The organism is Paenarthrobacter sp. NPDC057355 (assembly GCF_042667405.1).
Classification (GTDB): Bacteria; Actinomycetota; Actinomycetes; order Actinomycetales; family Micrococcaceae; genus Arthrobacter.
The window spans coordinates 73,213-128,757 of the sequence record NZ_JBHVAL010000012.1; the positions used below are offsets into that span (position 1 = coordinate 73,213).

The window sequence follows — 55,545 nt, forward strand, 5'->3', positions numbered from 1 at the left end:
GCGCTCGTTCATGTCCCGCGTGCTTGGGCCCGGCGCTCGCTCACTCTCTTGATGAGAGTGAGCGAGCGTTTGCTTTTAAGCGCCGGGGTTGTGAACGAGGGTTTGGGTTTGGCCCGGGGTTGTGAGCGAGCGTTTGCGCTTAAGGCCCGGGGATGTGAGTGAGGGTTTGGGTCAAGCGCCGGGGATGTGAGCGGGCGACGCACGGAGGGGGCTGTTTGGTGAGAGGGCGTCTGACAGGATGGAGCCATGGCTTCGAATTATGACGTAGTAATCGTTGGCGGCGGCATAGCCGGGCTGTCTCTGGCGGCGGCGTTGGCCGGCAAATGCACCGTGGCCCTGGTGGAAGCCGAGCAAACCCTGGCTTTCCATACCTCTTCGAGGTCGGCCCGGCAGCTGATCCCCAGCTATGGACCGCCGGTGGTGCAGGACCTCACTGTAAGGACGCTGGAGTTGTTGGCTGCCCGCGACGCCAAGGCGACGGAACCGATTCTCACCCCGCGCGGCTTCATGCTGGTGGGCGACGAGGAAACCGTGCGGGCCGAAGCCAGCGGAAACATGCAGCTCATCAGCCACGCAGAAGCCATGGAGCTCTGCCCCGCCCTCAACCCGGATTCCTTCACGGCAGCAGGCCTCGATAATGGCTCCTTCGGCTGCAATGCTCCGCTGTTGCTGGAGGAACATCGACAAAACGCCGCAGCCGCTGGCGTCGACATCATCACGGGAGCAAAGGTCCACTCTACCCAGCGCTTGGGAAGCGGCTGGCAGGTGGGGGCAGGCACTGAGGCGTTCCAGTCCGGCGTCGTGGTTAATGCGGCAGGTGCGTGGGCGGACGAACTGGCCGTCATCAGCGGCGTGGAAAAGCTGGGGCTCCAGCCTTACCGCCGCACCGCGGCGATCGTGAACGTCGCCAACCCATTCCCAGCGCAAACCCCCATGGTGTGCGCCGCCGACGCTTCTTTCTATTTCCGCCCCGAAGGCAATCAGGTCCTGATCTCGCCGTCGGAGCATGTGCCCAGCGGGCCCGAGGACGCCAAGCCTCACGCCGGGGACATCGACACGCTGATCGGAAACCTCAACCGGGTGACCACACTGGGCATCCGCTCCGTGGACCGGGCCTGGACCGGACTGCGGACCGAGGCGGCAGACGGAATTCCGGTGGTGGGGTTCGACGCCGAAGCACCTGGCTTCTTCTGGTTGGCCGGACAGGGTGGCTACGGTTTCCAGACGTCCTCGGCAATTGCGGAGTTGGCAGGGGCCCTCATTCTCGGAACAGTCGAAGCAGAGAGTCCGGAATCCCGGACAGCGGAGCAGTTGGCGGCCACCCGCTGGTCCATCCGGCGCTGAACAATAGGCTTATGAGCGCAATCACACCACCCAGCACACTCATCACCAACATCGGCGAGCTGATGACCCAGGACCTGGAGCACCGGGTCCTCAGGGATGCGGCGATTGTCCTTGAGGGCGAGCGTATCTCGTGGATCGGGTCGAGCGCAGAGGCGCCGGCAGCGGACAACCGGGTCGACGCCGAAGGCCGCGCCGTCCTGCCTGGCTGGGTTGATTCGCATTCGCATCTCGTTTTTGCCGGTGATCGCACCGCAGAGTTTGAGGCCCGCATGGCAGGGCAGAGCTACAGCGCCGGCGGTATCGCCGTCACCACGGGCGCCACACGCAGCGTCAGCGACGACGAGCTGACCCGACTCGTGCGGGACCGGGTGGCCGAGGCGGTTTCGCAGGGAACCACCTACCTTGAAAGCAAGACCGGCTATGGGCTGGATGTGGAGAATGAAGCCCGCAGCGCCCGCATTGCCGCGGCCGAAGTCGATGAGGTCACCTACCTCGGCGCGCACTTGGTCCCTGCCGGCTCGGATCCCGAGGAGTACACCGACCTGGTGTGCGGCGCCATGCTCGACGCCGTCCTTCCGCATGTGCGGTGGGCGGATGTTTTCTGTGAGCGCGGTGCGTTCACCGAGGACCAGTCCCGTCGGGTCCTGACGGCAGCCCGCGACGCCGGATTGGGCCTCCGGGTCCACGGGAACCAGTTGGGTGAGGGGCCCGGCGTCGCTCTTGCCGTGGAGTTCGCCGCTGCGAGCGTCGACCACGTGAACTACCTTTCGGACAAGGATGTCGCCGCCCTCGCCGGGACGTGGGCCGGATGGGACCCCGCGACGGGCCAAGGGAGCAGGGGCACGGTTGCTACGTGCCTGCCTGCCTGCGACCTTTCCACCCGCCAGCCATTGGCCCCCGGCCGCGAACTGATCGACGCCGGGGTGCAGATCGCGCTGGCTGCCAACTGCAATCCCGGCACTTCGTACACCAGCTCAATTGCGTTTTGCGTGACCACGGCCGTCCTTCAGATGCACCTGAGCGTGCACGAAGCCGTCCGGGCGGCGACGTACGGCGGCGCCTTGGCGTTGGGCCGGGAGTCCGGGAACGACGTCGACGGCGAACGGGCGGTGGGTTCGCTCGCCGTCGGACACCGCGCCGACCTTCACATGCTGAAGGCGCCCTCGGCCACCCACCTGGCGTACCGTCCCGGAATCCCGATGACGCATTCGGTCTGGCGGGCGGGCGTGTGCGCCGTGTAATCACAGCAAAAAACACCGCAACGCGGGGTCACTTATGGCCGGAAATCCCTGGTGGGATGGGCCATAAGTGACCCCGCGTTGCTTTAACCCCGGGCGGGAACGATCTTCTCCAGTAGATGATCCTTGTGAGATCGAAAATGATCGTTTAGTGTTTCTATAGATCAAAAAACGTCATTACATGAGCGGGAGCGAAACACACGATGAGCGAGAACACACTGGGCGCCTTCATGGAGGAAGAGCTGCTCTCCCAGCCGGCAGTTTGGCAACGCGCCGTGGAGCAGGCCCAGACGGAGCAGCTGCTTCCCGCCGATGGAAAGCGCATCGCGGTCATCGGCTGTGGCACGTCCTGGTTCATGGCCCAGAGCTACGCGGCCGCGCGCGAATCTGCCGGCAAGGGTGTTACCGATGCTTTCGCAGCGTCCGAGGCCTTCCTCAACAGCAACAGCCCTGACCGCCAGTACGACGCCGTTGTGGCCATCACCCGCTCAGGCACAACCACTGAGGTGCTTGAGATCCTGGCCGGGTTGAAGGGCATCGTTCCCACGATTGCCATCATCGGCGACACAACCTCGCCCATCATCGAACTTGCAGACACCGTGATCGGTCTCCAATATGCCGATGAGCGCTCCGTAGTGCAGACCCGTTTCGCCTCCACGGCGCTGGTCTACCTGCTGGCGAGCCTCGGCGTGGACATGAGCCAGGCCATCGAAGACGCCCGTAAAGCGGTGAGCGCCCCGGTGTCGCAGGAACTCCTGGATGCCGAGCAGTTCACGTTCCTGGGAACCGGATGGACCGTTGGTCTGGCCCATGAAGCCGGGCTGAAGATGCGCGAAGCAGTCCAAGGCTGGACCGAGTCATACCCGGCCATGGAGTACCGCCACGGACCGATCTCCATTGCTGCCCCCGGCCGGGTCACCTGGTTGTTTGGCACCCAGCCCGAGGGTCTTGACCAGGACATGGCGGCCACAGGGGCCCTGTACATCCACACGGACAAGCACCCCCTTGCCGAACTGGCCCGGGTCCATAAGGTGACCCTGGAGCGTGCACGGGTCCGCGGTTTGAATCCGGATCTGCCACGCAACCTGACCCGTTCGGTCATTCTCGACGCCTCCGCCTAGGCCCCCGCAATGGTTCTCGGAGCCGCAGAAACACCGGTCCTGTCCTTCGACGTAGGCGGGACGGACATCAAAGCCGGATTGGTCGATGCCAAGGGCGTCGTGCTGGGCATGCGCCGGGTTCCCACGCCCCTGGACCCGGCACGGCCCGGCGAGGCCGTGGTTGAGAGGCTGGCCGAACTGGCCATGGAACTGGCCACCGAATTCCCGGGCACCCCTGCCAAAGCCGCCGGTATCATCGTCCCCGGCATTGTCGACTCGGTGGCAGGGGTGGGCATCTACTCCACCAACCTAGGATGGCGGAACTTCCCCTTCACAGCCGAAGCCGAAAAGCGACTGGGCATTCCGGTGGCGTTCGATCACGATGTCCGTTCCGCTGCCGCTGTTGAGCATGCTTTGGGTGCCTCGAAAGAGTTCAGCGAAGTGGTGGTCATGGTGGTGGGCACCGGAATCGCTGCTGCGGTCTTCTCCGGCGGCAAGGCTGTGACTGCGGGTGGTTTCGCCGGTGAACTCGGCCACGCCCAGGTTCCGGACCCCGACGCCTCTCCCGGCACTACCGCTGCCACCATCCTGGAAGCCGTCGGTTCGGCCGGGGCCGTAGCCAAGCGCTACCAGCGGGCAACCGGCAAACCGGTACAGGGTGCCCGTGAGGTCCTGGCCCGAGCCGGTTCCGGGGATGCGACAGCCCAACGTATCTGGGCCGAAGCCGTGGACGCGCTGGCCTTCACCATCTGCCAGTGCGTCAACATCATCGGCACCGAAGCCGTGGTCATTGGCGGCGGACTCGCGGAGTCCGGCGAGAAGCTCCTGGAGCCTCTGCGGGCACGGGTGGACCAGATCCTCGATTTCCAACGCCGTCCCCGCCTCATCAGGGCTGAGCTGGGCCAGGATGCGGGCTTGCTCGGTGCCGCGCTGAATGCCCGGATGCTGTTGGGAGCCGGACAATGAAGCGGGCCGCGGTGAACCGCATCATCACGGTGACGCCCAACCCGGCCATTGACATGACGTACACGGTCCAAGGCATCACCGAGGGTGCAAGCCACCGCGTTCCCACCCCGATCAGCCGCGCCGGCGGCAAGGGGATCAACGTTGCCCGGGTCACGCACCAGCTCGGTTATCCCGTCCTGGCCATAGCCCCGACGGGAGGTGCTGCCGGCCAGACGCTGGCTGCCGAGCTCTGGACCAGCGGCGTCCCGCACCTCCTGGTGGGCGTTGCGGCGGAGACGCGGCGCAGCATCGCCCTGGTGGACACGCTGGCCGGGGAAACCTCCATTTTCAATGAGGAAGGCCAAGCCCTGCTTCCTGACGAATGGCGTTCGCTCAGGTCAGCCGTGAGCGAGGCAGTCACCGGCAACCGCAACCTGCCCGCCTCAGTGGTGGTGGGATCGGGAAGTTTGCCCCAAGGCGCACCCGCGGACTTCTACCCTGAGCTCGTACGCATGGCCCACGACGCCGGTGTCCCCGCCATCATCGATACTTCCGGTCCGGGGATCGTTGCTGCCGCCAAAGCCGGGGCCGACATCCTCAAGCCGAACCATCATGAACTGGCTGAAGCAACAGGGGAGTCCAGCCTTGAAGCCGCGGCCCTCTCACTGATCGATATGGGGGCCCGCACGGTCCTCGTCAGTGCCGGAGCTGAGGGCATGCTCGCCTTCGACCACGCAGCCCCGGGCGGCTACTGGAGTGCGCGCCTGCCGCAACCGCTCAGTGGCAACCCCACAGGGGCGGGCGACGCCGGTGTGGCGGCTGCCGCCGTCGCACTCGCCGAAGGCGTCACCGAACCCCGCGAGATTCTGCGCAGGGCGACCGCCTGGTCCGCTGCCGCCGTGCTGATGCCGGCCGCGGGCGAGATCTCGCCGCGGTACCAGGAGCTCCAGGACCAACTGATCGTTACATGGAAGGAGACCCGGTGACCCTGGTCAATACGCGGGAACTCATGGACAGGGCTGCTGCCGCAGGCACGGGCCAGGGAGCGTTCAACGTCATTCACATCGAAACTGCCGAGGGCCTGGTGGCTGGCGCCGAAGCCGCGGGCGTTCCGCTGATCCTGCAGGTTTCCGAGAACTGCGCCAAGTACCACGGTGGCCTGGAACCGATTGCGTTGGCTGCCTTGGCGATCGCCCGTTCGGCCTCCGTGCCGGTGGCCCTCCACCTGGACCACGCCGAATCCGAAGACCTGGCGCTCGCCGCTGTGGACCTCGGCTTTGGCTCTGTGATGTACGACGGCGCGCACCTGCCCTATGAGTGGAACGTCGAAGTAACGCGCCGCGTTGCTGCCTACGCCCATGAACGCGGCGTCTACGTGGAAGCCGAGCTGGGGAAGGTTGGCGGCAAGGACGGAGCCCATGCGCCGGGAGTCAGGACCGACCCGGCTGAGGCAAAGGCATTCGTGGAGGCAACCGGCGTGGACGCGCTCGCGGTGGCCGTTGGGTCCTCGCACGCCATGACCGAACGGAACGCCACGTTGGACCTGCACCTGATCACCCGGCTGAAATCCGCCGTCGGCAAACCGCTGGTCCTTCATGGCTCCTCCGGTGTCACAGACGACATGCTCGTAGCGGCTATCGGCGCTGGTATGACTAAGATCAACGTATCCACACATTTGAACGGGTTCTTCACCCGCGCCGTCCGTGAGTACCTCGATGCCAACCCCGCAGTGGTGGACTCCCGGAAGTACATCAAGGCCGGCCGGGAGGCCCTGGTGCTGGAGTCGGCACGTATGCTGACGCTGTTCGCCAAAGCGAAATAGCGTCGAAACCGCGAAAGGCTAGTCATGACCCGCACCGATCGGCTGACCGCCATCCTCGATCTCCTGGCCGAGTCCGGCCATGTGGAAGTAGAGGACATCGTGACGCGTCTTGGCGTGTCACCTGCCACGGCCCGCAGGGATCTGGACAGCCTGGCCAAGCAGCGTTTGCTCAGCCGGACCAGGGGCGGCGCCACGACAGGATCGGTGGCCTATGATCTCCCCGGACGGTACAACCGCGACGACCACGCAGAGGCCAAACAGGACATAGCCGTGGCGGCATCGGCGCTGATTCGTCCCGGTGCTGTGATCGGGCTGAGCGGAGGGACCACCAACACGGCCCTCGCCCAGCTGCTGTCCACCCGTGAGGACCTCAACGCGCCCTCCAACAGGCCCACGCTGACCGTGGTGACCAACGCGATCAACATCGCCTCCCAGCTGGCAGTCCGCCCCAACATCAAGATCATGGTCACCGGCGGCATCCTGAACCCCCGGTCCTACGAACTTGTGGGTCCTTACACTGACGTCATCATGCAGAAGGTTGCTTTGGACATCGCCTTCATCGGCGTCAATGGCGTGGATCCGGACCTCGGACCCACCATCACGGACGAAGGCGAGGCCATGGTCAACACGGTCATGGCCCGCCGTGCCACTGAATCCTATGTGGTGGCCGATTCCTCCAAGGTACGCAGGCGGTCCTTTGCGGCCATGGCGGGGTACGATTTCAGGCACCTCATCACGGATTCCGGGATCAGCGCGGACGATAAGGCTGCGTTTGAAGCGAAGGGGACCGAGGTCATCGTCGCTCCGGCGAGCTGAGGGCGGTGCCTAGAATCGCATCCTTGGCGCGTGGAGAACCGAGTCGTCAACATCCCTGGGCACCCACTGGCTGAACGGCAGATCCAGGCTGTACTGACCGTCGTCGTTCTTGATCAACGTGCGCAACTCCGCGTTCCCAGGGTTGTTCAGCGACTCGAAGTACTCCACTGTCCAATGGAACCAACGCATGCAGAACAGGCGCATGGTCAGCCCGTGTGTAACCAGCAGCGTGTTGGGGGCGTACGTGGGCTTCTGCCAGTGGCGGTACAGCGTCTCCATGAACGAGGACACGCGGTCGTAGACATCGGAACCTGACTCGCCTTCACGGAACCGGTAGAAGAAATGGCCGTAGAGGTTCCTCAACTCCTTCTGGTCCTCTATGTCTCCGGCGATCTGGAAATTGGCCCAGTCCTGTTCGCGGAGCCTGGGTTCCTCAATGACGCGCTCGATCAATGACCCCAGGTTGAGGGCTTCGAGGGTCTGATAGGCGCGCAGGTAGGGGGAGACGTACACGCAGACCTGCTGTCCGTCGAGCTTACGCCGCAGGCCCTCCCCGGCGATCCTGGCCTGCTCCATGCCCTGTTCGGTCAAAGGAATCCGGTAGTCCGGCACGCGGTTGTAGATGGACGTATCGGCGTTCGCCGCAGACTGTCCGTGCCGGATCATGAATATTCTCTCTGGGGCACCCATCCCACCAAGCATAGGGTGGGTACATGTTCCTTGCTTCCCGTCGGCGCCTGCGTGCCGAAGTGCTCATAGTTTTGGGCCTGTCCCTGGGTCAGTCGGCCGTTTACTCCGTGGTCCAGCTGCTGGACAAGTTGAGCCGTGCGCCCCTATCCGAAGCCACCTCGACGTTGAACAGATCGCAGAGCACACGGGAGTACTTCGATCTTACGTACCAGCTCTTGGACATCTTCTTCGCCCTGGTTCCTGTGGCCCTGGTGTTCTACTTCCTGTCGCTCCAGACCCCGGCGAACCGCGATGGCGAGGGTGGCTCCGCCTTCAGCAGGCTGGGTTTCAACTTGGCCCGGCCCGGAAAGGACGTGCTCCAAGGGCTGGGGCTCGCGGCGTTGATTGGCATCCCTTCCCTTGGCCTCTACGCGGCAGGACGGGCCCTGGGAATCACTACGGCAATCGTCCCCAGCGGCCTGGACGCCTACTGGTGGACCGTGCCTGTGCTGATCCTCTCCGCGATGCGTCACGCGATCGTGGAGGAAGTGATCGTGGTGGGCTACCTCATGGACCGCTTCGGAAAATTCGGCTGGAGCACTCCGGTCGCGATCCTGGTCAGTGCGGTCCTGCGGGGGAGCTACCACCTGTACCAGGGCTTCGGGCCCTTCGTGGGCAACGTGGTCATGGGGTTGGTCTTCGCCTGGCTCTACACCAAGACCAAACGCGTGATGCCGTTGGTGATTGCGCATGCCCTGCTGGACATCGTGGCTTTCGTGGGATTCAGCCTTTTTGGCAAGGCCGTTGGACTCGGCTGAGTGGTTAAAAGTATTCGGCCGCTATCGGCAGGTGACGTCATTGGCACCCGCTGACAGCGGCCGAAGCTTGTCCGGACAACTATGTCCGACGCCGGGATCTCCCCGGATCAAGGGAACGGTCAGATGGTGACTGCTCCGGAGGCGGTTTCGAACGTGACGGCCAGGATGCCCGGCGTGCCATGGGGAGCCATCCACTGGACTGCGACATCCTCCAGTGGCTTCTCCACCGGTTCACCCAGCCATTCCGTGACGCGTTCCGCCGAGCCTGCAATGGTGAGGCTGGACATCTTGACGTCGCTCTCGTAGACCCTGGACGGGTGCAGGGAGGGGTCGCCTTCCCACTTGAGCAGGTAGGGCACCTGGGGGTCGGCGATCAGGCCGAGGATGCCGATCTGCTGCCACACCAGTTCGCGGCCGTCGGGGAACTTGCGGTTGCCGGGGACTGCGGCGCGGCCGAGGCGTTCCTCGAAAGGTGCGAGGTCGTCAACGGCCACACACCAGCCCATCCAACCGCCGCCGGCTGCTGAGCGCGCACGGACTGCTTGGCCAAAGGGTGCTTTGTCGGAAGCGGGGTGGTCAAGGACCTCCACAACTTCCAAGTACTTGTTGTCCGCCAGGGGAATGATCATGTTCCGGGTGCCGAAGCGGGGGTGCACTCCACCCCGGACTGCGTCCACTCCCAGAGCCGCGGAAATTCGTTCGGTAGTGGCCAGAAGGCCATCTCGTTCACAGGCGTAAGAGACGTGATCCATGCGCATGGCTTCATCTTGGCACTTTGTGATCGGTGTCTCAGCTAAGTCTGTCCTTACCAAGATGGGATCTTACCTGGGGACGTCATGGAGTGTCGCAAATGACCCCAAAAATTCAGGCAACGTCACAAAGCTGTCCAAGCGCACGCACACTTCCTAGACTGGCCGCAGTTTGCTTCCCACTGTTAGTCCGCCGATCACATGCGTCACGAAGAGGAGAACTCCATGTCCCAAGGATGGTCTTTCGAAACCCGCCAAATCCACGCAGGCCAAGAGCCGGATGCCGCCACAGGGGCTCGTTCGCTGCCGATCTACCAGACCACGTCCTTCGTGTTCCCGAGTGCCGAGAGCGCCGCCAACCGCTTCGCCCTGGCCGAGCTCGCGCCGATCTACACCCGCATCGGCAACCCCACCCAGGATGCGGTGGAACAGCGGATCGCCAGCCTTGAAGGCGGACTGGGTGCGCTGCTGCTCAGCTCGGGCCAGGCGGCAGAGACCTTTGCCATCCTGAACATCGCCGAGGCCGGTGACCACATCGTGGCCAGTCCCAGCCTCTACGGCGGCACCTACAACCTGTTTGCCCACACGCTGAAGAAGTTCGGGATTTCGGTGACCTTCGTCGAGGACCCGGACAACCTTGCGCAGTGGCGCGACGCCGTGCAGCCGAACACCAAGCTTTTCTTCGGCGAGGTTGTCTCCAACCCGCGCCAGGACGTTCTGGATATCGAAGGCGTAGCCGGGGTGGCCCATGAAGCAGGCGTGCCGCTGATCGTCGACAACACCCTCTCCACCCCGTACCTGATCCGTCCCATCGAGTGGGGCGCGGACATCGTGGTCCACTCGGCCACCAAGTACCTGGGCGGACACGGTTCAGCCATTGCAGGGGTCATTGTCGATTCCGGCAACTTCGACTTCGGCAAGGATCCGGAACGCTTCCCGGGCTTCAATACCCCGGACCCCAGCTACAACGGACTGGTCTACGCCCGCGACCTCGGCAAGGACGGGGCCCTCGGCGCCAACCTTTCGTACATCCTCAAGGCCCGCGTCCAGCTGCTCCGCGACCTCGGATCTGCCGTGGCACCGTTCAACGCCTTCCTCATCGCCCAGGGCCTGGAGACCTTGAGCCTGCGCGTTGAACGGCATGTCTCCAACGCCACCAAAGTGGCCCAGTGGCTGGAAACCCATGACGACGTCGAATCGGTCGCCTACGCCGGTCTGCCGTCCAGCCCTTGGTACGAACGTGGCCAAAAGTACGGTCCCCGGGGCACGGGCGCAATCGTCGCGTTCAACATCAAGGGTGGCGTCGAAGCCGGAAAGCGCTTCGTGGACGGGCTGGGGCTGCACTCCCACGTGGCCAACATCGGCGACGTCCGCTCCCTGGTCATCCACCCGGCGTCGACTACGCACAGCCAGCTGACCCCCGAACAGCAGGTCGTCGCAGGCGTCAATCCGGGCTTGGTCCGCCTGTCCGTCGGCATCGAGCACGTCGACGACATCATCGCCGACCTCGAAGCCGGCTTCCGGGCGGCCAAGGGCGCTTGAGCGGGAAGCTTGCATGACAGGCTGATACCTCGGGGCTGCCGTCCGGATCGACGATTATTCGCCGGGCGGCAGCCCTGGGTGCTGTTTGGTGAATCAAAACGGCACCTAACGTCACACTGATGTCACATTCTTCGCCAGAAGGGTGGAGTTTTTCCTAGACTCTACGTATTAGGTCATGAGTGCCAGCAGATAGCCCCGGCTTGCTGGCCGGCAACCCTCCTTCCGCGGTGGGGTGCCCCGGGTGAGGACCTGGCCTGTCCGCACGCAAGGCGACAGGCAAGCGCGAGGTTAGGTATCAAAGGAATGACCATCACTGCTACAGCCCTTCCCAAATCCGGTGAAGCCGACGGAACAGTCAAGTACGCCGGCGTAGGACCGCTGGCACTTGAAGCCGGCGGCTATCTGCCCGACGTGGTGCTGGCCTACGAAACGTGGGGGCAACTCAACGCGGACCGCTCAAACGCTGTCCTCATCCAGCACGCTTTGACCGGCAGCACCCACGTGGCCCGCGGGGCCACGGATGAGGAAGGGTGGTGGGAGCAGCTCGTAGGGCCTGGTGCCACCATCGACACCAACAGGTACTTCGTCGTTTCGATCAACATCGTGGGTGGCTGCTACGGCAGCACCGGCCCGTCCTCGACAGCACCCGATGGCAAGCCGTGGGGTTCCCGGTTCCCGCTGATCACGCTGCGGGACAGCACCGAGGCCGAAGCCCGGCTCGCGGACGTGCTGGGCATTGACGCCTGGCACGCTGTCCTGGGCGGCTCCATGGGAGGAGCCAGGGCGCTTGAATGGGCCGTCACTTTCCCGGAACGGGTCCACCGTTGTGCGGTCATCTCGGTGGGCGCATACAGCACTGCCGAACAGATTGCCTTCGCCCAAGCCCAAACCCTGGCCATCCGACAGGACCCGCACTTCAACAACGGGGACTACTACGACGGCCAAGCACCGGAGCACGGACTGGCCCTTGCCCGCAGGATTGCGCACATCACCTACCGCTCCGCCCTGGAACTGGACCTGCGCTTCGGCCGGGAGGCCCAGCACCAGGAGACGCCGCTCGCTGCTGCGGTGCTGGGGGAGCGCGGGCGATACCAAGTGGAGAGCTACCTTGACCACCAGGGCACGAAGCTGGTCCGCCGCTTCGATGCCAACAGTTACATCGCCATCACCGAAGCCCTGATGTCCCATGACGTCACGCGCGGCCGGGGCACCCTGCAGGAAGCTCTCTCCCGTGCCACTGCCGACTTCTTCGTGGCTGCAGTGGATACGGACAGGCTGTACTTCCCGGCCCAGTCGAAGGAACTTGCGGCGGCACTTCCGGGCGATGTTCCCGTCCACACCATCGACGCGCCGATCGGCCACGACGGCTTCCTGACCGAGATCGGCCAGCTGTCCGGGCAGCTTAGAGGGGCTTTCTTCTCCTGAGCCTCAACGGCTTCGATGGTGCAGGAGGTCCTGTGTGCGGCTGATCAGCCGTTCATGATCTCCTGGCGCTGCTTCATGTAATCTTCCATGGCGATCTGGCCGTTGGTGAACTTCGCATCCAGTTCGGCCAGTTTCTTGGCTCGATAGCCTTGGGGTTCCGCCGCTGCGGTGGGGAAAGATGGGTTCGACGGCGGTGCGGCCTGCGGTGCCTCCTCCGCGGGGCGGATGACGGCGGGCCCGGGCTGATACCCAGGGTAGTTCTGCACAGGAGAATCAGGAGCGGGATAATTCTGGGCCGGGTAGTTTTGGGGTGGGTAATTCACCCCAGGGTAGCCCTGGGGTGGGTAACCAGGGCCGGGGAGGTTTTGCTGCCGATAGTCCGGACCCGGGAAGTTGCCGTTCTGCAGGCGGCGCGCCTTGGAGCGGTTGTACATGCGGATCCCCATCGGAATCAGCCACGAGCAGACGATGATCCAGAAGATCAGATTGTTCACAGTGCAAGCCTCCTAGGTCCTATCCCAGCTTAGCCCCGTGTGATCACGCCAGCTTTGTCTCCATTCCCAGGAACCGTCCGTAGCGGGCTGCCTCGGCTTCCAATGCGGCTTGCTCTTCCTTGGTAGCGGGCCTGGTCATGCGCACGTCGAGTTCGCAGACGCCGCCCTTGAAGCTGTGGCGCCACCATCCGGCCAGGCTGCCATCCAGAAGGACCACATGCATGGGGCCGTTATCTTCAGGGAAGTACGGTGCAGTGCCGCCCAGGTAATGGCGTGACTGCGAGTACCCCATCACGTACTCGTCGTAGCACTGGATGAGGTCAACGCGTGGGAGCACTGTACCCTCAGCGGGCGGGGCTGGAGCATGCAGGGCCTCAAGGTCATCCGGAACCAAGTAGAATTCCAGGTCATCGAAGAATGCCGGGGCCAAGGCTCCGGGTGATGTTTCCGCAGCGACGGTGAGTCCCAACTTCACGTCCTTCATGGTGAGCCCGGACCAGGCGGAGCAGTCCTTCACTGTGGCAGGCCCCCGACTGCTGAAGTACCGCAGGGCCAATTGCCCCAAGGCTTGCTCCCGCTCCGGGCCGGTGAGTGGCCCGGCAAACACCCCAGTCACGCGTTCTTCGAACAAGGCGTATGTCTGTTTCAGGGCACCGCCCGGCGAACGCACTGGAGCGCCGCTGACCAGGATGCCGCTGATTTCCGCGTGCATGAGGTGGTAGATGAATCCCAACCCTTTGCTGGGAAGGCCCGCGTCCGCCAACACCTCAGCCAGTTCGTCACGGGTCTTATGGCCGCCGTTCGCTACGGCCGCAGCCAGGATCCTGCTGCTGAGTCCGGCGGCTTCCTCGTCTACTCCGGTCTGGCGGTACATTCCTTTGTTGCCCTGGTGGAGCCGGGCGGCGGACAAGCCCATCAACCAGCCAAGATCGTCCCGGTGGACGAAGTGCCACGTGGGCCGCAGGATGTGGGTTCGCAGGATGGTTCCGTCTGCCACGTCCTGCTCAACGATGGCGGCAGTGCTCCCGGGTGTCCGCTGCGCCACAGTCCACCGGGCGTAGGGGAATTCCTGCGCCTGGACGGCAAGGAGGTTGCGCACGGCGTCCCCTGGACTGCAGGCAAGGGGAGGCCTCAACTGCTGGCGCCGCAGACGCAGCTGGCGGATCTGCTCTACCCGTTCCGAAGGATTAGTCGCCACGCAAGCCTGCCCAACCTGTCATTTCCACCCTAGCTGCTCTGTCCCCGCTAGCTGCGCGGCATCAAGGTGCCGCCGGCGCCGAAGACGGGTCCCGCCGTCGGGCGCTTTGGTGTGATGCCGTCGCCGGAGGACTGGTGCCTCAATCGGCGGATGACCCATGGAACAAAGTACTCACGGGCCCAGACGAGATCAGAGGAGCGGGCTTCGCGCCACGTCCGGGGCGGGAGGGGCTTGGGCATCAGCGGTTCCAGGGTGTGCTGGACGTTCAGCGCGTCCAGGACCATCATGGCGATGGTGTGATGGCCCAGGGGTGAAAAGTGCAGGCGGTCCGCGTCCCACATCTGTGAATCGGACAACTGCCGCAGGGACCACATGTCGGCGATGATGGCGTCGTGCCGGGCCGCGACTGTCCGCAGATTCTCGTTGTAGATGGCGACTTTGCCCCGGATCCGGCCCAGGACAGAGGACGCAGTGTCGGGTCCATTGAACAGCACCACGGTGGCCCCGCCGGAGCTTAGTTCGCCGACGGCGGCGTCGAGTTTTTCGGCCAGGAGGTCAGGATCGCCGCCCGGACGGATGAGGTCGTTGCCGCCGGCCGAAATGGAGATGAGGTCCGGTTGCAGCTCCAGGCAGGGACCCACTTGCTCATCGACGATCTGCTGCAGCAGCCGCCCACGGATCGCCAGGTTGGCGTAGGCAAAGTCCTCGTGTCCACGACCCAGCTCTTCAGCCACGCGGTCCGCCCAGCCGCGGTTGCCGCCGGGATTTGCAGGTTCGGGATCGCCGATGCCTTCTGTGAACGAATCACCCAGTGCCACGTAACGGCTCCAAGGGTGCGTTTGAACAGGTTCGCCAGGTTCCACTAAATGATTGTTCTCACTCACGCTCATATCCTGCCCCCTGACGCCCGACCTACGCCACCGTAGGTTGTTACTTGGGAGTAACTGCAAGAATGGAGCCATGACTGAAGCCCCCGTATTTCCCGCACCCGTAGTCCTCTGGTCCCACGACGAAGCCGAGCGCGCCGGCAAGCCCCTGCTGGTCCTGCTGCACGGCTACGGTTCCAACGAGGAGGACCTCTTCAGCCTGGCAGGCCTGCTCCCGGACGGCTTCGTGGTGGCCGCCCTCCGCGCACCGATGCCCACGGGGCCGGGCTTCACCTGGTTTCCGTTGACGGCTTCGATCGATTACTCCCTGGACGCAGTAAAGCTTGCCGCCGAGTACGCCTTGGACTGGCTGGACACGGTCAAGGCCAATCACTCCTCGGTGACGCTGCTTGGATTCTCCATGGGCATGGCGATGGCGACCACCATGCTCCGGTACCGACCCGCGGACTTCGCGGCCGTCGTCGGGCTTTCAGGTTTTGTGGTCGACGCCGGTGCTGACGCGGCCTTCCGCGATGACCAGTTGGACGGCTCTGTTCCGATGTTCTGGGGCCGTGACCAGCAGGATCCCGTCATTACCCAGGACAAGATCGAATACACGATGGGCTGGGTCCGGAAGCACGTGGACCTCACCAAGGTGCTGTACACAGGGATGTGGCACGGGATCAACCAGCAGGAAATCGGCCACGTAGGGGAGTTCCTCACCCACAAGGTCCTCCACGGTTGAGTTTTTGTACACATAACGCGCCTAAAAGACGTTCTTAAGCGCGTTATGTGTACGAAAACTCCGGGGGTTAGGCGGTGGTGATCCTGACCGTCTGTCCGTTGACGGTTACGGTATCGCCGGCATGGAGTTGGCGGCCGCGTCGCTCGTCGATTTCTCCGTTGACCTTGACCAGGCCGTTCTTGATGAGCTCCGCGGCCTCCACGCCGTCCTCCACCAGGTTGGCGAGCTTCAACAGTTGGCCCAGGCGGATCATGTCGTCGCGGATAGGAATCTCTTCGATTTCGGGGTTGCTCATACAGCAATGATGCCTGAAGTAGTGTGGTGACGGTGCCGCAGCCTTCTCCCCGTCCCACCCTTCCCTTGGCCGTTGGCCTCATACTGGCCCTGGTGACCGGCTTGGTGTTGCCGATTCAGGGACGCATTAACGGAGCCTTGAGCGCTGTCCTGAACGACGGCATTGCTGCAGCCGTCGTGAGTTTCACCACAGGACTGGTGGTGATTGCGGTGATCTCGATGAGCACGCCAAAGGGCAGGGCCGGGCTGCGGAGGATCGTACCTGCCGTCCGCAGCCGCAGCTTCCCGCCTTTCTACGTGCTGGCTGGCGGCGTCGGAGCCTTTTTTGTTTTCGCGCAGTCGTACACCGTGGGCCTTTTGGGCGTGGCCGTGTTCACGGTGGCCTCGGTGACCGGCCAGACCCTCAGCGGGCTGTTGGTGGACCGGCTCGGCATTGCACCAGGCGGCAAGCGCTCCATCACCGGACTTCGGGTGCTGGGCAGTATCCTCACCGTGGCGGCTGTCGCGTGGGCCGTTTCGCCGCATTTCGGCGCGTCCACCGACGTCGGCATGATGGTGTTGCCGATCCTTTTGCCACTTCTCGCGGGATTTTTGATGAGCTTCCAGCAGGCCATGAACGGAACGGCCACCGTGCACTACGGCACGCCACTGGCCACAACGGTGGTCAACTTTTTGGCGGGATCCGTGGTGCTGTGGATTGCCTGGCTGATCAAGGCCCTGGTCACGGGAACCGGCAACCCCTTGCCCGCCGAGTGGTGGTACTACCTTGGCGGTCCGCTGGGCTGCATCGCGATCGGCCTGGCGGCCTTGCTGGTCCGCAGCCTCGGCGTGCTGATCACCGGCTTGGGCATGATTGCCGGGCAGCTGTTGGGGTCGTTGATGCTCGACGTCGTGATCCCCACTTCCGGTACGGTGGTCGCCTTGCCCACGGTGTTGGGCACGGTTCTGACCCTTGCCGCGATCATTGTGGCCACTTTGCCGTGGCCGAAGGGAGCATTCGCACGGAGAGGTGCGGCGAAAGGCCGGTAGGGTAGGAGACAGCAAATTTCCCCCAACACCCCGCCGGGCGACCTTGTCCGGAACCGGGGCCAACCACCCGCGGACCGCACCCAGCGGCCCTGTAGAACAAATGGAGTTACCCATGGCAGCAAAATCCGTCCTTGACCAGGTCATTTCCCTCTCCAAGCGCAGGGGCTTTGTCTTCCAGGCCGGTGAAATCTATGGTGGCTCCCGCTCTGCATGGGATTACGGTCCCCTCGGTGCGGAACTGAAGGAAAACATCAAGCGCCAGTGGTGGCAGAGCATGGTCCGCGGCCGCGAAGATGTCGTGGGCCTTGACTCCTCGGTTATCCTTCCCCGCCAGGTATGGGAAGCTTCCGGCCACGTGGAGGTCTTCTCGGACCCCCTGGTTGAGTGCCTTTCCTGCCACAAGCGCTACCGCGCGGACCACCTCGAAGAAGAATACGAGGAAAAGAAGGGCCGCCCTCCCGAGAATGGCCTGGCTGACATTGTTTGCGCCAACTGCGGCACCCGCGGACAGTGGACCGAGCCCCAGGAATTCTCGGGCCTCCTGAAGACCTTCCTCGGCCCTGTAGCCAGCGAAGAAGGACTGCACTACCTCCGTCCGGAAACGGCACAGGGCATCTTCGTCAACTTCAACAACGTGCTCACCACTTCGCGGAAGAAGCCGCCGTTCGGCATCGGCCAGATCGGCAAGTCCTTCCGTAACGAAATCACGCCCGGTAACTTCATTTTCCGCACCCGTGAGTTCGAACAGATGGAGATGGAGTTCTTCGTCGAGCCGGGCACGGACGAAGAATGGCACCAGTACTGGATGAAGGAGCGCATGTCCTGGTACCGGGACCTGGGCATCCGCGAAGAGAACCTCCGCTTCTTCGAGCACCCGCTTGAGAAGCTCAGCCACTACTCCAAGGGCACCACGGACATCGAGTACCGCTTCGGTTTCCAGGGCTCCGAGTGGGGCGAGCTGGAAGGTATCGCCAACCGCACGGACTTCGACCTCTCCACGCACGCCAAGGCTTCCGGCACGGACCTGAGCTACTTCAACCAGGCAACCAACGAGCGCTACACGCCATACGTGATTGAGCCCGCCGCCGGCTTGACCCGCTCCTTCATGGCCTTCCTGATCGACGCGTACACCGAAGACGAGGCACCCAACGCCAAGGGCGGCGTCGACGTCCGAACCGTGCTGAAGCTCGACCCGCGACTGGCCCCGGTCAAGGCCGCAGTCCTGCCGCTGAGCCGCAACGAGGACCTCTCGCCGAAGGCCAAGGCGTTGGGCGCCCAGCTGCGCAAGAACTGGAACATCGACTTTGACGACGCCGGTGCCATCGGCCGCCGCTACCGTCGCCAGGACGAAATCGGTACTCCGTTCTGCATCACCGTTGACTTCGACACCCTCGAAGACCAGGCCGTGACCATCCGCGAGCGCGACACCATGAGCCAGGAACGCGTTTCCTTGGACAAGGTTGAAGGCTACCTGGCTGCACGCTTGATTGGCGCCTAGCCGTGGCACTGGAATACCGCGAATGGAAGGAAGGCGACGACCTCGCCCTCCTGGAAGTCTGGGGTGGTCCTGAGACCCTCCCGGCCGAGCAGTTCCGTGCTGCCCTCGCGCCCTCTAGCAACCAGCCCTGGCGGCGGTGCATCGTGGCCGAGGATGTCGTGGACGGAGTGCGGATTCCTGTTGCGGCCGGCGTGGTCCACGAGGCCTCGCTTCACCCGGAGCGGCTCTGGGCCTACATCGAGGTTGCCAAGGACCACCGCCGCGAAGGTGTCGGTGCCACCCTGCTGACCATGCTTCGCGCCGAAGCCGGGAACTCGCCGTCGGGCGTTTCGAAGCTTCGCAGCAAGGTAGAGCCGGACACGGCAGGTGCGGCGTTCGCTGCCGCTGCCGGGCTTGCCCCCATCCAGCGTTCCCAGCTGGTGGTGGTGAATCCGGAACCGCTCCCGCTTCCGCGGTTCGGCGATGGCTCCGAAGAAGCCGCGTCCGAGCGCGTGGAGGACCTGGCTACCGGTTCAGTTGAGTTGAGCGAGGCCGTGGGCAAGTACTACACCCACGTCCACCACTGGGACAGCCCGGGGGAGCTCAGCGTCGCCACTGTCCAGCGCCTCTTCCTGCATGACCTGACCGGCGCCCATGGTGCGATCGTGCTGCGTGCACCGAAGGCGAGTGCCTTAGGCCAGGGCGTTCCGGCCAGCCGCAAGGGCAGGATCCAGGCGTTCGCCATCAGCTACGCGCAGGGCGACTCCGAGGAACCGTCGGACGTCTTCCTGGGCCATGACCCCAGCTTGTCGGCCGAGGACGCTGCCTTTGCCGTTCGGGACCTGTTGGCCCTCATCGCCTACCAGCACCCTGTGCTGCTGGAAGTTGACGAGTCCATGACAGCCCTGCGGACTGTCCTTGAGCCTTTGCTGGAATCCGGCAAAGCCCATGTCCGCGGCGCGGATACGTTGATTGTGAGCGACTGACCGGTTTCCACCGAAGTCATCGAGCACTGCTGATCCTGTTCGGCCCATGGTTCATGGGCCGGGCAGGATTCGCTTTTTCCGGGTCCTTGCCAAAGGTTCTTGACGCGGCCAAAGCTCAGGAGTAGTCCTATCGAAGTAAGCCCCCACGCCGTCACGAACAGGGGGAAAAGCGTGAGGAAAGTCCGGTCTCACGGCTGAATCGATGGTAAGCACTATGAACCCAACCGCCCTCGACGGACTGCGGGAACAGTTGCGCGGGCAACTCGTCACTCCCGAAGATCCTGACTACGACGCAGCACGTGCCGTCTTCAACGCCATGGTGGACAAACGCCCTGCCGGTGTCATCCGCGTAGCGCAGGTTTCCGATGTTATCGCCGGCGTGAATTTCGCCCGTGAAAATTCCTTACCCCTGGCCATCAGGGGAGGCGGACACAGCGCTCCCGGCTTTGGCACCTGGGACGACGCACTGGTACTGGACTTCGTTAACCGCACCGGGGTCCGGGTGGATCCCCAACGTTCCAGGGCCCGGGCCGAGGGCGGGACGACGTGGGCCGACTTCAACCACGCCACCCATGCTTTCGGACTCGCGACCACCGGAGGAATCGTGGGTTCAACCGGTGTGGCGGGCCTGACGTTGGGCGGAGGGATCGGGTACCTCGCCAGGAAGTACGGGTTGTCCTGCGACAACCTCGTCTCTGCAGATGTCGTCACAGCGGACGGAAACTTCCTGATCGCCAGCGACGAACAGAATGAAGACCTGTTCTGGGCGATACGGGGCGGCGGGGGCAACTTCGGCGTGGTGACGTCCCTGGAGTTCGAACTCCATCCCGTGGACATGGTCCATGCCGGGATCATCATTTACGGCGCTGAGAACATCCCTGCAGTGGCCAGGTTCTACCGTGACTACATTGCCTCCGCGCCCGAAGAGTTCGGGGCGTTCCTGGGCTTCCACCAAGGACCGCCGGTGCCCTTCCTTCCCGAGGAGTGGCACGGAAAGGCAGTGTGCGTTGTAGTGGGAATGTGGACGGGCGACCCCGCTGAAGGGGACGCACGCTGGCAGCCTTTCCTGGAGGCCGCACCTGTGGCTGGGTCCATGGTGGGACCCATGCCGTATCCGGCACTCAACGTTGCCTTTGACGGACTTAACCCCAAAGGCATGCACGGCTATTGGAAGGCCAATTTCCTGCGCGAGCTCAACGACGGCGCAATCGCTGCCCACGCCCAATTCGGGGCCACCGTGACCAGCATGAACACCGCGGTCCACGTCTATCCCATCGATGGGGCTGTGCACCGGGTTTCCGTTCAAGACACCGCCTTCGCCCACCGCGACATGAAGTTCTCCCCGGTCATCGCAACCCAATGGCCCGATCCAGCAGATAATGAAGCCAACATCGCCTGGACCCGCAGGTACGCTGCAGCGCTGGCACCTCACTCGGAAGCCGGCGGATATATCAACTTCATGGACTCGGAGGACCAAAACCGGATCGCGGACAATTACGGACCCAACTGGGAGAGGTTGGTCGCTGTCAAAACCAAATACGACCCCGACAACCTCTTCCGCGTCAATCAGAACATTCCGCCGGCCTGAGACGGGAGCACCCTGCTGTCCACGTAGGCTTAACCCATGAGGTTTTGCAGCTGATGGGCCACAGTCACTCCCACGGTCATCCTGAAGGTTTGGAACCAAGCCCACAGGCGGTCGCGTCCCGCAAACGGGCCAATTGGCTGCTGGCGGCGGTGCTGGTTCCATTGGGCGTACTGACGCTCGTGGCGATGCTGCTCATGTGGCCCTCGGGCAGCCGGGAGGGAATCAACTTTTCAAGTCCCTACCAGGCAGCACCCGGCGTGACTTTTGATACTGGCAGGATCCAGAGCGTGGTGGTGGAAAGCTGCACGCAGACCGGCCAAAACATCTCGGGCCAGAACAGCAGCGCCCAAAACCAAACCGGCCAAAACCAGAACCAGGCCGGCGGCTCCCAGTGCACCTTCGCTTTCACCGTGCCGGACAAGGGCGGGGACGCGGTAAAGGTGGTCATAAACCCTGATGTGGCAATGTCGCACGGCGTGGATGTGGGCGACTTGATCCGTTACCTGAACCTTTCCGGGGTCCAGGGCACCAATGCGGGCAACGGGGCCCCGGCGTACGTCTTCGTTGATTTCGTTCGCAACATCCCCATTGCCGCATTGGCCGTGTTGTACGCGGTGGTGGTGATTGCGGTGGCCCGTTGGCGTGGCTTCCGCGCGCTCCTGGGCCTGGTGGGTGCCTACTTCGTGCTGGTCAGCTTTATCCTGCCGGGTCTCGTGGAGGGCAAGCCGCCTCTCTTGCTGGCGTTGGTGGGGTCGACGGTGATCATGATCGGGGTCCTCTACTTCGCCCACGGATTCTCGGCACGAACATCGACGGCGTTGCTGGGAACCATTTTCGGGCTTGGTATCACCGCGTTGCTCGCCGCTTGGGCCACCGATGCAGCCAACCTCGCCGGAGTAGGAAATCACGACGCCGCGACGCTGGTGAATATGTCGCCCCAAATTTCCATCTCCGGAATCATCCTCTGCGGCCTCATCATTTCCGGCCTGGGCGTCCTGAACGATGTCACCATCACCCAGTCCTCGGCCGTATGGGAGCTCTACGAACTCGCACCGAACACCAGTGCGCGGAAGCTGTTTTCCTCGGCCATGCGGATTGGCCGGGACCACATCGCGTCCACGGTGTACACCATTGCGTTCGCGTACGCGGGTGCAGCCCTTCCCATTCTGATCATCGTGATGCTGTACGACCGCCCCTTGGCTGAAGCGCTCACCAGCGCGGAACTGTCCGAGGAAGTCATCCGCACCCTTGTGGGCTCCATCGGCTTGGTTCTCGCCATCCCGGTCACCACGCTCATTGCTGTCCTGGTGGTCAAAGCCACCGGCATGAAGCGATTCGCCGCAGCCGGCGGACCGACCGTAAGTGCCGACGACCTTGACGATACCGGCGCGCTGGCCGCGGCCGCCGTCGTCGGGGGTTCTGAACAGGACGACAGGAACGACGCCGGTCTGCGGCCGGGTGCCGGCAACAGACAGGGCGCCGATCACACTACGGCACGGCCGGGAAGCCGGCGCGCGCAGCGCGAAGCCGAGCGCCGGGGCAGCGATTGACCCAGTGACATTTATCATCTCCAACTGATGACACCCAGTACGGGTGCGCGGACACGGGCCGAAGCGGTGCGCTTTGCAGGGGGGAACGGTTGGCTGCTGTGAGCGTGCCGGCCACCGATTTGCCCTGATTTGCAACAATGGATGGGTGACTGTAGTAGCAACGCCTCCCACTCCCAAGCTCGAGCTTCCGCCTTTGCAGCTCGGCGGGATCACCGTGGACACCCCGGTGATCCTTGCTCCCATGGCCGGAATCACAAACTCTGCCTTCCGCAGGCTCTGCCGTGAGTACGGTGGCGGCCTGTACGTGGCTGAGATGGTGACCTCGCGCGCCTTGGTGGAGCGGACGCCGGAATCGCTGCGGATCATTTCGCACGACGACGAGAAGGTCCGCTCCGTGCAGCTCTACGGCGTGGACCCGGTAACGGTTGGCGCCGCTGTGCGCATGCTCGTCGAGGAAGACCGCGCAGATCACATCGACCTCAACTTCGGTTGCCCGGTCCCCAAGGTCACGCGCCGCGGGGGAGGCTCGGCCCTGCCGTGGAAGATCGACCTCTTCACTTCCATCGTCCAGACCGCAGTCAAGGAAGCGTCCAAGGGCGGCATCCCGCTGACCATCAAGATGCGCAAGGGCATCGATGAGGACCACCTGACCTACCTCGACGCTGGCCGGATTGCCCGTGACGCCGGAGTCGCCGCCGTCGCCCTGCATGGCCGCACAGCCGCGCAGTTCTATTCCGGCCAAGCCGACTGGTCCGCCATTGCCCGCCTTCGTGAGGCCCTCCCGGACATCCCGGTGTTGGGCAACGGCGATATCTGGTCCGCCGAGGACGCCGTCCGCATGGTCCGGGAGACCGGCGTCGACGGCGTGGTGGTGGGCCGCGGCTGCCAGGGCCGTCCCTGGCTTTTCGGGGACCTGCAGGCTGCCTTCGAGGGCAAGGATGAACGTCACCGCCCCGGGCTGCGTGAGGTTGCCGAAGGCGTCTACCGTCACGCCGAACTCATGGTGGAGACGTTCGGGAACGACGAATACAAGGCGCTCCGCGAGATCCGCAAGCACATGGCCTGGTACTTCAAGGGCTATGTGGTGGGTGGGGAGCTGCGCGCCAAACTGGCCACGGTGCCCACCTTGGAAGTCCTGCGTGAACTGCTCGAGGAACTGGACCTGGATCTTCCGTATCCGGGCGTCGACTCCGAAGGTCCCCGGGGCCGTGCGGGGTCCCCGAAGAGGCCTGCCCTGCCGAAGGACTGGCTGGAAAGCCGTCAGCTGAACGCGGAACAGAGCGCGGATATCTCGGCGGCAGAGCTGGACGTTTCGGGCGGCTAGCCTCACACGTGTAAGACTGGCTCAAGAAGCTCCACACCACGGCGCTTGAAGGAGGCAGATACCCATGGGAACCGAAGCAACGCTTGGCCGCAGCGGAACAAGCCACGATTTCGTGCTGGCCATCCCCGGATACTCCGAGGCAGACACTGCCCGGTGGGTTGAAGAGCCACGCAAGAGCAACTACCGCTCGGACTTTGAGCGGGACCGTGCCAGGGTCCTGCATTCCTCAGCGCTGCGCCGCCTCGGAGCCAAGACGCAAGTCGTGGCTCCGGACACCGACGACTTTGTCCGCACCCGGCTGACCCACAGCCTGGAAGTTGCCCAGGTGGGCCGCGAACTGGGCCGTTCCCTGGGATGCGATCCGGATGTCGTGGATACCGCGTGCCTGAGCCATGACCTCGGACACCCTCCCTTTGGCCATAACGGCGAATCAGCCTTGAACGAGGTTGCACACACCATTGGCGGCTTCGAAGGCAACGCCCAAACGCTCCGCCTGCTGACCCGTCTCGAGCCCAAGGTGCTCGCCGCCGACGGCAGGCCGGCAGGGCTGAACCTGACCCGGGCCAGCCTGGACGCTGCGTCCAAGTACCCGTGGTCCGCCGTCGACGCCCCCGTCATCCATGGTCACCGCACCAGCAAGTTCGGCGCGTATGAGGACGATTTGCCCGTGTTCGAGTGGTTGCGCGAAGGCGCGCCTGGGAACCGCTCCTGCATCGAGGCCCAGGTCATGGATCTGGCCGATGACATCTCGTACTCGGTCCACGACGTTGAAGATGCCATCGTGGCCGGGCACTTCCAGCTGAAGTGGATGGAGAACCCGGACCACCGGGCCCGGGTGGTGGGCTACACCAAGCAGTGGTACCTCCCGCACAACGACCCCGCGGAAATCGATGCTGCGCTGGCCCGCCTGGAGGCCACCAACGTCTGGGTCCGCGAAGCCGATGGCAGCCGCAAATCCATGGCCGCGCTCAAGGACATGACCAGCCAGTTGATCGGCCGTTTCTGCCAAAGCGCCATGGAAACAACCCGTGACCACTTCGGCCCGGCCAACCTCACCCGCTATGACGCCGAGCTCATGGTTCCGGAGGAAACCGTTACCGAGATTGCGGTACTTAAGGGCTTGGCCACCACGTTCGTCATCTCCACCGACCACCGCCAGCCGGTGTACGAGCGCCAACGCGAAGTGCTGCACGCACTGGTGGGCGTTTTGAACGCCACAGGTGACCGTCACCTGGAGCCGATGTTCGCCGCGGACTGGCGGGACGCCGTCGACGACGGTGCGCGTCTGCGCGTCGTGATCGACCAGGTGGCCTCCTTGACGGACGTCTCTGCCCTGGCCATGTACGAGCGACTGGTCGGCAGCCTCCCGTCGCTGTGGTAGGACCTCCGGGCGGACAGACTAGGATGGACTAGTGGCTGGCCTGATCAAACGTGAAGATATCGACGAAGTACGCCAGCGCACGGACATCAAGGAAGTTGTTGACGGTTACGTCACCCTCAAGGGCGCCGGGCTGGGCAGCTTCAAAGGACTGTGCCCCTTCCACGACGAGCGCTCACCCTCCTTCACCGTCCGGCCCCAGGTAGGCCGGTACCACTGCTTCGGCTGCGGTGAGGACGGCGATGCCATTTCCTTCATCCAGAAAATGGACCATAGCTCCTTCCATGAAGCCGTGGAAAAGCTCGCCGCACGGATCGGTTACGAACTACGCTACGAAGACGGCGGCACCGGTCCCAGCCGCGAGGAAGTCGGCAAGCGCCAGCGCCTGTTGGACGCCCACAAGATCGCCGATGAATTCTTCAGGGCCCAGCTTCTGACTCCGGGCGCCGCGGAGGCCCGGAACTTCCTGGACGGACGCGGCTTCGACCGCGCTGCGGCCGAGCACTTCTCCGTGGGCTACGCACCACAGGGCTGGGACGCCTTGCTCAAGCACCTGCGTGGGCGGGGCTTCACGGATGCGGAGTTGAAGCTCACGGGCATGTTTTCCGAGGGCAACCGCGGCATCTATGACCGTTTCCGCGGCCGCCTCATCTGGCCCATCCGCGACATCGCCGGCGACACCATCGGCTTTGGCGCGCGCAAGCTCTACGAGGACGACCAAGGCCCCAAGTACCTGAACACACCCGAAACCACGCTCTACAAAAAGTCCCAGGTCCTCTATGGCATCGACCTCGCCAAGCGGAACATCGCCAAGGACCGCCAGCTGGTTGTGGTGGAGGGGTACACGGACGTCATGGCCTGTCACCTCGCAGGAGTCACGACGGCGGTGGCGACCTGCGGTACTGCCTTCGGTACCGAACACATCAAGGTTGCCCGGAGGCTGCTTTCGGACGACGGCAGTGGGGGAGAGGTCATCTTCACCTTTGACGGTGACGCGGCAGGCCAGAAGGCGGCCCTGAGGGCTTTCGAGGAGGACCAGCGCTTCACGGCCCAAACCTACGTCGCAGTGGAACCCTCCGGGGCCGATCCCTGCGATCTTCGCCAGCTCAAGGGTGATGCCGCGGTCCGTGAGCTCATCGGCACGCGGAAACCGCTCTTCGAATTTGCCATCAGGGCCACCCTGAGGCGGCACAACCTGGATACCGTGGAAGGCCGCGTGGCAGCGCTGAGGGAGGCGTCCCCGGTGGTCGCCCAGATCCGGGATTCTGCAACGAGGCCCGAATACACGCGCAACCTTGCCGGTTGGCTCGGAATGCCCATTGAGGAAGTCAGCCGTTACGTTGGCGCGGCCGCGAAGCGCGGACCTGCCGGCAACGGCGCCGGTCCTGCCGGGCAGGCGCCAGCCGCGGCAGCACCGCCGTCGGGCATGCCGGTCTTCCAGCGCCCCAACCCCGGTGACCCGGTGGCGGGCATGGAACGACAGGCCCTCGAAGTGGTGCTCCAGGATCCTGCTGTCCTGGGCGGAATGGCGTGGGACCGCTTTGCGGCTTCCCTCTTTTCGACTCCGGCTTACGCGGCCATCCATGCTGCCATCCGCGCAACGGGACTTGCCCACGCGGCCGACGCTGTGTCCTGGGTGGAGCAAATCAGGCAGGAAGTACCGGAACCGCTGCGCAACCTGGTGTCCGAGCTCGCTGTGACTCCGCTGCCGGCCAGCACTCCCGAAGCCATGCAGCGGTACTGCCGCGATATTCTGGCCCGCCTCTTTGAACTCCAGATCACCCGCATCAAGGCAGACAAGATGGGGCAGCTCCAGCGGCTCGATGCGGCAGCCTATCCGGAGGAATTCCAGCGGCTGAACCGCGAGCTGATGCAGCTCGAAATGGAACGAAGGGCCCTGCGTTCGGAGGGCTGAGAACCTCGATTTCGTTTTCCGGCAGCCCCCTGTTAAGCTAGTAACCGCTTCATTCCTCCGTAGCTCAATTGGCAGAGCATTCGACTGTTAATCGAAGGGTTACTGGTTCAAGTCCAGTCGGAGGAGCGCACAATACCCCCGTTCCGGTCAGCCGGAACGGGGGTATTTTTTATACCCCCAGGGGGTATTTTCGCTCGATTTCACATCCCGTAAAACCTTTGCTAAAGTCATAACCGCTTCATTCCTCCGTAGCTCAATTGGCAGAGCATTCGACTGTTAATCGAAGGGTTACTGGTTCAAGTCCAGTCGGAGGAGCAAAAGGACCCCGTACCGGCTTCACTGCCGGTGCGGGGTCCGCTGTTTAAACGAAATCCATCTCCACCTGCAGGAAGCGTGAGGCTTCGGCCACGGCTGCCATGAAAGAATCCTGCTCGGTAGGAGGAGTCCGGGGTTCCCGGGGATGCCACTCATGGGGTGCTGAATAGACCCGGGTGAAGCCGCCGCCTGGAGGGGCGTAGAAGATCCCGAACCGCTGTACGGGCCACTCCGGCGATGTTTCAGGTGCTACCAGCAGGGCGGCGTCCGTTTCCGGGTTGTACCACTGGGCGATGGGCCTTCGGCGGTCGTCGGTGAACAGTCCGCCTGCGTACAAAGCGGCCGACGGCGGACTGGTCACCGAGCACAGGCGGTCCCACCACAGCGGAAGGATGCGGTCATCCTTGCGTTGCCACGGTGCCGGAAACGGGTTCAGCTCTTGCCAATGTGGCACATCTCAACTTTATCGCCGGAGGGTGGCCGCGAAAAGGGCAGCAGTCAGCGGGACAACCCCAGGCGCGGATACAGCACGTCGAAGCCCTTCTCAAGGCCTGCATTCAACGCAAGACCCACGTGTCCGCCGTTGGGAACCTCGTAGTACGTCACCGTCATTCCGGCTGCTTTAGCAGCGGCTGACACGGATTTCGCGGCAGCCACGTAGACGGGGTCGTCCGAGCCCGCCGTGAAGACGGCCGTGGTGTCCGGGAAGTGTTTGCCCTTCATGATGTTGACGGGCTTTTGGGCATCGTAGGCGGACTGGTTGCCGGCAAAGATATCCAACAGGTTCCCCGCAGGGTCTTCGGCCCCGGGGAATTCCTCACCCGAGATGTCCACGACGTTTCCCCACATGTCCGGGTACTTGACCGCGAACGAAATCGCGCATTGGCCGCCATTGGAATAGCCGGCGATGGTCCAGTGGTCCCTGTCGGGAAGGATGTTCAAGTTGGCCTTGGCCCAGTTCACCACGTCCTGGTTGATGTACTTCTCCACATTTCCGTATTTGGCGGTGTCAAGGCACAGCGTGTCATCCTGGTCGGGGCCGATCTGGTCGGCAACGATGGCGATCGGTGCCAGGCCGTTGTTCTTCGCCGCGAGGTCATCCAGGGCGGCTGAGACGTACTGCGGGTCAGGCAGGCCCGGCTGGCCCATCATGAGGACGAACAGGGGGAGCCGTGGTGGATTTGCTGTCAGCGCGGCCGGCGGGAGGTAGATGCCTGCAGGGCGGGCATTGAAACCGGAAGTCGTGGCAGGGATGACCTGAGTCCCAACCTTGCCGCGGGCCGGCACGTCCGCCGGAGGCCTCCAGTTTTGCCATAGTGGTCCGGCCGGGATGGAACTATCCGGGTTGGGCTTTTTCAGTTCGATGACGTCCTCGGTGGAGATCCCCAACGCTGAGCCCAAGGTGTTGTTCAGCCCGAACTCGGCATTGATGCCCAAGGCCGCCGCGATGACGAAAACAGGGACCGACACTCCGGCAACCACCTTGCGCCAGGGCCGGCTGCGGAAGAAACTCACAGCGGCCAAACCCAAGGCTGCGAAACAGCTGATCGACCAGAACCACACCCGTGGCGTCAGGCCCACGTGAAAGACGTCCATCACGTCCTCCACGATCCACACTGTAAACCACCCCAGCAGCCCGGCCACCACGATGGCGGTCATGGCCGTGCGCACCCACCGCGCGGACGGCCTCAGGAACAGCACCAGGAAGAATGCCACGGCGATGATCCCGGCAGCGGCCAGGACTGCGGGGCTGGTGATCTCGAGTTTCAGGATGTCATTCATCGGTGCGCCGCCCGTCAGGCTTCATGCGGCGGGCTCCCTGACGACCATCTGCCGCAGCAGGCCGGCGCTCTGGGTGGGCGACAGTCCGGGGAGGTAGGCGGAACCGACCGCCAGTCCGATCGAAGGCAATGCAAGAGGATCCTGATAGTACATGTACAGGGTGCGGTGCTCGGGCTGGAAGCGTGATTTGAAGGCCGCCAAGGACTTGAAGCCATACATCGGCTCCAGGGCGTTCCCCAGGAGCGCCAGGACCCGGTCCAGGGAGCTGCGGTCACCTTCGACATTCCCGGCGCCGGCATTGGCCAAGGGAGAGCCGGAGAGGGAGATCTGCGGAACCTCTTCCTTGAAGTGCGTCACGGCGGAGGCAATGAGGAATTCCATCACGCCTTTGAAACCCGTGGTCCGGCGCCTCATGAAGTCCAGGGTCCAACCGGAGATGCTGCCATCGCGGAACACGGGAAGCCAGCTGGTCACTCCATGGACCAAACCGTCGTCGTCCACAGCCACGCAACACAGGACTTCCGGATCCTTGAGCTCGTTCAATCCACCCAGGGTGAAGCCCATCTCCGGGAGCGCTTTGTCGGACACCCACTCTTCGGAGATTTCAGCCAACTGGGCCCTGATCCCTGGCGGCATGGCCCCGTAGTGGTACCAAAGGTCTTTGATGGAGAGCTTGTCTGCCCGGTTGAGGGCGGTCCGCACGTTCTGCCATTCCTTGCCCTTGAATGTCATGGCCTGGACATTGAGCAGCGTCTCTTCGGCGACCTCCAGCTTCCTGAAGCCGTGGGGGAGCAGCGGCCCATCAAGGCCGGAATCAGCGGAGTAGAAGCACGGGATCAAGCCCAGCGTGGAACAGTGCGACACGAACCCAACGGCTGCCTCGTCGTGATGGCTGGCGGCACCGTAGGGCCCTGCAACTGTCAGGGCTACCCCGTTGTGGACCTGGTAGGCCACGCCTGCCATCCTGTCGGGGGTGAACCAGTACTGGTTGTTGTCCCACAGCGCCATCCAGGACAGCGTGCCGCCGCCTTGGTGCAGGAGCTCGCGGGTGTGCCCCAGATCGGCTGCAGGATCGGTGGTGATCATCTTGAAGCGGCGGTAGTTGTTCAGGACCAGCACCAAAATGACGAGCCAGATGACCACCCCGCCCAGACCGTAGAGCACAGTGCTCACAAGACCCTGCGGCAGGGCAACAACGAACGGAACAGGGAAGGGGACCAGAATGTGCGTCAGCTGCCCGGCAAGGTCCCACAGGGAAGATTGGCCCGCATTGCCCTCCAGGAACCAAAACGCTGCATACAGGGCCACTGCGGTGAGTGCCAGAACCAGGGCGGCCCGGCCCAGCGTACGGTATCCGGCGTCGCTGGATTCCACCCTGAAGCGGTGTCTGTTGGCCAACAGCAGCGCCACGATGATGATGGGCGCGAGGACCGCCGGGACGACATACAGCAACAGGTAGGCCCAGTCCTCATCGCCTATGGTGACTTCCGGATCGAAGACGTACTGGACAATCGCCAGGATGGTCACCGCCACCAGGTACAGCTGGATGACCAACGTCAGGCGATAGGCGAGGCGGCGTCCACGGCGAAGGCCTTCAGCGCAAACCAACAGCAGGAGAACGGGGATCGTGGTCAGAATCGCCGCACCGAAGCTGCGGACGCCCACGACGTTTTGCAGGGCCACGCAGTTTGACTCGTTTCTGCAGGCTTCCTGTACCTCATCGACGTCAGGACTGGCTTGGAGCATCACCTCCGAAACCACCGAGAGGGGGCCGACTTCCCAGGTGCCGGTGAGTTGCGTCAGCAAGGGACCCAGAGCGAAAACGCCAACTACAGTGCCCACCAGGAACCGCGTTTCACGGAGGCTGGAGGATCGGAAGGAGCCTCCGCTTCTGTGGAATATGACAGACTGGACGGCCCATCCGGCGACGACGCCAATGACGGCGCCCGCAAGTGCCTGCAACGTCTGGGCAACACCAACGAACAAAGCGAACATCAACGTCGCGGCAAGCAACCATGTGCGGAGGCGGCGACGCCACAGCGAATCAAGTGCCGCCGTCGAAAATCCCAACGCTGCCGCAGCACCACCGTAGGCGCCCACTGCGTACTCGCCGCCCAGGAAGCTTAGCCACTGGTCGCTGTTGTCGGTGCCGAAGGCTACCACCGCCACCAGGACCAGGGCGCTGAGGGCGGAGCCTCCAATGAAGGCCGCAAGGGCCGGCCATGGACCGATGACCCTTTCAGCTATGCCCATACCGAGCAGTATGGCCGCCGTGCAGGCCAGGTAGTCGAGAAGGGACGAAGCGAAAAACGCCGATGTGAAAACCGACCACCACGGCCCAGGCTCCACCGCCAGGCCAAGCCCCACTTGGTCCAGCATGGACTCCTCAGGGCCGTTGAGGACGCTTCCCGTAGCCAGTCCAACGACCCAGAAAACAGCCACCAAGGCGAGTGTCACAGGCAAAGTCCGCACGGCGGCCAGCCCGCGGAAGGTGCTTCGAAACCCGACGGCCGTGCTCATGTGATGTCCCCTTCACCGGTTGGCGCCGTTAAGACCGGCTGGCCACCATTCTGCCTTGCGGCGGTGCGTTAGGGGAGGGTTTGGAACGTTCGACGCCGGCGGGGCGGCTCACGCTGGCCGCCTAGTCCCGGTTCCAGGGCCCAGGGTTGACGCGGTAAAGAACGGCAGCTCCGATCACAGCACCGACCAACGCACCGAAAACTGCACTTCCTGCGGCACGTCCAATCAGTGCCCCGGCCACGGCGCCCAGCAGGGCCCCGAGAAAAAGGCCTCTGCCGTTGCGGTGCGGTTTCTTGCTCATGGAGACAGCCTACGTGTGGCTAGTGGATTGACGGCACGGTGCGTGGCCGCACCACCAGCCACAGGGCAGTCATCGACCCCGTGATGCAGACCGCCATTACAGCGCCCATTGGGACAGCGGACGTGACCCCAAGCCAGCCGACCACCGGGGGAACGATGCCGGCCATCATGAACTGCGAGGCACCCAGGAGCGATGCAGCCGTTCCCGCCTGGGCTCCGTGGTTGGCCAGCGACAAAACCTGGACGCACGGGAACATGAATCCGGTGGCGCAGATGTAGAACCACAACGGAACCAGCGTGCCCCACAACCCCACATGGAACAGGTCCAGCACGATGATGAGAACCGACATGCACACCATGAACAGGGTTGCTCCGGCCACGATCCATTGGGGAGCAATGCGCCTGATCAAGCGGGAACTGATCTGGACGCCTGCCACGATGCCCAGCGAATTGACGCCGAAGAGGACACCGTATTCCTGCGGCGAGAAACCGTAGACCTTCTGGAAGAGGAAGGTGGAGGCCGAAAGGTAGGCGAAGAGGCCGCCGAAGTTCAGGCTCCCCACCAACACCATGCCAACAAAGATCCGGTCCGTGAGGACCTTCTTGTACCGTTGCCCGACCGTCACTGTGGATGTGCCGCGCTGATCGGCCGGAAGCGTCTCCCGGATGAAGAAGATCGAGGCGACGATGACCAACAGCCCGTAGGCCGCCAGGAAGTAGAAGATACCGGGCCACGGGAAGACAAGCAGCAATTGTGACCCGATGACCGGGGCCAGAATGGGAGCAAGCCCGTTGACCAGGGACATCCGGGAGAACATGCGGACCATGGAGTAGCCATGAAAGAGGTCCCTGACCATGGCCATTGCCACCACGCCACCGCCGGCCGCGCCAATGCCCATGAGCACGCGGAAAACGGAGAGCATGCCGATATCTTGAGCCAGTGCCGCTCCCAGCGACGAGCTGATGTGAAGCGCCGTAGCCAGGATCAGGGGGAGCCTGCGGCCGACCTTGTCACTGAACGGCCCCACCACAAGCTGGCCAACTCCGAAGCCGACCGTTGTTCCGGTCAGGGTGAGCTGGATCGCTGCTTCCGAGACGTTGAAACTGGACTCAAGGGCCGGGAACGCAGGGAGGTAAAGGTCGATGGTGAAAGGCCCCAGCGCCGTCAAGGCGCCCAGGAGCAGAATGTAGACAAGCTTTTCGCGTCGGCTCAGGGAATCGCCCGGAGCAGTGGGAGGGGTCACGATCATCTATCCTATGGCCCAGATCATATTTATTGGTGGTATGACGGGCGCGCCACCGCGTGGCCCCGAAAGTTCAGCCGGAACCTGAATGATAGCTTTGAGGACAGGTGTCCGCAGCGGTCTTTACCGCGGCGTTCGCCCGACACGATGCCCAGAGGAAGCAGTTAGGCGGAACCCATGAGTGGACGTCACACCGGCCGGACCGGTCAAGGACCAGCCATACGTACTTTGCCGAAGACCCTCAAGCTCGTTGCACGCTTGGCCCCACGGCAAATCAATGACGAGATCGCCCTTGCCAAGGTCGAACTCAAACGCAAGGCGAAACAGCTTGGCGTGGCCGGTGCCTTCTTCGGCGTCGCCCTCGTTTTTCTTGCGCTGCTGGTCATCGCGGCAGTAGTCGCAGTGATTTTGGGTTTGGCAACCATCATGCCGGGTTGGCTTGCGGCCCTCATTGTTGCGGCCTTCTTCCTCGTGGTTGCCGCCATTGCAGCCCTGATAGGTATCGCCAAGTTCAAGAAGGCCATGCCGTTGGCTCCCGAGGACACCATCCGGGGCGTCAAGCACGACCTCGGCATCGCCAAGGAGGGCTCGGCCTTCGACGAGTCGATCCTCGACCCGAATTCGCCGGCCGCCAAGGCCGCCAAGGCCGAGAAGGAAGCCGCAGCGCAGAAGGCCAAGGCTGAAAAGGCGGCGAAGGAAGCTGCCAAGGAAGCCGACGCCGTCAAGGCGCCCACTGAAGCCGAGCTTCGCTCCCGCTTGAGGAAGCGCCGCGAGCACCTGACCGGGGTGCGGGACGAACTGGGCGAACAGCTCGACGTCAAGAAGCAGGGCCAGGCGCTGCTGGAAAGCGCCAGCATCAGGTTCCAGGAAGGCAAGGAGTTTGCCGCCGCCAAGTTTGCCGACGTGGGCGATTCCGTTCCCGAAAGCGTCAGTGAGCGCATGGTCGCGCGCTGGAAAGACCTCGCAGCGTTCGCCGCTGCCGCCGTGGTCTTCGTGGTCGCACTCAGGAAGTTGCTGAAGAAGTAGCAGCATCCTGCAGTACCGGAACTGAAGGCAAGGAAGGGGGACATATGAAGCTGATTGGGGCTGGATCGCACCCTGATCGACCGCAAGTCGATCATGACCTCATCTTCACAGTCCCCAACATCCTGACTGTCCTGCGTTTCATGGGCGTGCCCCTGTTTGTCTGGTTGGTCCTGTCCGAACAGGAATATGGGTTTGCGGTCCTGGTACTGGTTGTCATGGGAAGCACCGACTGGGTGGATGGCTACATCGCACGGCGGTTCGACCAGACCTCCAAGTTGGGCAGGATCCTGGACCCGATGGCTGACCGGGCCGCCCTCCTCGCTGTCGCGTTCACCCTGGTGATTGCCGGCGTCGTGCAGTGGTGGTACCTGGCCGCCTTACTGGTGCCGGACGCCATCCTGGCGATAGCCTCCTGGGTCTACTTCCGCGGACATCCGGACCTTCCCGTGAGCATCATTGGAAAGATCCGCACCGCGCTGTTGCTGGTGGGAACGCCACTGCTGGTCCTGTCCAAACTTCCGGTTCCCCTCACCGAGGTGTATTTCGTGGCAGCCTGGACGTTCCTGGGACTCGGCCTGGTGGGACACTGGATCGCGGCATACAACTACTTCTGGGCCATCCTGCGTAAAGGAAAAGAATTGAAAACCGACGACGGCGGACACGGCTGATGGTCTTGCTTGCGGTTTTCCTCGCAGTCATGGGAGCTTTCTTCCTCGCCATAGGGGCCCAGCGTCAGGGCAGCGCCGTAAAAGCTGACACAGGTGGCCTGGCCCTGAGTTCGAATGGCTTCCTGAGGCTGCTGCGGAATCCACGCTGGATGCTGGGGCTTTTGTTCCTTGCCCTGGGTATGGCGATGAATGCCATAGCCCTGGTGTCCGCGCCGTTGACAGTGGTACAGCCTATCGGTGCCATTGCGTTGGTCATCACCACGGTGGTCAACGCCAAGGACCAGGGGCTCAGCATCAACAGGGCCACCGTGGTGGCCATCAGTGCCTGTGTTACCGGTTCCGCGCTGTTTGTGCTGCTGGCTGTCTTCGTGACCCAGGAAAATCACCACGTCAGCGGCGAGGACGAACTGACGATTGTCCTGCTCCTGGCGCTTGCGGTAGGCATTTTTGGCACCCTGGCCGTCTTGTTCAAACACCGGATGAGCGCCTTTATTTACATTCTCGGCGCCGGTGTCCTGTTCGGCTTCGTGGCGGTGCTGACGCGCATCATCGGCAAGCACCTGCTGGATCCCAACGGCATGTTCCTGCTTAATGTGCAGTGGTACACGCTGATCGCCATCGCGGCTGCGGGCGGTCTGGGTTCATGGTTCGTGCAGAGCGCGTATTCAAGCGGTCCGCCCGACCTCGTCATCGCTGGACTGACGGTGATCGACCCCATGGTGGGCATCGCAATCGGCATCGTCATTCTTGGTGAGCTTCGTCCCGATGTCCACGCCGTCATGGCAATCGCCATGGCAGCGGCCGCTTCGCTTGCTATCGTGGGGGTTATTGCCCTGAGCCGGCACCACCCGGAAGTCACCAAGCGCAAGAAGGATGCGAAGGCGGCTGCCAACCGGAAGGCCTAGGGCAGATCTGTACCTTGCGCCACTGCTTTTGCAGGTGGCAAACCGGCGACACCGCAGCATTGCCACAAGCAACGCTGTCCGCACCGTGACCATCAGGAGTTCTCCACGTGACCATTCCCGACACCACCAAACCCCTCACCATCCTGATTGCGGCGGACACCTACCCGCCGCACGTCAACGGTGCCGCCCAGTTCGGCTACCGCCTGGCCAAGGGGATGACGGCACGCGGACACAACGTACACGTACTGGCCTGCCGGCAGGACAAGGGCAAGAGCTTCACGGAGTTCCGCGACGAGGCCACGGTCCATCGTTTGCGCTCCCACAGTGTGTTCACCCACGAGTACTTCCGCATCTGCTTCCCCTGGGAGATCAAGAAGGAAATCAGCCTGCTGTTCGACAAAGTGCAGCCTGACGTGGTTCACATTCAAAGCCACTACATGATTGGCGAGCACGTCCTGTACGAGGCCGTGAAGCGTGGTATTCGGGTTGTCGCCACAAACCACTTCATGCCCGAAAACCTGAACCCGTTCCTTCCCTTCCCGCAGTGGTTCAAGGACATCGTGGGCCGTATTTCGTGGAAGGACATGGGCAAGGTGATGGGGCAGGCCGACGTCGTGACCACGCCGACGCCCCTCGCCGCCAAGGCGATGCACCAGCACGCCTTCCTGCGCAAGGTCCTGCCGCTGTCCAACGGAATCGACTCCTCGGCCTACGAGCTCCACCCTGGTGAGGTCATCGAGCCGCACAGTGATCCGACAGTCCTGTTCGCTGGACGTTTGGCTGAAGAAAAGCATGTCGACGTACTGATAGACGCCATAGCCAAAACCCCGCGTGCCCTGAACGTGCACCTGGAGATCGTGGGAGGCGGGGAAGTCCGCCCGGCGTTGGAAGCGCAGGTGGCCAGGCTGGGGCTAGGCGACCGTGTGAAGTTCCTGGGGCTGGCCAGCGATGAGGAACTGCGCAAGGCTTACATCCGGGCCGACATCTTCTGCATGCCCGGCACCGCCGAACTTCAGTCGCTGGTGACCTTGGAGGCCATGTCGGCATCCACCCCTGTGCTGCTTGCGGACGCCATGGCGCTGCCGCACCTGGTCCGGGAGGGTGAAAACGGATACCTCTTCACACCCAACGACAGCTCCGAACTCGCGGCCAAGATCACCAAACTGGTGCAGCTTCCCAAGGATGAACTCGAAGCCATGGGCAAGATGAGCCGCGAAATGGTGGAGCCGCACAGCATCAACGGAACACTCCAGACTTTTGAGGACCTTTACCGGGGTGCCTCTTACGAGGACAAGGTCGTGTGACCACAGCACTGCTCTTTAGCTATTAGTATTGCTAGAGTGCTTTGCCCTGAACGGCCGTTTTGTTCGGGGCATCACGGGGCTATAGCTCAGCTGGTTAGAGCGCGGGACTCATAATCCTAAGGTCCTCGGTTCAAGTCCGAGTAGCCCTACCATCACCCCGGAATCCCTCCCGCCGACGCATGGTCGGCTGGAGGGATTTTGCGTTCCACGGTCACTGACTTGCGTGTGTTCCCTGCTGGATGCGGTGCGAATCCACCGTTGCGGCGGGTCTCTTTCTGCGGTAAGTTACTGATCAGTAACTTATTACCCGCCGGTAACTTGGCCGCCCCAAAGCCCCCAAGGGGGCTCACGGCGCAGTTGCCGGGCTCATGACGTGGTCGCAGGTGACCACCCTTGAAGGAGCGCACATGTCCAACACCGTATTCGACACCGGCAACCTTCCCTACGCCGATGGCGACTTCTACGCCTTTGAGCAGCTGCTGACAGCCAAAGAGCAAGACCGGCTGGCGGAAGTCCGCGAGTTCCTTGCCCGCGAGGTGAAGCCCATAGCGGCGGATTGCTGGAACCGCGGCGAATTCCCCATGGACCTCATTCCCAAGCTCGGCGAGCTGGACCTTGTCAGTCCCGTGAGGCGCCAGGGGTACTCAAACCTGTTTGCGGGCATGCTCCACGCTGAGGTAACCCGTGCGGACGCATCGATTGCCACCTTTATGGGCGTTCACGACGGACTCTTCACGGGTTCCATCGAGGCACTGGCATCCCAGGAACAAAAGGATGCGTGGCTTCCCGACATCTACTCCCTGAAGAAGATCGGGGCCTTCGGGTTGACCGAGCCCCTGGGCGGTTCTGATGTCGCCGGCGGCACCCGCACCACGGCCCGGCGTGATGGTGACACCTGGATCCTCAACGGCGCCAAGCGCTGGATCGGCAACGCCACGTTCTCGGATTGGGTAGTCATCTATGCCAAGGATGTTGAGGACAACCAGGTGAAGGCGTTCCTGGTGGACACCACGTTGCCGGGCTACTCCGCCAGCAAGATCGAGAACAAGATCTCCCTCCGCACGGTGCAGAACGCGGACATCACCCTGGACAACGTCGTTGTTCCCGACTTCTTCAAGCTGGCCAACGGCAACAGCTTCCGGGACACCAACAAGGTCCTCAAAGTCACCCGCCTCGCCGTAGCGTGGCAGGCGGTCGGACTCCAGATGGCAGCCTTTGATGTTGCACGCAGCTACGCCGTGGAGCGCCAGCAGTTCGGGCGGCCACTCGCTGCCTTCCAGCTTGTGCAGAACCAGCTGGTCCAGATCCTGGGCAACACCGTCGCCTCGATGGGCATGATGGTTCGGTTGGCGCAGCTGGAGGATGCCGGGGTTGCCAGGGACGAGCAGTCGGCGTTGGCGAAAGCCTTCACCACGGCCCGGATGCGCGAGAGCGTTGCCCTGGGACGCAGCATCCTGGGTGGCAACGGCATCGTGACCGATTACGGCATGGCCAAGATCTTCTCCGACGCGGAGGCGATCTACTCCTACGAAGGCACACACGAGATCAACACGCTGGTCACCGGGCGCGCCATCACCGGAGTTTCCGCGATCGTCTAGTACTTCGCGGTGCGCAGCCCCCCCGGGCCAGCCGCCCAGCCACGTGGGCCTGCTCGGCGCGGGTCATTCCAGTGGCAGCAGGACTGACGGCCGCAGGTCTGCAACGAAGCCCAGTGGGTTGACGTAATCCCAGTCGCGCCGAACGCCCCAGTGCAGACACGTGCTGCTGCCGCAATGGCCCGGTTGCACGGTGCCGATGGTTTGTCCTTTGACCACGTGGTCGCCCTGCTTGAGATCGCTGGCGACCGGTTCAAAACTGCTCTTGAGCCCATCACCCTGATCGATGGTGAGGACAGGGCGGTCAACCACGACGCCGGCAAAGGTCACCACGCCGTCCGACGGCGCGGTAACTCCTCCGCCGTCGGGCGTTGGGCCCAAATCCACGCCGCGGTGTCCGCTCAGCCACGGCTTGTCCGGAGGGTCGAACGTCCGCAGGACGTTCGGTTTGGGGGAGAGTGGCCAGCTCCACCGGCCTGCGGGAGCGGGGTCGGTCGCGCCGGGACCTGCCAGGATGATGAGGGTTAGAACAGTGGATAGGGCGGGTTTCAGGAAAGGCATGGGTCCAGCCTTGTGTGGATGCGGTCTCTGGGCCATGGCGGAGATCCCGTATGTGGACAACCAGTGGTGATGGGCGGTCATTCCGGCGGGCTTGCTGTAGTACACTTGGTGGAGCAGTTTGCTGTGCCCTCATGCTTGTTCAGGAACATGTCTCATTCAGATATGTGTGGGTCCCAGGCTGACTACGCGTATCCAGCCCTCCTCCAGCGAAGCCCAGTCTTCAGGCTGCGGAGGATTGTGCCTCTTGCGGTCCGGCGGAGCTTTGGTTCCAAGCCGGATGAGAAGCGCAATGGATGCCAGGAGCCGCGCCCGTCCGGGCAAAGGCTAAACAACCGTCAACTATTGGCAGGGTAAGAGCAGCCCCATGGGCTCTCTCATGAATGACCTGCCGGAAGGAGCGTCGGCATGCCCGTCGTAACCATGCGCCAGCTGCTTGACAGCGGCGTCCACTTTGGACACCAGACCCGTCGTTGGAACCCGAAGATGAAGCGCTTCATCTTCACGGAGCGCAACGGCATCTACATCATTGACCTCCAGCAGTCGCTGTCCTACATCGACCGCGCCTACGAGTTCGTCAAGGCTACTGTCGCCCACGGCGGCACCGTCCTGTTCGTCGGCACCAAGAAGCAGGCTCAGGAAGCAATTGCCGAGCAGGCTACCCGCGTTGGCCAGCCGTACGTCAACCAGCGTTGGTTGGGCGGTATGCTCACCAACTTCCAGACCGTTGCCAAGCGTATCCAGCGCATGAAGGAACTCGAAGAGATCAACTTCGACGACGTCGCCGGTTCTGCTTACACCAAGAAGGAGCTCCTGCTCCTCAAGCGTGAACTCACCAAGCTCGAGTCCAACCTCGGCGGTATCCGCAACCTGACCAAGGCTCCCTCGGTCCTCTGGGTTGTTGACACCAAGAAGGAACACCTTGCTGTTGACGAAGCCAAGAAGCTCAACATCCCCGTTGTTGCCATCCTGGACACCAACTGCGACCCGGACGAAGTTGACTTCCCGATCCCGGGCAACGACGACGCCATCCGCTCCGTCAACCTGCTGACCCGCGTTGTTGCCGACGCCGTAGCTGAGGGCCTCATCGCCCGCAACCAGCGTGCAACCGGCACCACCGAAGCTCCGGAAGAGCCGCTGGCCGAGTGGGAGCGCGAGCTCCTCGAAGGCAGCAAGGCCGAGGAAGCGGCTGCTGAGGCTCCCGCGGCCGAAGCTCCCGCCGCTGACGCTGCAGCAGGCGAAGCCGAAGCCAAGTAAATCTTGACCTTCGCCGGCTCCGGAAACGGGGCCGGCGGCAACTGACAGGATGGCGGCTCACGCGGTGGGCTGCCGTCCTTCAGTTACGTATACACACAAATTTCTAGACAGAGGGGTTCACATGGCGAACTACACTGCTGCTGACATCAAGGCCCTGCGCGAGCGCACCGGCGCCGGCATGATGGACGTCAAGAAGGCTCTTGACGAGGCCAACGGTGACGCTGAGAAGGCCATCGAGATCATTCGCATCAAGGGCCTGAAGGGTGCTACCAAGCGCGAAGGCCGTTCCACCGCTGAAGGCCTGGTTGCTGCCAAGGTCAACGGCGGCGTTGGCGTAATGATCGAGGTCAACTGCGAGACCGACTTCGTGGCAAAGGCTGACAAGTTCATCCAGCTGGCCGACAAGGTCCTCAACGTTGCAGTCGAGTCCGGCGCTGCCGACCTCGAGACCCTGCTGGCCACCGAGGTCGACGGCAAGCCGTTGTCCGAGGTTGTTGTCGAAGAGGGCGCTGTCCTCGGCGAAAAGGTTGTTGTACGCCGTATCTCCCGCGTTGAGGGCACCACGGTTGACGCTTACCTGCACAAGACGTCCAAGGACCTCCCGGCCCAGGTTGGCGTTCTGTTCGCTGTCGACGGTGAAGGCGAAGCCGCTGAAACCGCCGCGCACGACATCGCTGTCCACGTTGCAGCCATGGCTCCGAACTACCTGACCCGCGAAGACGTTCCGGCCGAACTGGTCGAGTCCGAGCGTCGCATCGCCGAGGAGACGGCCAAGGCTGAAGGCAAGCCGGAAGCTGCCCTCTCCAAGATCGTCGAAGGCCGCGTGACGGGCTTCTACAAGGGTGAGGTTCTGGTTGACCAGGCATTCGCCAAGGATTCCAAGAAGACCGTTGCACAGGTCCTCGAAGAAGCCGGCGTCAAGGCAACCGCAGTAACCCGTTTCCGCGTCGGAAACTAGTAATTCATGAGAAGGGGTGGTCACTTCGGTGGCCGCCCCTTTTTCATGCACGCGTTCGGGTAGTACCAGCGCGGACCAACAGCACGATAATCTAGCCAGAGTCCACCAACGGGAAGGCACCATGGAAACCGTCAACACTGCAATCCAGCCCGAGAAGACCCGCCGACGTGTACTTCTGAAACTTTCCGGCGAGGTCATCGGCGGAGGCAAGCTCGGCGTCGATCCCGAAACCGTCCGGGCCATTGCCAAGCAGATCGCAGCCGGCGTGGCCGACGTGGAAGTAGCGATCGTTGTTGGCGGAGGCAACTTCTTCCGTGGCGCTGAACTCTCACAGAGTGGCATGGACCGCTCCCGCGCCGACTACATGGGCATGCTGGGGACCGTCATGAACTGCCTCGCGCTGCAGGACTTCCTGGAGCAGGCAGGCGTGGAAACCCGTGTCCAGAGCGCCATCACCATGGGACAGGTGGCCGAGGCCTACATTCCCCGCCGCGCCATCCGCCACATGGAAAAGGGCCGCGTGGTCATCTTCGGTGCCGGCGCGGGCCTGCCGTACTTTTCCACCGACACCGTGGCCGCGCAGCGGGCCCTGGAAGTACACGCCGACGTCGTGCTGATGGCGAAGAGTGGCGTTGACGGCGTCTACACCGCAGACCCCAAGAAGGACCCCACAGCTGAGAAGCTGGATGTCCTCAGCTACGACGACGCCCTGCGCCGCGACATCCGCGTGATGGACCAGACGGCCATGACCATGTGCAAGGACAACAACCTCTCCATGGTGGTGTTCGGCATGGAAGGCGAAGGCAACGTGACCCGCGCGATCCTGGGCGAAACGCTGGGAACCCTGGTAACTCCCTAGCAAGGGCTAGGATATTTCTAGGACCGTCCGCCCCTGGTGGCGGATCTTTACTGTGCATTGCCGCCTGCAGTTGGGCAGCAACTATTTCTGAGGAGAAACCCGTGATCGAAGAGACCTTGCTCGAAGCCGGCGAGAAGATGGACAAGGCAGTTGAAGTAGCCAAGGACGATTTCGCCACGATCCGTACCGGCCGGGCCAACCCTGGTCTCTATAACAAGGTCATCGTCGAGTACTACGGCACGCCCACTCCGCTTCAGCAGCTGGCTTCCTTTGGCGTGCCGGACGCCCGGACCATCCTGATCACGCCCTACGACAAGACGGCTCTGCGCGACATTGAAAAGGCACTGAGCGACTCCGAGGTCGGAGCCAACCCGTCCAACGACGGCAACGTCATCCGCGTCACCATTCCGGAGCTCACCAAAGAGCGCCGCAAGGAATACGTGAAGATCGTCAAGGGCAAGGGTGAGGACGCCAAGGTCTCCATCCGCAGCATCCGCCGTAAGGCAAAGGATGCGCTGGACAAGCTCGTCAAAGACGGCGACGCCGGCGAGGACGAGGGCGCGCGGGCTGAGAAGGAGCTCGACGCCCTGACAAAGCAGCATGTCGACAGCATCGACGAGCTGCTCAAGCGCAAGGAAGCCGAGCTGCTCGAGGTCTGATGAACCAGGCTGAGCCGGCGCCCGCTGACCGGGTCCCGACACGCGATAACCCCAAGCGCGCCCGGCGCGTCAGGGCGAACCCCACACCCAAGGCGGGCCGAAACCTGCCTGCGGCGATCGGCGTCGGCCTTGCCATGCTGGTGGCCGTGCTGGGAGGACTGCTGTTCCTCCCGCTGGGTTTCGTCCTGCTCACGACGGCCTTCGCCGTACTGGGAGTTTGGGAAGTTTTCCGCGCCCTCGAAGCCCAAGGCACCAGGATGCCGATCATTCCAGTGATGGTCGGCAGCCTGGTGATGCCGGTTTCGGCCTATTTCGGGGGTCTTGAAGGCCTGTTGTTCACGATGACAGCCAGCTCGGTGGCGGTGTTGCTATGGCGTTCCATCGAGAGCGCGGCAGGAGCGCCGCGCAGTGTCTTCGCCGGTGTCTTCACGCTGGCGTGGATTCCGTTCCTCATCAGCTTCGCTGCACTGCCGCTGCACGCCACCGGCGGAGCTACTCCCGTGGGCTTCTGGCCGCACGGAATCCCTGACGGTGCCTGGCAGATCGCCTCCATGCTGTTGTTGGTGGTCTCCAACGACACTTTCGGCTACATCGTGGGAGCTTCGTTCGGCAAGCATCCCATGGCTCCCAAAATCAGTCCCAAGAAGTCCTGGGAGGGTTTCGCTGGTTCGGTGGGCGGTGCCATGGTGATTGGCGTCCTTGCCTGCATCTTTTTGATGGACAGGCCATGGTGGGTCGGCCTGGTTCTTGCCGTTGGAATGGTTGCCGCGGCCACGGCGGGGGACCTTGCGGAGTCCATGGTCAAGAGAGAGCTTGGCGTTAAGGACATGAGCAGTATCCTGCCTGGCCACGGTGGCGTGATGGACCGTCTGGATTCCATCGTATTCGCGGCCCCGGTGGCCTATGTTTTGTTCGCGCTGTTGAGCGGCGTTTGACAACCGATGAAGGAAAGAAAAGTGGCCTTGGATATTCGACGCCAGATTCCCGCGACGTTCGACCGCGTGGAACGCAGCAAATACGGCTATAACGCCAAGCAGGTTGACGAGTTCCTTCAGCGTGCAAGGACGTCGTTCGAAAACCCCGTCGGGGCCACGGACCAGGTTGCCAGCGTGGATGTCCGTGAAGTGGCTTTTGATCCCGTCAAGGGTGGCTATGATGCTCACAGCGTCGACGCTGCCCTGGATCGCCTGGAAGATGCATTCGCACGCCGGGAGAGGGATGAATTGATCAGCCAACAGGGCGAAGAAGCCTGGTTGCGCCAGATCGGAAAACTCTCGGGAATCCTGCGCGGCAGGTTGCACAGGCCTGATGGCGACCGATTCCGCCGCCCCACCCGGAAGAAGACCCGTAGCTACAATATCCAGGACGTTGACGCCCTGTGCATCGAGTTGATCGGATACCTGGAGAATGATCAGCCGTTGAGCGTCGACACCGTTCGGCGCGCCGTATTCCGTGCGGCCAAAGGTGACGAGGGCTACGAAGAGGCGCAGGTGGATGCTTTCCTTGCCCGTGTCGTTGAGCTGATGGCGGCCATCGACTAATACAAGCCACGGCCGGGGAAAATGGGTTGGTTGTTCTTCCACACGTCGAGGTAGCGGCGCCTGCCCCGCGCCAACGAGGTGGTGAAGAACGCAAGGGCAGCAACCACCGCCACGCTGACGGCCGCCGGAACGGGAACTGCGAACGTTAACAGTGCCGACCCGACAAGCAGGGCTATCAAGGCGGCGTTGACTGTTCCCATGAAAACCATGCTGCTGCCGGCGACCTGACTGAAGTTCGTGCGGCCACCCAGAAAGTAGTAGGTTTTCTTCGCGCCTTCTTCGTCGTCGCTGTAACCGGCCATCAGGTAGGGAGCAACACCCGGGTCCAGGTCCACGTAGGCCGCCCTCAGCCGGTTCATGGCAATGACGTACATGAGGTCTTCCATGCCCACGCTCATGACACGGATGTGCGTCAGCAGGCCAACCACCACGTCGATGCTCAGAATGGTCAGGGCGAAGGCCCTGAAGGCATCTGAGAACTGGGTTGCGTTACCGACCAGTGCCACGCTCAGCAGGCTGGCCGAGGTAAACGTCAGGAACATGCTGATCCGTGTAAGGACTTCCCCTTGCGTGGTGCTTCGTGAGGCGAGCAGGCTCCAATGCTCAGTAGCCAGCAATTGCGCGCGAACGCTGGGCGACAACTCCGGCTGGCTGGCCGCGGGAGGCTCAGGGCCGGCAGATGGTGGATCCTCCGACATGCCGACATTGTCCTCCGGTGCTGCGGCGCGGACAACAGGCAGCTAGCGTTCGGTGGCGACAGGCCGTTCCGGTACATGCAGCCTCGACATCACACGATTCACTGAGGCCGGCACCCGGTTCCGCGTGACGAGGGAGGCAATCACCGTCACTGCGAACGCTGCCGGCACAGTCCAGGCGGCTGGCTGGGCAAGCCAGGGTGGCGCGTTCCCGCTGCCTGTCAAAGTACCGGCCACCATGGCGCCGCCACAGAGCACTGCGCCCGTGGCCATCCCGGCTATGGCGCCCACGTCGGTCAGGCCACGCCACCAGATACCCAGGAGCAGGACAGGGCAAATCGTCGAAGCAGTGAACGCGAAGACCAGGCCGACGCTGCCTGCCAGAGCCAGGGTGTCAGTCATGAAAGCAAAACCCAAAGGCACGACGGCGGCCATCACCGCTGCCACGCGGAACCCCCTGACGCTTCCCCCGAACAGGTCCTGGCTGATGACGCCGGACAGTGACACCACCAGTCCGGAAGTGGTGGACAGGAAAGCAGCGAAGGCCCCGGCAACGACGAGCGCTGACAGAAGGTCACCGGCGACCCCGCCGATCAACTTGCCTGGGAGCAGCAGGACCAAGGCGTCGGCTTGCCCGGATTGGGCGAGTTCGGGTGCGAACATCCGCCCCATGGCGCCGGAGAGGGTGGGGAAGAGGTAGAAGACGGAGAGCAGCCCAAGCACGATCAGCGTGGTTCGACGGGCAGACTGGCCATCAGGGTTGGTGTAGAACCTCACCAGAACGTGCGGCAGCCCCAGGGTCCCGAACAGGAGGGCGACCATGAGTGAAATGTGCTGGTACGCCCCCGCGGGGGCCTGGCCGGTGGGATTGACCGGCAGGGGAGCCTGAAGCGGGGTGTCGTTGCCGGCGAGGACCAGCATGATGAACACCACGGGGACCGCCAACGCGGTCAGTTTCAACCAGTATTGGAAGGCTTGGACAAACGTAATGGACCGCATGCCACCTGCCACCACCGTGAGGCACACGACCGCCACCACCGCCGTCGAACCTACCCACGACGGCAGGCCGGTGGTGATCCGGATGGTAAGGGCCGCCCCGTGCAATTGCGGAACGATGTACAGCCAGCCCACAGCCACCACCACCAGGCTGGTGACGCGGCGCACCACAGCGGAGTCCAGCCGGGCTTCCGTGAAATCGGGGATGGTGTAGGCGCCCGAGCGGCGCAAGGGCGCGGCTACGAAGAGCAGCAGCATCAGGTAGCCGGCCGTGTACCCCACCGGGAACCACAGGGCGTCTGTGCCGGAAAGCAGAATCAAACCAGCGACACCGAGGAAACTGGCAGCCGAGAGGTATTCACCTCCAATGGCAGATGCGTTCCACCATGGCGGGACAGTTCGTGAGGCGACATAGAAGTCGCTGGTGGTCCGTGATACCCGCAATCCATAAAACCCGATCACAGCGGTCGCAACTGAGACGGCGAGGAAAGCGAACAAGCCGACGGCCGGGTTCACTTGTCCTCCACCAGGTCGCGGTAGCGGGCTTCGTTGCGCGCGGCGGCACGGTTGTACAGCCAAGCGCTCAAACCGATGACGGGATAGATGCCGACCCCCAGGGTTAGCCAGTCAAGCGGGATGCCGAAGACGCGGGTCCCTGCCACCCCGGGCCCATAGACGAGGATCGTCGCAAATACAGCGAGGATGATGAGGAAGCCGCACGCGACCACCAGCGCCAGACGCAATTGGGAGCGGATGAGGGACTGAACAAAGATCCGGCCGGCATCCGAATCCTCGGCCGCCTCATGGGCGTACAGCGTCCGGCCGGAGGCAGGCGCGGCTTGCCTGCGAGGTGCAGTGACGCGGACGCGGGTCATGCCTGCGGCCGGATACGGGTGGACTGCAGTTTGTCCCGGACTGAAGGCAGGTGCCTCCTGCTGATGGGCAGTTCGGCACCCGAAACGGCAACACTGGGACCGGTGGTGGACAGCTTCAGATGCTGCACATGTTTCAGAGCTATCAGATAGGAACGGTGAATCCGTATGAAACCCGCATCCGCCCATTTTTGCTCGAGATCGGTGAGCGGAACCCGAATGAGATAACTCGCTTCAGCCGTGTGGAGCCGGGCGTAGTCGCCCTGCGCCTGGACATAGGTGACGTCGTCGCGGCGGATCATGCGGGTAGTGCTGCCCAGGTCGACAGTGATCATTTCCGGGGCGGGAGTACCGTCCTTGATGAGTTCACTGATCCGGTCCACCGAACGCGCCAGCCGCTCGGCCCGGAGCGGCTTGAGCAGGTAGTCGACGGCGGCGAGGTCGAAGGCCTCAAGGGCACAGTCCTCGTCCGCGGTAACAAAAACGACGGCGGGCGGGCTGCTGCTGCGGGAAATGGCGCGGGCAATGTCCAAACCCGACAAGGCAGGCATGTGGATGTCCAGGAAGACGGCGTCCACCGCCTCGGTTTCCAGCTTTCGGAGCGCTTCGGTCCCGGAGGACGCGCGGTGGATGGCGCCAATCCGGGCATCCCGTCCGAGGAGGAAGGCAAGTTCTTCCACCGCGGGTAGTTCGTCATCAGCGACGAGCACGTTGATCATGATTAAAGACTAACCGTCACCTCAGGCATCGTGTCCGGGCTGGGACTTGGGCACACGCAGGGTGATCAGCGTGCCCTCGCCGGGAGCGGTGTCGATCACCAGGCCGTGCTCATCACCGTAAACCTGTCGCAGGCGCGCATCAACGTTCCGGAGCCCCACGTGGTCGCCATCGGTGTGTCCGGCGAGGACCGACCGCAGGTGTTCCGGGTCCATGCCCACGCCGTCGTCCTCGATGGTGACCTCGGCGAAGGCTCCGGAATCATTGGCGCAAATGGTTATGTGCCCTGGTCCTTCCTTCGCCTCAAGGCCGTGCCTTACGGCGTTTTCCACCAAGGGCTGGAGGCTCAGGAACGGGATGACAGTGCTCAGGACTTCCGGCGCGATGCGCAGGCTGACCTGGACGCGCTCGCCGAAGCGTGCCCGCTCCAACAGCAGATAGCGGTCGATGCAGCGCAGTTCCTCCGCCACGGTGGTGAAATCGCCGTGGCGACGGAAGGAGTACCTGGTGAAGTCGGCGAACTCCACCACAAGTTCCCTGGCCCGGGCCGGGTCCGTGTTGATGAATGATGCGATGGCGTTGAGCGAGTTGTAGATGAAGTGCGGACTGATCTGGGCCCGGAGCGCCCGGACTTCGGCTTCCATCAGCTGGGTCCTCGAAGCTTCCAGCTCCGCAAGCTCCAATTGGGCCGCGATCCAGTCGGCTACCTCGCTGGTGGCCCGCACCAGGCCCGCGCCGGCTGCCGGTGCCAGGGCTGCCACCGATCCCACAACCCGTGACCCGGCCCTGATGGGTGCGATGACAGCGCTGAAAGCAGGCCCGGACTGGTTGCCCGGGTGCCCGACGTGCGGCACCACTGCGGTTCGCCCCGTGGCGAGGACTTCGGCTGCAAGCCCCATCAGCGACGACCGGAGTTCCTCGCCGCCTCCATCCCAGGCCAGCACTGCGTTGGTGTCTGTTATGGCCAAGGCATCGCAACCGAGCAGGACCCGGAGCTGCCTGCTGGCTTTGGCCGCCCCGGCCGGTTGGAGGCCACCGCGCAGGTGCTGTCCGGCCCGGGATGCTGCATGCAGCGTGTTGTAGGTTGCGCGTTCTGCGTCAGTGCCAAGGTCCCGGAAGGAGCGGATCACCTTGAGGCCAACGCCCACGACGACGGCGACGGCCAGCGCTATCACTGCGATGGCGGCTGCGGTGAAGAGCGGGGAGTCGGGCATAAGGCCAGAGTAGCCCGCGGCACCCCACATCCCAGCTTCCAGCAGTGCTTGTACCGTAGCGCCACCGTTTGGCGCAGTGGCACAGCCGCTGGGCGATGACCACGACCGAATCTATGGAAGGCAAGGCGGAGCGCATTCGATAGTGATTGCAGTCACATCAGCCGCGCGTGGGAGCTGACGTGCTCATCACAACAGGAGGAACCATGGGTAATGAGGCCCAACCCCAGGACGCTACGGCGTCCGTGGACTTCCAGGAAGTCCAACAGACGGATCGGTTCAGAACGCTGCGGAAGCGGCACCGGAGCTTTGTCTTCCCCATGGCAGTCATTTTTCTGCTGTGGTATTTCGCGTATGTGCTGCTGGCCGATTACGCGGTCCCCTTCATGTCCACCAAAGTCTGGGGCAACATCAATGTCGGCCTGATCCTGGGCCTGCTGCAGTTCGTAACGACCTTCGGCATCACAGCGTGGTACGTGAGCTACTCCAATAAGAAACTGGATCCCATCGCGGCCGAAATCCGCCATGAGATCGAGGGCCACGAATTCGACAAGGACAGCGACGTGATTCGCGGAGGAGCAAAGTGAACGCCACGATGGTCCCGGCAGTCGAAGTCGCTGCCCTGAAGGACACCACGCTCCTGAACATGGGCATCTTCGCCCTGTTCGTCGCGGTCACCATGGTGATCGTTTTCCGGGCCAGCCGGAACAACAAGACTGCCGCCGACTACTACGCAGCCGGCCGCTCCTTCACCGGCTCCCAGAACGGCACTGCCATCGCCGGTGACTACCTCTCCGCGGCATCCTTCCTCGGTATCACCGGTGCCATCGCGATCAACGGCTACGACGGATTCCTCTACTCCATCGGATTCCTGGTTGCCTGGCTGGTGGCGCTGCTGCTGGTGGCCGAGCTGCTCCGCAACACCGGCAAGTTCACCATGGCCGATGTCCTGTCGTTCCGCTTGCGTCAACGCCCTGTGCGGATCGCCGCGGCACTGTCCACACTGGCAGTCTGCTTCTTCTACCTGCTCGCCCAGATGGCCGGCGCGGGAAGCCTTATTTCGCTGCTGCTGGGAATCAGCGACTGGGGCGGACAAGCCCTGGTGATTATCGTCGTCGGCGCTTTGATGATCATGTACGTGCTCATCGGCGGCATGAAGGGCACCACCTGGGTCCAGATCATCAAAGCCATCCTTCTGATTGCGGGTGCCGCGGTCATGACCGCAATGGTGCTGGCGATCTATGGCTTCAACCTGTCCAGCCTGCTGGGCTCCGCCGCGGAGGCCGCCAACAACCCGAACGTCCTGAACCCCGGCCTGCAGTACGGCAAGACGGAAACGTCCAAGCTGGACTTCATGTCGCTCGGCCTCGCCCTGGTCCTTGGAACGGCGGCCCTGCCCCACGTCCTCATGCGCTTCTACACGGTTCCAACCGCGAAGGAAGCCCGGAAATCCGTTGTATGGGCCATCTGGCTGATCGGTCTTTTCTACCTGTTCACGTTGGTGCTGGGCTACGGTGCCGCAGCTTTGGTGGGTGCGGAAACGATCAAATCCGCTCCCGGCGGGGTCAACTCGGCCGCACCGCTGCTGGCGTTCCACCTCGGCGGTCCGCTGCTCCTTGGTTTCATCTCGGCCGTGGCCTTCGCAACCATCCTCGCGGTGGTGGCGGGTCTGACCATTACGGCGGCAGCCTCGTTTGCCCACGACATCTACGCAAACGTCATCGCCAAGGGCAAAGCGGATGCGACCACCGAAGTGAAGGTGGCACGTCGCACGGTGGTGGTGATCGGTGTCCTCGCCATCCTGGGTGGCATCTTCGCCAACGGGCAGAACGTGGCCTTCCTGGTGGCGCTCGCCTTCGCTGTTGCAGCGTCGGCAAACCTGCCCACCATCCTGTACTCGCTGTTCTGGAAGAGATTCACCACGCAGGGTGCGGTCTGGAGCATGTACGGTGGCCTGGCCGCGGCCATCCTGTTGATCACGTTCTCGCCCGTGGTGTCAGGCGCCAAGACGTCCATGATTCCCGGTGCCAACTTCGCGTTCTTCCCGCTGAGCAACCCGGGAATCGTCTCCATCCCGCTGGCGTTCTTCCTTGGCTGGCTCGGGACCGTCCTGGATAAGCGGCGCGAAGATCCGACCAAGCAGGCTGAAATGGAGGTGCGCTCGCTGACCGGCATTGGTGCTGAGAAGGCAGTAGACCACTAAACAGCACAAACAAGGCTCCCCTGGAAACCGTTCGTTTCCGGGGGAGCACTTGTGTCCGGGGTCATTTCTTCAGGCTTAGCCACTCCTGCAGCTGCGCCGAGGGCCACGTGGTGACGATGCGTTCGGTGGGCACTCCAAGGGCCTCGGCACGTTGGGCGCCGTACTGGAGGAAATCCAGTTGTCCGGGTGCGTGGGCATCACTGTCAATGCTGAACAGGCATCCAGCGTCCAGTGCAAGCTTGATGAGGTCATCGGGTGGGTCCTGCCGTTCCGGACGCGAGTTGATTTCGACGGCGACACCCCACTCGGCGCACTCCTTGAACACTTTAGGGGCATCAAACTCCGATTGGGGACGGGTTCCGCGCGAACCTTGGACGAGCCGCCCGGTGCAGTGTCCCAGGACGTTGGTGTGGGGATCGCTGATGCCGCCGAGCATCCGGGCAGTCATGGTTTTCCTGTCGGCCCGCAGCTTGGAATGCACACTGGCCACCACTACGTCGAGCTTGCCCAGCATGTCGGGGGTTTGGTCCAAGGAACCGTCCTCCAGGATGTCCACCTCGATGCCTTTTAGCAAACGGAAATCTTCATGGGAAGAATTGATCCCGTCCACTATGTCGAGCTGTTGCTCAAGCCTTTCGACGCTGAGGCCATTTGCGATCGTGAGGTTGGGGGAGTGGTCGGTCAGGGCAAGGTACTCCCGACCGAGGGTGCGGGCTGCTGCCACCATTGCTTCAATCGGGGAGCCGCCGTCGGACCAGTTGCTGTGGCTGTGCAGGTCTCCGCGCAGCGCGGCTTTGATGGTCTCTCCCCCCGGGGCCAGCGCCTCGGCGCCCTTCTCCCGGAGATCGGCCAGGTAGTCGGGGACCCGGTCCTCCAGGGCCTGGGTGATGACCTCAGCGCTGCGGCTGCCAACGCCCTTGAGCGTGGTGATCCTTCCGCTTGCAACCAACCGTGCCAGCTCATCGGCTGGTAGCTTCCGTACGGCGTCGGCCGCTTTCCGGAAGGCCTGGACCTTGAAAGTGGGGGCCAGGCTGCGTTCCAGCCAGAAGGAAATTTCGTCGAGCGCCTCAATGGGATCCATGGCTCCATGATCCACGAACCTGGCGCACCATCAACAGTGGGCAATTCATCGATGGTGCGCCGGTCCGATGACCACCGCCTAGTGGTGGTGGCCCGGGTCCAGGGCGGGATTGGAGCCCTGGCCGCTTTCTCCGCCGGGGGCCTGGCCGTGTTCCCCGTGCGGTACGGCGTGCTGGCCCGCCATCGATGCGGCGAGGCCGGGTGTGGCGACTGAAGCAACAACGACGGCGGCTCCGAACGCGGCTGCCAGAAGCCGCCCGGTCCTTGGCTGGCCGTGGGTGCCGCCGTCGTTGGTCTTTTGCTGCCGCCTGAGCCAGCCCGCTCCGGCGAGTGCCATGAGGGTCAGGCCAAGGGCGGCAAAGTGGCTCACTTCAAGTGAGCGCCGGGTTGCCACGTCTGTGGCAGCGACTGCTACATGCGCGGCCGCCGCCACAGCGAGCACCGGAAGCGCGTAACGCGCCATAACGAGCGAGTTGCGGTGCAGCCCCCACAGCGACCAAGCCAGGAAGGCCAGGCCTGCTGCAAGGGTTGCAATGCCGGCAACCACCGTGCCGATGGCAGAGGATCCAGCACCGGCGAGGTAGCCGGCAGCAAGGGACAGTTCAACCATCCCTGCTGCCATCGCAGCGAAGTAGACGTACAGCACAACTGCTGCCCTCAGGGTGGGGTGTTTCACTCGATCCATGGCGGTTACCGTCCTTGTGCTCGTTGGCTCTGGCGTTACGGGCTGCGTTACAGGCCGTTGCTCAGGCGCGGGCGGAGGCTACGGCTGCCTTGTCCTGCGACAACGCGACACCCAGGAGGACGACGGCACTGGCGAGGTGGAGGACGTTGTCGGCGCCGTTGAGGGCGATGATGTTCAGCGAGCTTCCGACGAGGAAGAGGCCGAGGATGCCGACCAGCAGGTACACGCCGCCGACTGCGGTGTTGATGGACTTGGACAGCGTGACGCCGTTCAGGCCGGCGTAGAGGAGCGCTGCGCCAATGGCCAAGTGGATGATGTTGTGAAGCGGGTTCACAGCGAAAATGATCAAGTTGGCGCCCTCGGTGGCGAAGAAGCCGATTCCCGAGGTGACGAAGAAGCCGAGCACACCTACCAGGAGGTAGACAGCTCCGAAGATGGTGGCGATCAAGCGATTGGGCGAAGTACGCATTGGTCCGAGCCTTCCAGTGATGGCCGGGATGTCCGGCCGACCTGCTGAGTCCCGGGTGGGACTCTCATGCAGTGATTCGGACCATATGTTCGTGTGGATGGGTGTGTCTGAGGAATTTTTTCCGGGCTAAGGACGCAGCCGGATGCTGCTCATCTTAAGCTCGTTCGTGCCCTCGAAGACGTACTGGAGATCGATGGTCTTCCCGTCGCATTGCAACTTGCCCGCGAGATCGGCTTTGTTGCTGCCGTTCTCGGAGTTAACGCTGACGGAGTTGTAGTTCGGCTTGCAGGAACTGTCCAACTCCAGACTCGCGATGCCGTCAACGAATGACTGCTTGTCCAATTCGTCCTTGAGCGGCTGGCTGAGGTAGTTGTCGTAGGCCTGTTCTGATTGTCCTGTGACTACGAGGTTGGTGAATTCATCGGCGAGCGAGCGTGCCTTCGACGTCGCGTTACCCACCACATTGACCAGTATCACGACGCCAATGACCGCCAGCACGATGACCCCTGCCACGATGCCCAGCACGATCCACAGGACTTTTCGGTTGTTTCGGGGAGGCTGCTGTCCGTACGGGCCTGGTTGGTACTGGCCGGATTGGTAGTGTCCCGGCGGGTATTGGCCTGTCTGGCTTTGGCCTTGCGGGTAGGGGTTTTGCTGGTACGCGCCCGGTGCCGGGTACTGAGGGTTTCCACCCTCTGGAGAAGCGGACGACGGCGGCTGTTGCCACTGCGGCGGGGCGCTGTTCTGCGGTGGGTAACCGGGGCCGGTCGGAACCGGACGCGGGTAGTGGCCGGGTTGGTTTTGATCTGGTTGCTTTTGACCGCTCTGGTCGTGACCCGGTTCTTGCGGATTGCTCACGGTAGTGCCCCTTTCGGCAGCCTTCGGCAGCGCCACCACCTGGCCGGGATCCTCTGGGCGGCCCCCGGTGCGTCCTCTTGAATCAAAGCGCATCCCCTCATCCCGGGGCAAGAGGCCTAGGGGACCAGCCCGGGGGGACCACGTATTCACGCCTCGGAGCGGCGCCCCAGAAGCGGCTGTACGCGGTAGGGAATCATTTCCCGCATGGCCAGCGCGGTGTCCGTCCTGTCCACTCCGTCGCACCCGAGGATCTTTCCGTTTATGCGGTAAAGATCTTCGGCATCCAGTGCCACAACGCGCAGCAACAGGTCTGCCGAACCAGTAAGCCCGAAGCCTTCAAGAATCTCCGGGATGTCGGCAAGATCCTGGGCCAGTGAGGCGAGCTTTTGCTGTTGTACGTGGACTGTGATGAACGCGGTCAGCGGGTAGCCCAGGGCGACAGGGTTGATTCTCCGCTCGAATGACAGGAATGCGTGCTTCTTCTCAAGCTGGGCCATGCGGGCCTGCACGGTGTTTCGGGACAATCCCAGCTTCTGGGCCAGAGCCACCACGGTGCCCCGTGGATCCTTCGCCATTGCTGAGAGGAGCCGGGTGTCAGTGCCATCCAAGGGTTGCATAATGCGCAAGATTAGCACGCTGCTGATGCAGGAAATAGTGCACAATGCTCAATTTTCCCGGAGGTAGTTGTACCCGATGCCTTGCGTGAGTAGGGTCACATTTAACTCCGGCGAAGGTGCCGGAGGGCCGGCGTGCGGCAGGACCACAAGTCCCGCGAGCGCCGACGAAAACGAGCCGGAAGGTTGCGATCACCTGTGTTGACGGATCAGGCGGGCAAGGGAGTGCATGATGACGCTCCGGGCCCTGGACTAAGTGCACAAATTTCCCTGCGGACTGGTGGCGATCTGCTCCAGTTGGTGTCCCCGGACGGGGAGCGCATCAGCCATCCCGAGTTCGAT

At 63.2% G+C, this 55,545-nt stretch carries 55 protein-coding genes, 3 tRNA genes and 1 riboswitch (1 of these 59 only partly in view); of the genes, 36 read left to right on the top strand and 22 right to left on the bottom strand.

The window, feature by feature from the left end; all coding sequences use genetic code 11:
• Positions 1-246 precede the first annotated feature (246 nt).
• The 7 genes from ACFUOZ_RS14015 (at position 247) to ACFUOZ_RS14045 (ending at position 7,265) form a co-directional block, all read left to right on the top strand.
• Positions 247-1,344, top strand: coding sequence for an NAD(P)/FAD-dependent oxidoreductase (locus ACFUOZ_RS14015; protein ID WP_377549141.1), 1,098 nt, complete (start codon positions 247-249; stop codon positions 1,342-1,344).
• An 11-nt stretch (positions 1,345-1,355) separates the two neighbouring features.
• Positions 1,356-2,585, top strand: coding sequence for an imidazolonepropionase (gene hutI, locus ACFUOZ_RS14020; protein ID WP_377549143.1), 1,230 nt, complete (start codon positions 1,356-1,358; stop codon positions 2,583-2,585).
• Positions 2,586-2,785: 200 nt separating this feature from the next.
• Positions 2,786-3,703, top strand: coding sequence for an SIS domain-containing protein (locus ACFUOZ_RS14025; protein ID WP_377549145.1), 918 nt, complete (start codon positions 2,786-2,788; stop codon positions 3,701-3,703).
• A 9-nt stretch (positions 3,704-3,712) separates the two neighbouring features.
• A complete protein-coding gene (locus ACFUOZ_RS14030) occupies positions 3,713-4,648 on the top strand; it encodes an ROK family protein (RefSeq protein ID WP_377549147.1) in 936 nt (311 codons plus the stop codon).
• Entirely contained in the window at positions 4,645-5,613 is a 969-nt protein-coding gene (locus ACFUOZ_RS14035; protein ID WP_377549149.1) for a 1-phosphofructokinase family hexose kinase, read from the top strand. Before ACFUOZ_RS14030 ends, ACFUOZ_RS14035 begins: the two co-directional genes overlap by 4 nt.
• Complete coding sequence (locus tag ACFUOZ_RS14040; RefSeq protein WP_377549151.1) at positions 5,595-6,449, top strand: ketose-bisphosphate aldolase; 855 nt, start codon at positions 5,595-5,597, stop codon at positions 6,447-6,449. The genes ACFUOZ_RS14035 and ACFUOZ_RS14040 overlap by 19 nt, the downstream gene beginning before the upstream one ends.
• 24 nt (positions 6,450-6,473) lie before the next feature.
• Positions 6,474-7,265, top strand: coding sequence for a DeoR/GlpR family DNA-binding transcription regulator (locus tag ACFUOZ_RS14045; protein ID WP_262277951.1), 792 nt, complete (start codon positions 6,474-6,476; stop codon positions 7,263-7,265).
• A gap of 9 nt (positions 7,266-7,274) precedes the next feature.
• Here the strand turns inward: ACFUOZ_RS14045 and ACFUOZ_RS14050 are convergent, their stop codons facing one another.
• Positions 7,275-7,931 (bottom strand): histidine phosphatase family protein, encoded by a 657-nt coding sequence (locus ACFUOZ_RS14050; protein WP_377549153.1) that lies wholly within the window; start codon positions 7,929-7,931, stop codon positions 7,275-7,277.
• Between the two features lie 47 nt (positions 7,932-7,978).
• Between ACFUOZ_RS14050 and ACFUOZ_RS14055 the strand changes: the two genes are divergently transcribed.
• Entirely contained in the window at positions 7,979-8,752 is a 774-nt protein-coding gene (locus ACFUOZ_RS14055; RefSeq protein ID WP_377549155.1) for a CPBP family intramembrane glutamic endopeptidase, read from the top strand.
• Positions 8,753-8,871: 119 nt separating this feature from the next.
• Here ACFUOZ_RS14055 and ACFUOZ_RS14060 read toward each other — a convergent pair whose 3' ends face one another.
• Complete coding sequence (locus ACFUOZ_RS14060) at positions 8,872-9,510, bottom strand: VOC family protein (protein ID WP_377549158.1); 639 nt, start codon at positions 9,508-9,510, stop codon at positions 8,872-8,874.
• A 192-nt stretch (positions 9,511-9,702) separates the two neighbouring features.
• Here ACFUOZ_RS14060 and ACFUOZ_RS14065 point away from each other — a divergent pair, with 192 nt between their 5' ends.
• Positions 9,703-11,043, top strand: a complete 1,341-nt coding sequence (locus tag ACFUOZ_RS14065) for a bifunctional o-acetylhomoserine/o-acetylserine sulfhydrylase (RefSeq protein ID WP_377549161.1) — start codon at positions 9,703-9,705, stop codon at positions 11,041-11,043.
• A 171-nt stretch (positions 11,044-11,214) separates the two neighbouring features.
• Positions 11,215-11,332, top strand: a riboswitch (SAM riboswitch).
• A gap of 14 nt (positions 11,333-11,346) precedes the next feature.
• Positions 11,347-12,468, top strand: a complete 1,122-nt coding sequence (locus tag ACFUOZ_RS14070; RefSeq protein ID WP_377549163.1) for a homoserine O-acetyltransferase — start codon at positions 11,347-11,349, stop codon at positions 12,466-12,468.
• A gap of 44 nt (positions 12,469-12,512) precedes the next feature.
• On the opposite strand, the gene ACFUOZ_RS14075 is transcribed toward ACFUOZ_RS14070, so the two are convergent.
• From ACFUOZ_RS14075 to ACFUOZ_RS14085, 3 genes are read right to left on the bottom strand one after another with little or no spacing between them, the layout of a single operon-like run.
• Entirely contained in the window at positions 12,513-12,962 is a 450-nt protein-coding gene (locus ACFUOZ_RS14075; RefSeq protein ID WP_377549166.1) for a hypothetical protein, read from the bottom strand.
• A 43-nt stretch (positions 12,963-13,005) separates the two neighbouring features.
• On the bottom strand, positions 13,006-14,160 hold the full coding sequence (locus ACFUOZ_RS14080) for a winged helix DNA-binding domain-containing protein (RefSeq protein ID WP_377549169.1): 1,155 nt from the start codon (positions 14,158-14,160) through the stop codon (positions 13,006-13,008).
• Positions 14,161-14,207: 47 nt separating this feature from the next.
• Positions 14,208-15,050 carry an SGNH/GDSL hydrolase family protein gene (locus ACFUOZ_RS14085; protein ID WP_377549171.1) on the bottom strand — a complete coding sequence of 281 codons (843 nt, stop codon included), beginning with the start codon at positions 15,048-15,050 and terminating at the stop codon, positions 14,208-14,210.
• A 70-nt stretch (positions 15,051-15,120) separates the two neighbouring features.
• Between ACFUOZ_RS14085 and ACFUOZ_RS14090 the strand changes: the two genes are divergently transcribed.
• Entirely contained in the window at positions 15,121-15,771 is a 651-nt protein-coding gene (locus tag ACFUOZ_RS14090; RefSeq protein ID WP_377549174.1) for an alpha/beta hydrolase, read from the top strand.
• 67 nt (positions 15,772-15,838) lie between these two features.
• On the opposite strand, the gene ACFUOZ_RS14095 is transcribed toward ACFUOZ_RS14090, so the two are convergent.
• Positions 15,839-16,066 carry an RNA-binding S4 domain-containing protein gene (locus ACFUOZ_RS14095; RefSeq protein ID WP_262277959.1) on the bottom strand — a complete coding sequence of 76 codons (228 nt, stop codon included), beginning with the start codon at positions 16,064-16,066 and terminating at the stop codon, positions 15,839-15,841.
• A 23-nt stretch (positions 16,067-16,089) separates the two neighbouring features.
• On the opposite strand from ACFUOZ_RS14095, the gene ACFUOZ_RS14100 reads away from it, so the two are divergent.
• From ACFUOZ_RS14100 to ACFUOZ_RS14145, 10 genes are all read left to right on the top strand, one after another.
• Positions 16,090-17,094, top strand: coding sequence for a DMT family transporter (locus ACFUOZ_RS14100; RefSeq protein ID WP_377549177.1), 1,005 nt, complete (start codon positions 16,090-16,092; stop codon positions 17,092-17,094).
• A 112-nt stretch (positions 17,095-17,206) separates the two neighbouring features.
• Complete coding sequence (locus ACFUOZ_RS14105; protein WP_262277961.1) at positions 17,207-18,592, top strand: glycine--tRNA ligase; 1,386 nt, start codon at positions 17,207-17,209, stop codon at positions 18,590-18,592.
• 2 nt (positions 18,593-18,594) lie between these two features.
• Positions 18,595-19,557 (top strand): GNAT family N-acetyltransferase, encoded by a 963-nt coding sequence (locus ACFUOZ_RS14110; RefSeq protein ID WP_377549179.1) that lies wholly within the window; start codon positions 18,595-18,597, stop codon positions 19,555-19,557.
• Between the two features lie 214 nt (positions 19,558-19,771).
• Entirely contained in the window at positions 19,772-21,145 is a 1,374-nt protein-coding gene (locus ACFUOZ_RS14115; protein ID WP_377549182.1) for an FAD-binding oxidoreductase, read from the top strand.
• A gap of 53 nt (positions 21,146-21,198) precedes the next feature.
• Positions 21,199-22,695: a YibE/F family protein gene (locus ACFUOZ_RS14120; RefSeq protein WP_377549185.1), complete on the top strand. Its 1,497-nt coding sequence runs from the start codon at positions 21,199-21,201 to the stop codon at positions 22,693-22,695.
• Between the two features lie 145 nt (positions 22,696-22,840).
• Complete coding sequence (gene dusB, locus ACFUOZ_RS14125; protein ID WP_377549187.1) at positions 22,841-24,019, top strand: tRNA dihydrouridine synthase DusB; 1,179 nt, start codon at positions 22,841-22,843, stop codon at positions 24,017-24,019.
• Between the two features lie 64 nt (positions 24,020-24,083).
• A complete protein-coding gene (locus ACFUOZ_RS14130) occupies positions 24,084-25,400 on the top strand; it encodes a deoxyguanosinetriphosphate triphosphohydrolase (RefSeq protein WP_377549190.1) in 1,317 nt (438 codons plus the stop codon).
• A 31-nt stretch (positions 25,401-25,431) separates the two neighbouring features.
• Positions 25,432-27,312, top strand: coding sequence for a DNA primase (dnaG, locus tag ACFUOZ_RS14135; RefSeq protein ID WP_377549192.1), 1,881 nt, complete (start codon positions 25,432-25,434; stop codon positions 27,310-27,312).
• 53 nt (positions 27,313-27,365) lie between these two features.
• Positions 27,366-27,438: transfer RNA gene (locus ACFUOZ_RS14140), tRNA-Asn, on the top strand.
• 116 nt (positions 27,439-27,554) lie between these two features.
• Positions 27,555-27,627, top strand: a tRNA-Asn gene (locus ACFUOZ_RS14145).
• A gap of 46 nt (positions 27,628-27,673) precedes the next feature.
• Here the strand turns inward: ACFUOZ_RS14145 and ACFUOZ_RS14150 are convergent.
• From ACFUOZ_RS14150 to ACFUOZ_RS14170, 5 genes are all read right to left on the bottom strand, one after another.
• On the bottom strand, positions 27,674-28,081 hold the full coding sequence (locus ACFUOZ_RS14150) for a hypothetical protein (protein WP_377549194.1): 408 nt from the start codon (positions 28,079-28,081) through the stop codon (positions 27,674-27,676).
• A 44-nt stretch (positions 28,082-28,125) separates the two neighbouring features.
• Positions 28,126-29,409 (bottom strand): alpha/beta hydrolase, encoded by a 1,284-nt coding sequence (locus ACFUOZ_RS14155; RefSeq protein ID WP_377549197.1) that lies wholly within the window; start codon positions 29,407-29,409, stop codon positions 28,126-28,128.
• Between the two features lie 21 nt (positions 29,410-29,430).
• A complete protein-coding gene (locus tag ACFUOZ_RS14160; protein WP_377549200.1) occupies positions 29,431-31,929 on the bottom strand; it encodes a bifunctional lysylphosphatidylglycerol flippase/synthetase MprF in 2,499 nt (832 codons plus the stop codon).
• A 121-nt stretch (positions 31,930-32,050) separates the two neighbouring features.
• Positions 32,051-32,230, bottom strand: coding sequence for a glycine zipper domain-containing protein (locus tag ACFUOZ_RS14165; protein WP_377549203.1), 180 nt, complete (start codon positions 32,228-32,230; stop codon positions 32,051-32,053).
• Between the two features lie 19 nt (positions 32,231-32,249).
• Positions 32,250-33,479, bottom strand: a complete 1,230-nt coding sequence (locus ACFUOZ_RS14170) for a multidrug effflux MFS transporter (protein ID WP_377549205.1) — start codon at positions 33,477-33,479, stop codon at positions 32,250-32,252.
• A 171-nt stretch (positions 33,480-33,650) separates the two neighbouring features.
• On the opposite strand from ACFUOZ_RS14170, the gene ACFUOZ_RS14175 reads away from it, so the two are divergent.
• The 6 genes from ACFUOZ_RS14175 to ACFUOZ_RS14200 all read left to right on the top strand — a co-directional run bounded on the left by ACFUOZ_RS14175 (position 33,651) and on the right by ACFUOZ_RS14200 (position 38,974).
• On the top strand, positions 33,651-34,499 hold the full coding sequence (locus ACFUOZ_RS14175) for a phage holin family protein (RefSeq protein WP_377549207.1): 849 nt from the start codon (positions 33,651-33,653) through the stop codon (positions 34,497-34,499).
• A 44-nt stretch (positions 34,500-34,543) separates the two neighbouring features.
• The gene (locus ACFUOZ_RS14180; RefSeq protein WP_377549209.1) at positions 34,544-35,167 is read left to right on the top strand and encodes a CDP-alcohol phosphatidyltransferase family protein; all 624 of its coding nucleotides are present in this window, start codon (positions 34,544-34,546) and stop codon (positions 35,165-35,167) included.
• Positions 35,167-36,072 (top strand): DMT family transporter, encoded by a 906-nt coding sequence (locus ACFUOZ_RS14185; protein ID WP_377549211.1) that lies wholly within the window; start codon positions 35,167-35,169, stop codon positions 36,070-36,072. Before ACFUOZ_RS14180 ends, ACFUOZ_RS14185 begins: the two co-directional genes overlap by 1 nt.
• A gap of 107 nt (positions 36,073-36,179) precedes the next feature.
• Positions 36,180-37,376 (top strand): glycosyltransferase, encoded by a 1,197-nt coding sequence (locus tag ACFUOZ_RS14190; RefSeq protein WP_377549214.1) that lies wholly within the window; start codon positions 36,180-36,182, stop codon positions 37,374-37,376.
• 75 nt (positions 37,377-37,451) lie between these two features.
• A tRNA-Ile gene (locus ACFUOZ_RS14195) sits at positions 37,452-37,528 on the top strand.
• A gap of 255 nt (positions 37,529-37,783) precedes the next feature.
• Positions 37,784-38,974, top strand: a complete 1,191-nt coding sequence (locus ACFUOZ_RS14200; RefSeq protein WP_377549216.1) for an acyl-CoA dehydrogenase family protein — start codon at positions 37,784-37,786, stop codon at positions 38,972-38,974.
• 63 nt (positions 38,975-39,037) lie between these two features.
• Here ACFUOZ_RS14200 and ACFUOZ_RS14205 read toward each other — a convergent pair whose 3' ends face one another.
• Entirely contained in the window at positions 39,038-39,532 is a 495-nt protein-coding gene (locus tag ACFUOZ_RS14205; protein ID WP_377549218.1) for a M23 family metallopeptidase, read from the bottom strand.
• 405 nt (positions 39,533-39,937) lie between these two features.
• On the opposite strand from ACFUOZ_RS14205, the gene rpsB reads away from it, so the two are divergent.
• The 6 genes from rpsB to ACFUOZ_RS14235 all read left to right on the top strand — a co-directional run bounded on the left by rpsB (position 39,938) and on the right by ACFUOZ_RS14235 (position 44,803).
• Positions 39,938-40,786, top strand: a complete 849-nt coding sequence (rpsB, locus tag ACFUOZ_RS14210; RefSeq protein WP_274262484.1) for a 30S ribosomal protein S2 — start codon at positions 39,938-39,940, stop codon at positions 40,784-40,786.
• A gap of 121 nt (positions 40,787-40,907) precedes the next feature.
• Complete coding sequence (gene tsf, locus ACFUOZ_RS14215) at positions 40,908-41,744, top strand: translation elongation factor Ts (RefSeq protein ID WP_262277983.1); 837 nt, start codon at positions 40,908-40,910, stop codon at positions 41,742-41,744.
• A 121-nt stretch (positions 41,745-41,865) separates the two neighbouring features.
• Positions 41,866-42,603 carry a UMP kinase gene (gene pyrH, locus ACFUOZ_RS14220; RefSeq protein ID WP_018777485.1) on the top strand — a complete coding sequence of 246 codons (738 nt, stop codon included), beginning with the start codon at positions 41,866-41,868 and terminating at the stop codon, positions 42,601-42,603.
• Between the two features lie 101 nt (positions 42,604-42,704).
• Positions 42,705-43,262 (top strand): ribosome recycling factor, encoded by a 558-nt coding sequence (frr, locus tag ACFUOZ_RS14225; protein WP_274262487.1) that lies wholly within the window; start codon positions 42,705-42,707, stop codon positions 43,260-43,262.
• Positions 43,262-44,197, top strand: a complete 936-nt coding sequence (locus ACFUOZ_RS14230; RefSeq protein WP_377549222.1) for a phosphatidate cytidylyltransferase — start codon at positions 43,262-43,264, stop codon at positions 44,195-44,197. The genes frr and ACFUOZ_RS14230 overlap by 1 nt, the downstream gene beginning before the upstream one ends.
• 21 nt (positions 44,198-44,218) lie before the next feature.
• A complete protein-coding gene (locus ACFUOZ_RS14235) occupies positions 44,219-44,803 on the top strand; it encodes a DivIVA domain-containing protein (RefSeq protein WP_377549224.1) in 585 nt (194 codons plus the stop codon).
• On the opposite strand, the gene ACFUOZ_RS14240 is transcribed toward ACFUOZ_RS14235, so the two are convergent.
• The 5 genes from ACFUOZ_RS14240 to ACFUOZ_RS14260 are packed head-to-tail and all read right to left on the bottom strand — an operon-like array spanning position 44,800 to position 49,297.
• The gene (locus tag ACFUOZ_RS14240; protein WP_377549226.1) at positions 44,800-45,501 is read right to left on the bottom strand and encodes a hypothetical protein; all 702 of its coding nucleotides are present in this window, start codon (positions 45,499-45,501) and stop codon (positions 44,800-44,802) included. The genes ACFUOZ_RS14235 and ACFUOZ_RS14240 overlap by 4 nt on opposite strands.
• A 42-nt stretch (positions 45,502-45,543) precedes the next feature.
• Complete coding sequence (locus tag ACFUOZ_RS14245; protein ID WP_377549228.1) at positions 45,544-47,010, bottom strand: cation acetate symporter; 1,467 nt, start codon at positions 47,008-47,010, stop codon at positions 45,544-45,546.
• Entirely contained in the window at positions 47,007-47,369 is a 363-nt protein-coding gene (locus ACFUOZ_RS14250; RefSeq protein ID WP_377549231.1) for a hypothetical protein, read from the bottom strand. Before ACFUOZ_RS14250 ends, ACFUOZ_RS14245 begins: the two co-directional genes overlap by 4 nt.
• The gene (locus ACFUOZ_RS14255) at positions 47,366-48,085 is read right to left on the bottom strand and encodes a LytR/AlgR family response regulator transcription factor (protein WP_377549233.1); all 720 of its coding nucleotides are present in this window, start codon (positions 48,083-48,085) and stop codon (positions 47,366-47,368) included. Before ACFUOZ_RS14255 ends, ACFUOZ_RS14250 begins: the two co-directional genes overlap by 4 nt.
• A gap of 21 nt (positions 48,086-48,106) precedes the next feature.
• On the bottom strand, positions 48,107-49,297 hold the full coding sequence (locus ACFUOZ_RS14260) for a sensor histidine kinase (protein ID WP_377549235.1): 1,191 nt from the start codon (positions 49,295-49,297) through the stop codon (positions 48,107-48,109).
• Between the two features lie 203 nt (positions 49,298-49,500).
• On the opposite strand from ACFUOZ_RS14260, the gene ACFUOZ_RS14265 reads away from it, so the two are divergent.
• Both ACFUOZ_RS14265 and ACFUOZ_RS14270 read left to right on the top strand, forming a co-directional pair.
• Positions 49,501-49,881: a DUF485 domain-containing protein gene (locus tag ACFUOZ_RS14265; protein ID WP_377549256.1), complete on the top strand. Its 381-nt coding sequence runs from the start codon at positions 49,501-49,503 to the stop codon at positions 49,879-49,881.
• Between the two features lie 8 nt (positions 49,882-49,889).
• Positions 49,890-51,497 carry a cation acetate symporter gene (locus tag ACFUOZ_RS14270; protein WP_377549258.1) on the top strand — a complete coding sequence of 536 codons (1,608 nt, stop codon included), beginning with the start codon at positions 49,890-49,892 and terminating at the stop codon, positions 51,495-51,497.
• A gap of 61 nt (positions 51,498-51,558) precedes the next feature.
• On the opposite strand, the gene ACFUOZ_RS14275 is transcribed toward ACFUOZ_RS14270, so the two are convergent.
• The 5 genes from ACFUOZ_RS14275 to ACFUOZ_RS14295 form a co-directional block, all read right to left on the bottom strand.
• A complete protein-coding gene (locus ACFUOZ_RS14275; protein ID WP_377549238.1) occupies positions 51,559-52,578 on the bottom strand; it encodes a PHP domain-containing protein in 1,020 nt (339 codons plus the stop codon).
• A gap of 78 nt (positions 52,579-52,656) precedes the next feature.
• Positions 52,657-53,262, bottom strand: a complete 606-nt coding sequence (locus ACFUOZ_RS14280; RefSeq protein ID WP_377549240.1) for a hypothetical protein — start codon at positions 53,260-53,262, stop codon at positions 52,657-52,659.
• A 61-nt stretch (positions 53,263-53,323) separates the two neighbouring features.
• Entirely contained in the window at positions 53,324-53,731 is a 408-nt protein-coding gene (locus tag ACFUOZ_RS14285) for a DUF4383 domain-containing protein (RefSeq protein WP_262277995.1), read from the bottom strand.
• Between the two features lie 126 nt (positions 53,732-53,857).
• Positions 53,858-54,589: a hypothetical protein gene (locus ACFUOZ_RS14290; RefSeq protein WP_377549243.1), complete on the bottom strand. Its 732-nt coding sequence runs from the start codon at positions 54,587-54,589 to the stop codon at positions 53,858-53,860.
• A 146-nt stretch (positions 54,590-54,735) separates the two neighbouring features.
• Positions 54,736-55,206, bottom strand: coding sequence for an Lrp/AsnC family transcriptional regulator (locus ACFUOZ_RS14295; RefSeq protein WP_262278533.1), 471 nt, complete (start codon positions 55,204-55,206; stop codon positions 54,736-54,738).
• 195 nt (positions 55,207-55,401) lie between these two features.
• Between ACFUOZ_RS14295 and pdhA the strand changes: the two genes are divergently transcribed.
• Positions 55,402-55,545, top strand: the 5' portion of a protein-coding gene (pdhA, locus tag ACFUOZ_RS14300) for a pyruvate dehydrogenase (acetyl-transferring) E1 component subunit alpha (protein WP_377549245.1). 1,026 nt of this gene lie beyond the right edge of the window; the window shows 144 of its 1,170 coding nt (coding positions 1-144); its start codon is at positions 55,402-55,404; its stop codon lies off the right edge, out of view.

Excerpts from the sequence above, each read along its gene's own strand:
- ACFUOZ_RS14045 (WP_262277951.1), top strand. The coding sequence starts at position 6,474 with ATGACCCGCACCGATCGGCTGACCGCCATCCTCGATCTCCTGGCCGAG.
- ACFUOZ_RS14035 (WP_377549149.1), top strand. The coding sequence starts at position 4,645 with ATGAAGCGGGCCGCGGTGAACCGCATCATCACGGTGACGCCCAACCCG.
- ACFUOZ_RS14250 (WP_377549231.1), bottom strand. The coding sequence starts at position 47,369 with ATGACCCGCGTCCGCGTCACTGCACCTCGCAGGCAAGCCGCGCCTGCC.
- ACFUOZ_RS14175 (WP_377549207.1), top strand. The coding sequence starts at position 33,651 with ATGAGTGGACGTCACACCGGCCGGACCGGTCAAGGACCAGCCATACGT.
- ACFUOZ_RS14180 (WP_377549209.1), top strand. The coding sequence starts at position 34,544 with ATGAAGCTGATTGGGGCTGGATCGCACCCTGATCGACCGCAAGTCGAT.
- ACFUOZ_RS14085 (WP_377549171.1), bottom strand. The coding sequence starts at position 15,050 with ATGAGCGTGAGTGAGAACAATCATTTAGTGGAACCTGGCGAACCTGTT.
- ACFUOZ_RS14065 (WP_377549161.1), top strand. The coding sequence starts at position 9,703 with ATGCGTCACGAAGAGGAGAACTCCATGTCCCAAGGATGGTCTTTCGAA.
- ACFUOZ_RS14095 (WP_262277959.1), bottom strand. The coding sequence starts at position 16,066 with ATGAGCAACCCCGAAATCGAAGAGATTCCTATCCGCGACGACATGATC.
- ACFUOZ_RS14030 (WP_377549147.1), top strand. The coding sequence starts at position 3,713 with ATGGTTCTCGGAGCCGCAGAAACACCGGTCCTGTCCTTCGACGTAGGC.
- ACFUOZ_RS14165 (WP_377549203.1), bottom strand. The coding sequence starts at position 32,230 with ATGAGCAAGAAACCGCACCGCAACGGCAGAGGCCTTTTTCTCGGGGCC.
- ACFUOZ_RS14055 (WP_377549155.1), top strand. The coding sequence starts at position 7,979 with ATGTTCCTTGCTTCCCGTCGGCGCCTGCGTGCCGAAGTGCTCATAGTT.
- ACFUOZ_RS14060 (WP_377549158.1), bottom strand. The coding sequence starts at position 9,510 with ATGCGCATGGATCACGTCTCTTACGCCTGTGAACGAGATGGCCTTCTG.
- pyrH (WP_018777485.1), top strand. The coding sequence starts at position 41,866 with ATGGAAACCGTCAACACTGCAATCCAGCCCGAGAAGACCCGCCGACGT.
- hutI (WP_377549143.1), top strand. The coding sequence starts at position 1,356 with ATGAGCGCAATCACACCACCCAGCACACTCATCACCAACATCGGCGAG.
- ACFUOZ_RS14285 (WP_262277995.1), bottom strand. The coding sequence starts at position 53,731 with ATGCGTACTTCGCCCAATCGCTTGATCGCCACCATCTTCGGAGCTGTC.
- ACFUOZ_RS14015 (WP_377549141.1), top strand. The coding sequence starts at position 247 with ATGGCTTCGAATTATGACGTAGTAATCGTTGGCGGCGGCATAGCCGGG.
- ACFUOZ_RS14255 (WP_377549233.1), bottom strand. The coding sequence starts at position 48,085 with ATGATCAACGTGCTCGTCGCTGATGACGAACTACCCGCGGTGGAAGAA.
- ACFUOZ_RS14105 (WP_262277961.1), top strand. The coding sequence starts at position 17,207 with ATGGCAGCAAAATCCGTCCTTGACCAGGTCATTTCCCTCTCCAAGCGC.
- ACFUOZ_RS14280 (WP_377549240.1), bottom strand. The coding sequence starts at position 53,262 with ATGGATCGAGTGAAACACCCCACCCTGAGGGCAGCAGTTGTGCTGTAC.
- ACFUOZ_RS14155 (WP_377549197.1), bottom strand. The coding sequence starts at position 29,409 with ATGAATGACATCCTGAAACTCGAGATCACCAGCCCCGCAGTCCTGGCC.
- ACFUOZ_RS14200 (WP_377549216.1), top strand. The coding sequence starts at position 37,784 with ATGTCCAACACCGTATTCGACACCGGCAACCTTCCCTACGCCGATGGC.
- ACFUOZ_RS14240 (WP_377549226.1), bottom strand. The coding sequence starts at position 45,501 with ATGTCGGAGGATCCACCATCTGCCGGCCCTGAGCCTCCCGCGGCCAGC.
- ACFUOZ_RS14185 (WP_377549211.1), top strand. The coding sequence starts at position 35,167 with ATGGTCTTGCTTGCGGTTTTCCTCGCAGTCATGGGAGCTTTCTTCCTC.
- ACFUOZ_RS14120 (WP_377549185.1), top strand. The coding sequence starts at position 21,199 with ATGGGCCACAGTCACTCCCACGGTCATCCTGAAGGTTTGGAACCAAGC.
- ACFUOZ_RS14130 (WP_377549190.1), top strand. The coding sequence starts at position 24,084 with ATGGGAACCGAAGCAACGCTTGGCCGCAGCGGAACAAGCCACGATTTC.
- ACFUOZ_RS14295 (WP_262278533.1), bottom strand. The coding sequence starts at position 55,206 with ATGCAACCCTTGGATGGCACTGACACCCGGCTCCTCTCAGCAATGGCG.
- ACFUOZ_RS14260 (WP_377549235.1), bottom strand. The coding sequence starts at position 49,297 with ATGCCCGACTCCCCGCTCTTCACCGCAGCCGCCATCGCAGTGATAGCG.
- ACFUOZ_RS14270 (WP_377549258.1), top strand. The coding sequence starts at position 49,890 with ATGGTCCCGGCAGTCGAAGTCGCTGCCCTGAAGGACACCACGCTCCTG.
- ACFUOZ_RS14040 (WP_377549151.1), top strand. The coding sequence starts at position 5,595 with ATGGAAGGAGACCCGGTGACCCTGGTCAATACGCGGGAACTCATGGAC.
- ACFUOZ_RS14170 (WP_377549205.1), bottom strand. The coding sequence starts at position 33,479 with ATGATCGTGACCCCTCCCACTGCTCCGGGCGATTCCCTGAGCCGACGC.
- tsf (WP_262277983.1), top strand. The coding sequence starts at position 40,908 with ATGGCGAACTACACTGCTGCTGACATCAAGGCCCTGCGCGAGCGCACC.
- ACFUOZ_RS14025 (WP_377549145.1), top strand. The coding sequence starts at position 2,786 with ATGAGCGAGAACACACTGGGCGCCTTCATGGAGGAAGAGCTGCTCTCC.
- ACFUOZ_RS14115 (WP_377549182.1), top strand. The coding sequence starts at position 19,772 with ATGAACCCAACCGCCCTCGACGGACTGCGGGAACAGTTGCGCGGGCAA.
- rpsB (WP_274262484.1), top strand. The coding sequence starts at position 39,938 with ATGCCCGTCGTAACCATGCGCCAGCTGCTTGACAGCGGCGTCCACTTT.
- ACFUOZ_RS14205 (WP_377549218.1), bottom strand. The coding sequence starts at position 39,532 with ATGCCTTTCCTGAAACCCGCCCTATCCACTGTTCTAACCCTCATCATC.
- ACFUOZ_RS14275 (WP_377549238.1), bottom strand. The coding sequence starts at position 52,578 with ATGGATCCCATTGAGGCGCTCGACGAAATTTCCTTCTGGCTGGAACGC.
- ACFUOZ_RS14160 (WP_377549200.1), bottom strand. The coding sequence starts at position 31,929 with ATGAGCACGGCCGTCGGGTTTCGAAGCACCTTCCGCGGGCTGGCCGCC.
- ACFUOZ_RS14050 (WP_377549153.1), bottom strand. The coding sequence starts at position 7,931 with ATGATCCGGCACGGACAGTCTGCGGCGAACGCCGATACGTCCATCTAC.
- ACFUOZ_RS14090 (WP_377549174.1), top strand. The coding sequence starts at position 15,121 with ATGACTGAAGCCCCCGTATTTCCCGCACCCGTAGTCCTCTGGTCCCAC.
- ACFUOZ_RS14265 (WP_377549256.1), top strand. The coding sequence starts at position 49,501 with ATGGGTAATGAGGCCCAACCCCAGGACGCTACGGCGTCCGTGGACTTC.
- ACFUOZ_RS14070 (WP_377549163.1), top strand. The coding sequence starts at position 11,347 with ATGACCATCACTGCTACAGCCCTTCCCAAATCCGGTGAAGCCGACGGA.
- ACFUOZ_RS14230 (WP_377549222.1), top strand. The coding sequence starts at position 43,262 with ATGAACCAGGCTGAGCCGGCGCCCGCTGACCGGGTCCCGACACGCGAT.